The sequence below is a fragment of the Salinimicrobium aquimaris genome (genome assembly GCF_035607535.1).
Lineage (GTDB): Bacteria > Bacteroidota > Bacteroidia > Flavobacteriales > Flavobacteriaceae > Salinimicrobium.
Genome location: NZ_JAYDZX010000011.1, coordinates 172,312 through 216,384, shown reverse-complemented (window position 1 = coordinate 216,384; position 44,073 = coordinate 172,312). Strand labels below are relative to the sequence as shown.

Below are 44,073 nucleotides of genomic sequence, written 5' to 3'. Positions count from 1 at the left end.
GTAAGTTCAGCGAATAGCATAGTATCTGTGATGGTAGTTCCTTCACATACAGTAAGAGTTCCACTAGTTCCTGCTTCAGGAGCCTTCTGTATAGTCACATTGAAACTAAGGGTTTTTGTCTGTTGAGTAACACCATCGGGTGCAGTATAAGTGGCAACATATTCAAGATCATGAGAACCTACAGGATAAAATCCTTTTTCCGGGCCGGTAACTACAAAGTCCACACCCCCACTACAGCCTGAATCATATAAAATTCCCTGGATTGCAATTATTGTATCTCCAGTGTTAGCTTTAGGGGGTCTGTTGCCATAATAGGTAAAAACATACTGGAGTCTGTATACCCCGGAACTAATAATAGGGAATTCATAAATTTTTGATTCATCTACTTGCTGAGGAGCACCGCTTAAAATGGGATCACCCTCCTCAGGAACCAGAAATAAACGTACATCGTAATCTCCGTTACCGTATTCTAATTGGATTGTGGTCTTGGTATCTTCTTCAACTGCAAGATAAGGTGTCGTAATTACAGATTTGTTCCCAATTTCACCACTATTACTGGAGAATAGCTTAACGTAACCTCCGTTTATACCTACGCGCTGGACAAATGTGAAATCCCAACAATCTTTAGCCAGTAAACTTTCATTTAACTCAAATTCCATTTGGAAACTACCCTCACTATCTCTTCCAGTACAGGACTGGGAAACGGTGGGAGTAGCCCAATCAACATAAGCACCTGCCACTCCGTCTACAACATCGGTGGCGCAAAGCACTTGATCTTGAGGTAATTCGCCTCCAAATGTTATGCAGTCATCTCCAGAAATAATGCTGTTGATATTATTTCCGTTGTTGCTCTGGTTCTGCGCACTAGCGGCAAGAGGTGCGAAAAAAAGAAATACCAGCAAAAGAGTGAGCTTTGCCAGGACCTTTTCTGAATTTTCCAAAATGGAAAAAGCGTGAACTTTTTGTTTCACGGTTTCGGCAGGAAGGAAAATATTAGTTAGAGTAGTTTTCCAAATCATAGTCGTCATGTTTGAATTATTGTCACCTTCCGGATATCAGTTCATAGAACTAATTCCTTTCGGTTACATTTTTTATGTTTTATTCGTTGGTTTTGGTTAAGTTCATATTATCCCTTAGGGAAGGATAACCTGAATAAATTTTCATTCTTCTTACAAATTCACCTGATTCGATTGGGGGGAAACCAGGTCAATTTTGGGCATTTTTCAATCTTATTCTAAGGTAAAATTAGAGCGATTATTTGTTAAAAAAAGAAATTTTAAATCTTTTAGATGTAGTGTGAGATTTTACAGACAAACGACACACAAACAGTTTATTATACAAGGAATTTTGGGAGTCTTTTTAAGAAATTATCCTTGTGCTGCTTATCCTACAACAGTGAAAAGGGTGAGAAAAAGAGCATTAATTTTTTCTTATTTTTTGGCTTCTTAAGTAAAACCTTTTCAGGTAGTTATAGGATATAATTGTCTGCTTTTCCTTTTGTTCGATTCTTACAAAATTTCCCCTTTTTCGACAGGATATTTTCTCCCTTTAAATTGAAGATTTTGTAAATTGGCTGTATGAAAAGCAAACTCCACGACTACCGCAAATTATACCAGAAGCACCAGCTTCTGGAAGAGGAAATACCGCAAGATCCATTTGAACTTTTTCACTATTGGCTTCAGGAAGTAGAAGCCAGCAGGGAAGTGGAAGAAGTGAATACCATGAACCTTTCCACGATTGGCCTGGATGGTTTCCCTGCAACCCGGGTAGTGCTGCTCAAGGAATATGACAATGAAGGTTTCGTGTTCTATACCAATTATGAATCTGACAAAGGGAAGGCTATAGCTAAAGATCCAAAGGTTTGTCTCTCTTTTTTCTGGCCTGCTTCAGAACGGCAGGTGATAATAAAGGGTCTGGCACAAAAAACATCTGTTGAAGATTCAGAAGCTTATTTCCATTCCCGTCCCAAGGGAAGTCAGCTTGGAGCCTGGGCTTCACAACAGAGCTCTGTAATTCCTTCGCGGGAGTATCTTCAGGAGAAACTGAATCTTTTCGAGGAGGAATACGCCGGAAAAGAAATTCCAAAACCCGTATATTGGGGAGGATATAAGGTCATTCCTTCCCAATTTGAATTCTGGCAGGGTAGACCTAACCGCCTGCATGATAGAATATATTTCAGCAAGGAAGGAAAAGAGTGGAAGATTGACAGACTAGCACCATAATTATGAAGAAACTGATCCTGGTTAGACACGGCAAATCCTCCTGGGAGGAGGATCTGCCCGACGATGAACGGCCTTTGAAAAAGAGAGCCTATAAAGATGCTGCCCTGGTATTAAATGCATTTTCAGGATTCCATCGCAAACCACTAAAGCTGTGGAGTAGTTATGCTACCCGGGCATTAACAACTGCAAAGATCTTTAAAGAAAGGCTTGAGGTAGACGATGCCGATTTTTCAATTAAAGATGAGCTCTATACCTTCGACAGTAAAACCCTCCTGAAAATCATAAAGTCTTGTGATGATCAGGTTGATACTTTAATGGTTTTTGGTCATAATCCGGCAATTACCGGAGTGGTAAATCAGTTAGGGGATCAGCACTTTTCAAATGTCCCTACTACCGGTTTAACGATGATCGAATTTGACGCTGAAAAATGGAAGGATATTCAAAATGGTAAGACTTTGCTCCATTTGTTCCCAAAGAATTTAAGGTAAATGGAGGGGAATCAATATATAAACAGGGAGCTGAGTTGGCTTCAGTTCAACGCACGTGTATTACAGGAAGCTGCAGATAAAACCGTGCCTCTTATTGAAAGGCTCCGGTTTCTGGGGATCTTTTCGAATAATCTGGATGAGTTTTTTAAGGTGCGCTATGCTACTATTAAACGCATTGATCTTGCGGGTAAAGGTGGGAAAAGCGTTCTTGGAGGTATTAAGGCAAATAAGCTTTTGGAAGAGATCACGCAGATCGTGATAGATCAACAAAGCGAAAGCCTGAAGATCCTGGATTCTATTCAGAATAAACTTAAGGAGCATAAAATTTATATCATCAATGAAAAGCAGGTAACAAAAGCTCAACAACCTTTTCTGAAAAACTTTTTTCTTCAGAAGGTGAGTCCGGCGCTGGTGACTATAGTACTTAATGATCTTGCAGAACTTCCCAGACTTAAGGATAGTGCAGCATATCTGGCAGTGAAGATGGTGATGAAAGAACCTGCTCCAAAAAGGGCAAATTCCAATGTTGTTTCCCGACAGCTTAAGGAAAAGAAGTATGTGCTTATTGAAATCCCCAGGAGCATTGAGCGATTTGTAGTACTTCCGAAGGAAGGTGATAAACAATATATCATCCTCCTCGATGACCTTATTCGCTATCATTTGCACTCCATTTTCAACATTTTTGAGTATGAAAGTGTTACGGCTCATATGATCAAGATCACCCGGGATGCCGAGCTGGATATTGATAGTGATCTCAGTAAATCCTTCATCGAAAAAATATCAGCAAGCGTAAAAGACAGAATCGAAGGGGAGCCGGTACGATTCGTTTATGATATGAATATTGACCAGGATACTCTGCAATATCTCATGAGTAAAATGGGAATAGATGCTACCGACAGTATTATTCCCGGCGGTCGCTATCACAACAGAAGGGATTACAGGAATTTTCCGAGTCTTGGAGGAGAAGAGCTCCAGTACAAACCTTACGAACCTTTGCCTGTACCCGGACTCATTCTGCAGGGAAGCTTGTTTAAGGAGATTGCAAAAAAGGATTACCTGTTGCACACCCCTTATCAAAGCTTTTCTTATACTGTCAAGTTTCTGAGAGAGGCAGCTTTGGATCCGGCTGTAAAATCAATAAAGATCACAATCTATCGTTTGGCCAAGATCTCCCATATCGCGAGCTCCCTGATCAATGCGGTAAAAAATGGGAAAAAAGTAACGGTTCAAATTGAACTTAGGGCGCGCTTTGATGAAGTTGCCAACATAAATTACGCCGAGCAAATGCAGCAGGAAGGTGTAAATCTCATTTTTGGGGTTAAAGGTTTGAAGGTGCATTCCAAGGCTTGTGTGGTTGAAAGACTGGAAAACGGTAAAACCAGGCGCTACGGTTTCATTAGTACCGGAAATCTCAATGAATCTACTGCCCGGGTTTACTCAGATCTCACGCTTTTTACAAGTGATCAAAGTATTTTGAAAGAAGTAAACAAGGTTTTTGATTTTTTTGAAGTAAATTATAAAGTAAGCCGCTACAAACATTTACTCGTTTCTCCACACTACACTAGAAGCAGCCTTGTTAAGCTTATCCAAACCGAAATAGATAACGCCAGGGAAGGAAAACCGGCAGGCATAAGGCTTAAGCTCAATAGCCTTTCAGATTATCCCATAATTGATAAACTTTATGAAGCAAGCAGGGCCGGAGTGAAGATGAAGTTGATCGTTCGCGGTATTTGTTGTCTGGTTCCCGGAGTGGAAGGTATGAGTGATAATATTCAGGTAATAAGCATTGTCGATAAATATCTGGAACATCCAAGGATCTTCATTTTTGAGAATGGTGGTACTCCAAAAGTTTATATCTCCTCGGCAGACTGGATGACCAGGAACCTGGATTACAGGGTGGAAATTAGCTGTCCTATTTATGATAAGGATATTCAGAAAGAGCTTATAGAGACTTTTGAGATTTGCTGGAGTGATAATGTGAAGGCGAGGGTAATTTCCCTGAAACAGGACAATGCCTATCGCCGCAACAATAAGCCGCCACTCCGCTCTCAATTTGCTTTATATGACTATTATTTAAAAAAACTGGAACCAGAAAAAGAAAAGGTTTGATCAATCAAAAAAAATATGCCGCCATAGATATTGGATCCAATGCTGTAAGGTTGTTGATCATGACAATTACAGAGCAGGAGGGAAGAGAAGCTCATTTTAAAAAGACCTCCCTGGTGAGGGTTCCCATAAGGTTGGGTGCAGATGTTTTTTTAACCGGCAGGATTTCAGAAGAGAACATCAAAAGGATGGTCGACACCATGGAGGCCTTTAAGTTGCTTATGAGATCCCATAGGACCGAAAAATTCAAAGCCTGTGCAACTTCCGCAATGAGAGAATCTAAAAATGGAGAAGAGGTTACTCAATTGATCAAAGAGAAGACCGGCCTGGAAATAAGCATTATTGACGGCAATGATGAGGCAGCTATCATCGCAGCTACAGATCTTCACGCCTTGATACAAACCGATAAGACATATCTCTATGTAGACGTGGGTGGTGGAAGCACAGAATTCACTCTCTATTCCAAAGGAAAAACTGTCACTTCCCGCTCTTTTAAACTGGGAACTGTAAGGCTTCTCGAAAATATGGTATCTGCTGATGTTTGGAAAGAGGTGGAGGAGTGGATAAAGAAAGTTACAAAGGAATATACCAAAATAGACCTTATAGGTTCCGGTGGAAATATCAATAATATTTTCAAAAGTAGTGGAAAAGCCAATGGGAAACCACTGAGTTTTCTATATCTCAGTTCTTATTACCAGTTGCTGCAATCTTTTACTTATGAAGAGCGTATCACACAACTAAACTTAAATCAAGACCGGGCAGATGTGATCGTGCCTGCTGCGAAGATCTATCTTTCTGCCATGAAATGGACGAGAGCCCGAAGAATATACGTGCCAAAAATCGGACTTTCAGATGGAATTATTAAGTCTCTCTACCAGGAAACGCTCGAAACTAGCCGTGCATAGTTTCTTTCTTGCCCAGATCTTTCATGATCTGCGCTTCAAATTCGAGTAGATCCTGCCATTTTTGGTCCACCTCTTTACGATCGCCGTATTTTCTCGCAAAGTTGAGAAACATAGTGTAATGATTGGCTTCGCTTACCATTAAGCTCCTGTAAAATTCTGCCAGTTCCTTATCCTCCAAATTTTCTGAAAGCAGCCTGAAACGTTCGCAACTGCGAGCTTCGATAAGGGCAGCATAAAGCAACCTGTGGATCAAACTTGTGAGTCGGCTTCCACCTTTTGGAAAGAAGGTCATCAGTTTGATCACGTATTCATCTTTCCGGTCACGGCCAAGGCTAAGACCTCTCGCCAGAATGCGGTCATGTACCATCTTAAAATGTCCCATTTCTTCCCTTGCAAGTGCAGTCATCGCAGTGACGAGTTCAGAGTATTCGGGGTGGGTAACGATAAGCGATATTGCGGTAGAGGCCGCCTTTTGTTCGCAATATGCGTGGTCTGTAAGGATTTCCTCAATGTTCTTTTCAACGATGTTGACCCATCGCGGGTCTGTGGGTAATTTTAAACCTAACATTATACATCCAGATCAAAGGTGGAACGTAACTTCTCAATAAAGGGATTTTTCTCCCTTAATTTTTCAAACTTTTCAATCGCGGTAAAAGCAAACTTTTTTTCTGCCTTCTCATTTACAGAAACCTTGAGCTGAATATGGGTATTCTGTAATTTTTCTTTAAGAAAGCCCATGAGGTGATATTGAACCTTTTCAAGCTCCAGCTTCATAGTTTCATTCGGCAGCTCAACACAAATATTCTTACCCATTAAAGCGGGAGTATCGGTTTGCATAATCGAGGCAAGGATCTTCTCACCCTTTTCATTCTGCTCTTCGCTAAACTCCTGCCATGCCGCCTGCATTTCTTCCTCGCTGAATTTGCCATTTTTGACCACCTCTACTTCAGCCTGGGCTTCCCGTTTTTGAGCTTCCAGCTCTTTTTTCTTCTGAATGCTCTTCAGGGAAAGACCGGAAACTTTTTTACCGGCAAGCTCTGTCATTGTCTGATTTTGCTTAGCAGGTGCTTCTTCTTCAGGCAAAGTAGTTGTGGTAACTTGTGTCTCTATCCTGGTTTCCACAGCCGGATTTCCCTTTTCTTCTGAAGTTTCTATTGCTCCGGAAGGTTTTTGGTCTTCGGGTTCAGCGACCGTGTCACCTGGAGAACAATCGGATGCCGGGTTTGCTGAAGGTTTTGGCAGCTGACTTTCAGCCGGGGCGGCCGAATCTCCTTCCGCGTATTCATTATTGACAATGACTTCCTTCTCTTTGGAAGAAAGTTTAAGTGCCGGTGCCGGAATGGGAGCTCCGGTGAAATGATTTGGCGGAATTATGTAGCTGTCATCCTTTTTTTTTTCGTCGCTAAAAGTGACCGAAGCTAATTGCATCAGGCATAGCTCTACAAGTAGTCGCTGATTTCTACTGCTCTTGTATTGCAGGTCACATTCATTGGCCAGTTCAATTCCCTTCAGAAGAAATCCTGATGAAGCCTGCTGCGACTGTTTGTAATACAAGGCTTTTGTATTGTCACCTACTTCCAGCAAATTTATTGTCTTCGAGTCCTTGCAAACCAAAAGGTCCCTAAAATGGGAAGCAAGGCCTGCAATAAAGTGGTGCCCGTCAAAGCCGTGACTTAAGATCTCATTGAAAAGTAAAAGCAGCTGGGGAATGTCATTTTTGAGGATCAGGTCTGTCGCCGAAATATAGGTGTCGTAGTCGAGTACATTCAGGTTCTCCGTGACTGCTTGTCTGGTAAGGTTTTTTCCGCTGAAGCTTACCACCCTGTCATAAATTGACAGAGCATCCCTCATCGCACCATCAGCTTTTTGCGCTATGATGTGCAGGGCGTCATCTTCGGCTTCCACGCCTTCCTGTTGTGCTATATAAGAGAGATATTCCTTGGCATCCCTAACTGTGATCCTTTTAAAATCAAAGATCTGGCAGCGGGAAAGGATGGTGGGGATGATCTTGTGCTTTTCTGTAGTCGCCAGGATAAAAATCGCATGCTTTGGCGGTTCCTCAAGGGTCTTCAGAAAAGCATTGAAAGCGGCCTGCGACAACATGTGCACCTCATCAATGATATAGACCTTATATTTTCCTACCTGCGGCGGAATGCGGACCTGGTCAATAAGGTTCCTTATGTCATCAACAGAGTTATTGGAAGCAGCATCGAGTTCAAAAATATTGAAAGCAAAATCTTCATTGGGATCCTGATTGCCGTCCTGGTTGATCTTCTTCGCCAGGATTCGGGCGCAGGTTGTCTTTCCAACTCCCCGGGGACCGGTAAAAAGTAGCGCCTGTGCCAGGTGATTGTGTTCAATGGAATTGAGTAGGGTGTTGGTGATAGCCTGCTGGCCCACAACGTCTTTGAAAGTTTGAGGCCGGTATTTCCTCGCCGATACTACAAAATGTTCCATTGAAATGCTTTAGATGACAAATATAAAAATACAAATTCGAAGCAGGGGGGAATCCCTCTGTTTTTATCCACAAAAATCTGTTGACACTACCCGGAATGACTCAAAATCCATACCTCTCAAAAATGGCATTATAAATGTATCTTTGTCCCAAAGCAGACCGCCTTATCGCTTTCCGTTTTTGGCGGAAGGAGGAAAGTCCGGACACCATAGGGCAGCATAGTGGGTAACACCCATCGGTTTCGTTCCGTTTCGAAAATTATCGGGATCGGGGCGGGATCAGGACTAGTGCAACAGAAAGGATGTACAGGTAATGCTGTAGTGAAATCAGGTAAACTCTATGCGGTGCAATGCCATGTATACCGGCTGTTAAGGATTGCCCGTCCGTTGCCGGAGGGTAGGCAGCTAAAGACTTTTGGTAACAAAAGTTTCAGATAAATGATAAGGGTCTCTCCCGGTCCCGAGAACTCGGGACGGGAAGGGAAACAGAATCCGGCTTACAGGTCTGCTTTTTTATTTTTTTTCCCGGACAATTTCTTTTACCCACTCCCGGGCCGGCTCCAGGTCCAGAAAGATCTCGTACGGCAATTTACAGAATCTCTTTTCAAAATTTGCCATGTTGAGTGAGGAGACTTTCTTACTCACAACACCAATTCCCACCAGGTTTTTAACCTTGTCCAGGTCGAGATAAATGGTAGGATTGACATTGTAGTCGTTAACACGATAAGAAAGATAAACAAATGGTTTTCTCTTGTAAAAATCACTGCAAACTTCTATGAGGTCGGCAACTTGTTTTCCTTCCAGCACCTGCCCTTCCCTTGGTATGGACAACACGTAGTTACTGTGGAATTCAAGTACGGTAAATTCCAGCTCAAGCAATTTCAAGGGTAACACCATCCTCTAATTTAAACAAAAAAACTAAATACAGAATTTCCGTACTTCCGCACTTCGGTGAAGCGATCCAGCTGAGAAAGATCAACTTGTTTTCTATGCTCAATGATCAAAGAACCTCCTTCTTCAAGGAGATTTCGGGAAAAGGTGAGTTCGACAATCTGCTGAAGTTTGTCGGCTTCAAAATTGTATGGAGGGTCGGCAAAGATGATATCCGCTGTTTCTCCCGTAGCCTGAAGAAACTTAAAAACATCACTTTTCACTGTCCTTACAGGAAGGTCAAGTTCTGCGGCTTTTGTGTTGATGAATTTTACACATTCAAAATGCGTGTCAACAGCAATGATCTCCACAGCGCCTCTGGATCCAAATTCGTAGGTGATGTTACCCGTGCCGCTAAAAAGATCTATGACCTTCAAGGCTGAAAAATGGTACTGGTTATTGAGAATATTGAAAAGTGCCTCCTTCGCAAAATCTGTGGTAGGCCTTACAGGTAATTTCTTGGGGGCAATGATCCTCTTTCCTTTATGTATTCCTGATACTATTCTCATTCAAGTACTTTAAAAAGCGTGTAATGCATATAACCTTTGGGCGGCTCTTCTTTTGCATTGTAGAGGAAACCGAATGCGGTATTCATGAATTTTATCTCCTTTACATATGTATAGGCAATATCGTAATAATCTGAATTCTCTTTGATCCTGCCAAGCAGCATTAGCTCAAAGCTGGAGGGATCCAGATCAAGTTGTTCGGCGCAAAAAAGCAGGTAGTATATGAAGTCTTCCCGGGTCGAGCACTTAAAGGTATTTGCCAGCAGGAGTTGACCTCGTTGATACACCAGTAGATCATATCCACCTGGGAAGCTGTTTAGGTAAACTCTTGTGCCATCAGTTTGAAAGCGATTTTGAATCTGGAATTCCTGTGCCAGTACGCTTACACAATGCCTGTATTCGAATTCCCCATACCTTTCAAAAAAGAAGTTATTGATGTTCGTGTAAGGAATGTATACATTCACCATTTCTGCGGAAGGTATCTCGTCATGGGCCACATAGTCGGTTTCCAGGATCTTGGTGTTGTATTTAAGATATTCCGAAGCATTTTCTTCTTCAAAAAAGTTTTGGGGCACAAGGCTGTAGAGCTCATTTGAAAACAACACAATTACTTCGGGCTGCTCATCTCTCAAAAATGCCTCCTGCTCGTATTGTTTTTCTATTTGCTGAAGTACCTGAGCAGGATTCAGCTTCCGTGAAAACAGAAGATCCTTGAAGAATAAGATTCTTTTCTCGTCCTTCGAAAGGGCACAAAAAGAAAGTCCATTCAGGCTAACCTGAATGGACAACTTTATATTTGGGTTATTCACTTCTTTATTCGGCGTCACCATAGATCTTTGGCCAGTTACCGCTGGTATTAACTTCTTCCATAGAACCAACCCTAATGAATGGACCATTAACGTTATCTACAGATACTACCTGCTCTTCCTGGTTTACAAGATCCGGATCCTGATCGTAAAGAATAACTTCCTTAGCAACTTTAGCTTCAAAAACAGGAATCTTGGTTCCGCTTTTATCAACTGTACCTGCAGATAGCTGGAATTTCTCGTTCACTCCTTCAATAGGCACATTCATCATTGTCTTATAACGGTCGGATCCCTTAAAGAGAGAATCTTTTACAGATTTATATCCTAAAGTGTCGATCACCACAATTTCTATTCGGCGGTCCACACCGTAAGTCTTTCTATATTCCTCATCCATTACCGTAGTATCTCTCCTTTGGGTAAGGGTAAATTGTGCAGTATCTATAAAACGAACAAGATTATCCCAGTTTCCTTCAAATTTTCCGGTCACTGTACGGTGAGCCAGTTCTGCATCTCTTATATCCTTGAGGTTTTCAATTACTTTGGCGTATCTTGCCTCTTTGACTTCATTGAATTTTATAGGCTGATAAACGGAATTAAAAACCAGGTATCCAAGGAAAATAATCACAATCCAAAGAACTAACTGAATGACAAGTTTCATGCGGGTGCAGTTTAAGATTTAATTAAGTATTCAGGCAAATCTACAATTTTTTTTTATTCGTAAAAGATTCTTCCGAAAAAAACCTTGTTATCTTTGGGCTTTGAGGATATTACCATGGAGAAACTGAACGCCGCAAACTTCTATAAATTACTACTCAAAGATCTAAAATTTGAAGCTAAAGTTAAACAGGATATTGCTCTGCAGCAGCTGGCAACTTTTGTGGTAGATGGGAAGGAAGATTCCCTGTTTCTTTTAAAGGGGTTCGCCGGTACTGGAAAGACCACAATTATCAGCTCCCTGGTAAAGAACCTGTGGCAGGTGAGGAAAAGCGGAATTCTCCTGGCACCAACAGGCCGTGCTGCTAAAGTGATCTCCAACTACTCCGGCCGGGAGGCTTTTACCATTCATAAGAAGATCTATTTTCCGAAGAAAAAGTCGGGCGCCGGAGTCAGTTTTGTCCTTCAGCCGAATAAACACCGCAATAGTATTTTCATTGTTGATGAGGCTTCAATGATCCCCGATGTCAATACAGATGCGCAGATGTTTGAAAACAATTCCCTGCTTGATGATCTCATTGAATATGTTTATTCGGGAAATAACTGTCGTTTGATCCTTATTGGAGATACTGCACAGCTGCCACCTGTAAAGCTGGAGGTGAGTCCGGCGCTGGAGGAGCAAAGACTGCAAACGTCCTATTTCAGGGATGTAACTCATATCGAGCTGGACGAGGTGGTGCGGCAAAGTGAGGAAAGTGACATATTGCATAACGCAACGTTAATTAGAGAGGCGCTAAGGGAGGAGTTTTACGAGAGCTTCAGCTTTGAATTGAGCAGTAAAAAAGATGTGATAAGGCTGGTGGATGGCTATGAGATCATGGAGGCCATTGAGGACTCCTACCGCAATTTAGGTCATGAAGACACCACTATTATTGTACGCTCTAATAAACGTGCGAACCTCTACAATCAACAAATAAGGAACAGGATATTATTTCAGGAAGAAGAGATCTCTGCCGGGGATTACCTCATGGTGGTGAAGAATAATTATTTTTGGATCAAACCATCTAGCGAAGCAGGGTTTATTGCCAATGGTGATATTATTAAGGTGCTGGAGATCTTTGCGATCAGGGAACTTTACGGGTTCAGGTTTGCCGAGATAAGGGCACAGATGGTGGATTATCCAAATATGGAGCCAATAGAGACTGTTGTGCTTTTGGATACCCTGGAGAGTAATAATCCTTCCCTCACTTATGAAGAATCAAATAAGCTTTACCAGGAAGTGATGAAGGATTATGAAGAGGAGCGAACGAAATACAAAAAATTTCTAAAGGTGAAGAACAACAAGTACTTCAACGCTTTGCAAATAAAGTTCTCCTATGCCATGACCTGTCATAAATCCCAGGGGGGACAATGGAAAACTGTTTTCGTAGAGCAGCCTTATCTGCCCAACGGGATTGACCGGGACTATCTGCGGTGGTTGTACACAGCAGTAACCCGTGCACAGGATAAACTATATCTAATTGGATTTAAAGATGATTTTTTTGCCCACGCAGAGTAGTCAAAAATGTCATTACGGGAACCTTATAAAAATCTTTAATAAAAATTTCCTTCTTAAAGAGGAAGTATAATTCTTAAAAAATGTCTACTCAAAAGCCTCTAAAAACAATTGCTATGATCCCGGCGCGCTATGCCGCAACACGTTTTCCGGGCAAATTGATGCAGGATCTCCATGGCAAGACTATTATTTTGCGAACCTATGAAGCCGCCAGAGATACCGGACTTTTTGAAGAGGTATATGTGGTGACCGACAGTGATATTATATTTGAAGAGATCACTGCAAATGGCGGAAAGGCTATAATGAGCAAAAAAGAGCACGAATGCGGGAGTGACCGTATTGCCGAAGCCGTAGAAGACATGGATGTAGATGTTGTGGTGAATGTTCAGGGGGATGAGCCAATGATCGATACCAAAAGTCTTGGGCTGCTGCTTGAGGTCTTTAGTGGTAAAGATGCCCACCTCATTGACCTGGCTTCCCTGAAAACTCCGTTGCAGGATAAAAAAGACATCAACAATCCAAATAACGTCAAAGTGATCACAAATAATGAAGAATTTGCTCTCTATTTTTCCCGTTCTCCAATTCCTTATCCGAGAGATGAGAACAGTGGAGCAACCTGGTTCAAACATGTGGGGATTTACGCTTTTAGAAAACAGGCGTTGATGGATTTCTACAGGTATCCCATGCTCAAGCTGGAGGCTACGGAAAAGATCGAAGCTATAAGGTATCTTGAGTATGGAAAAAACATCAAGATGGTTGAAACAGAAGTGCGTGGTGTAGGAATTGATACTCCTGAAGACCTTGAGGAGGCCAGAAAACTGCTGGAGAAGGAAAAAGGAAAATAGAAAGATGTTTTCTTGAGCGCTTTTGAAAATTTCCTTGAAGGCATCATCCCTTAAAATCTCTATATTTGGAAAAACTAACTAAAAACGATCATGAAAAAAATTCTATTCATTCTATTTACGGGACTGTTGAGCGGTTTTGCTACAGCTCAGATCCAGGTCCCACAGCCAAGTCCCTCGGCTAAAATTGAACAGCAGGTAGGTCTTTCAAAAGTCACTGTAAACTATTCCCGCCCGGGAATGAAGGGCAGGACGATCTTTGGTGATCTTGTACCGTATGGGGAAAAGTGGCGCACCGGTGCCAACAACAACACTACTATTTCCTTCGATACAGATGTCGAGATTAATGGAAAGGAACTAAAAGAAGGAACTTATGCTATTTACACTGTTCCCGGGAAAGATAAATGGGAAGTGATCTTCTATAAAGACAGTAATAACTGGGGTCTTCCTCAGCAATGGGATGAAAGCAAGGTGGCGCTAAAGGCAACTGCAAATGTGCAGGAGATGCCACTGTCAATGGAGACTTTCACAATTCTTTTTGATGAACTTCAAAATGATTCCGCCGCCCTTAATTTCATCTGGGAAAATACAGTGGCTACCTTGCCAATCAATGTACCTACAGATGAACGTGCCATGGCCAGCATTCAGCGTGTAATGAACGGGCCTTCGGCTAATGATTACTTTGCTGCTGCGACCTACTACCACGATGAGAAGAAAGACAACAAGCAGGCTTTAGAGTGGGTAAATAAAGCAATTGAAATGCAGGGGGCAGATGCTCCTTTTTGGATGCTAAGAAGGAAGTCTCTTATTCAGGCAGATCTTGGTATGAAGAAGCAGGCTATTGAAACTGCAAAACTTTCTTTGGCCGCTGCCGAAAAAGCCGGTAACAAGGATTATGTGAAAATGAACAAGGACTCTCTAAAGGAATGGGGAGCGAAATAAAACAATTTTTTTAATACCTCTCAAAAAGCGGCTTTTTGGCCGCTTTTTTGTGCTTAAAAGGATTGGGCTAAAGCCCGGACTCCTGTTGCTCTGCAACCTTCGGCTGAAGCCGGGGGCATTGCATATTATTTATATTTTATCAATCAAAATGCATCGTAATTTGAGTTTCGAGAACTCGATGTGCAACTATGAAACAGCGAGATTGCAGCTTTAACTAGGATATGTAAGATACTGGAAATCATCATTAAAGCTCTGGCTTCAGCCAGGGGTTCATTATTTCGTCCCCAAGGCTTTAGCCCAAATTATGGCGTTTAATACTCCAGCCTAATTTCCTTCCTTATCTCATCCAGCACGGAAATTAGCTGCAGGCTCTTTTCAAAGCTCATTACATCACTTTCTGTTCTGCCCTTCCTCAGCATTTCCTGAACATGCCGGGCTTCGTATTCATAGCCAAAGGAAGCAACATCAAAGGTTTTAGTTGTGGTTTCCCCGGGAGTGGCAATAGTTACAGTTGCAGGTTCATGCCACCTGGAACTAATCCTGATGTTGGCTTTCTCCAATTCAAATTCGGCAACCGTCGGGGTTTTTTTAATGATGGTGCTGTGCAATTCAGCTGTCACGCCGTTTGAATAGGAAAAAACGACATCACAGATCTCATCAACTTCTGTTTTACCTAGCTGAGCTTTGGCCTGGATCTTTTCCGGGAGGCCAAGGCTGTGAAGAGCCAGAAAAACAGGATAAATTCCTATATCCAAAAGGCTGCCGCCCCCAAGACTTTTCAGAAATAGCCTTCCGGATTCATTATAAGGAGCGTTAAATCCGAAGTCGGCGGTAAGTTTTTTGATCTTCCCGTATGCTCCGGAGTTTATTTGATCTATAACAAATTGGATGTGTGGTAGGAAAGGTGTCCACATCGCCTCCATCAGGAAAACCTGCTTTTCTCTGGCTGTGGAGATCATTTCTTCTACCTGTTGCCGGTTAATGGCAAAAGGCTTTTCACATAGTATTGCTTTACCATTTTGCAGGCAGAGTAGGGTATGCTCGTAATGAAAAACATGAGGAGTAGCAATGTACACAACATCTACTGCTTCATCCTGCAGCATTTCTTCATATGAGCCAAAAGCCTTTTTACCTCCGTTCTTATTTATAAAATCCTCTGCCCGCTCAAGAGACCTGCTGGCTACAGCATAAATTTCGGCATCTTCAACGTGCCGCAGACTGGTGGCGAACTTTGCGGCAATTTTTCCGGGGCCAAGGATTGCCCATTTTATTTTTTCAGCTTTCATTCTTTAATGACTTTAGGGGAATGCTTCGGAAGAAAACTTTGTAGTAATATCGCAATGGCAATAACCAGGAGACAACCTGCGAGGTTGAGCCACAGGTAAGGCATTACATCCTGAAAGTAAAGAACAAAAATGATTGCTTGCGTTATCAAGGCAGCAATGAAGGTTGCGTTGCTTTTTACGTAGCTAATGAAGAACGCGAGGAGAAAAATCCCCAGCACATTTCCGTAGAAAAGTGAACCAATAATGTTCACCAACTGAATAAGATTGTCAAAAAGATCTGCTATGCTGGCTACGGCTATGGCAATAAGCCCCCAGATCATTGTAAACAATTTGGACATACGCACGTAGTGCTCCTGACTCTTTTCCCCGACGTTCCGTTTATAAAGATCGATCATAGTAGTAGATGCCAGCGCATTTAATTCTGATGCTGTGGAAGACATAGCAGCCGAAAGGATAACCGCTAATAAAAGTCCTATAAGTCCCCGCGGAAGATTGTTTAGAATAAAATGGATAAACACATAATCCTTGTCATTGGTCTCAACAAGAGGATTTGCCTTGCTGATAAGTTCTGTTGCCTCCTGCCGCACCTGAATTTCAGATTCATTCAATTGAATCAACTCATTTTTAAATGTATCTCTATCTCCTTCGCGAAAATTTCCGGCATTGGCATATTGAAGGGTTTTCTGCTGTTTTTGATCCTGAATAAGCTCAAGTTCCGATTGTAGCTGTTCATATTCAGAAGAAAGTTCAGAATTCGCTACCGCATTTGTTGCCGCCGGATTAAAATTAAGAGGGGAATAATTGAACTGATAGAAGACAAAAACCATCACCCCAACCAGCAGAATAAAGAACTGCATCGGGACTTTTAGAAGTCCGTTGAAGATCAAGCCCAGCTGACTCTGTCTTACAGATTTCCCTGATAGATACCGCTGCACCTGGCTCTGGTCTGTTCCAAAATAGGAGAGGGCGAGGAAGGTGCCGCCTATCATTCCGCTCCAAAAAGTATAGCGGTTCTCAAGATCAAATGAAAAGTCCAGGATGTCCAGTTTTCCGCTGGCACCTGCGATTTCAAGTGCTTTGGTGAAGGTGATCTCTTCCGGAAGGTATTGAATGATGAGGATCAATGCCACCACCATTCCGAAGAAAATTACTGCCATTTGCTGTTTTTGAGTAACATTCACAGCCTTTGTTCCGCCGGAAACAGTGTAAATGGTCACCAGAATTCCGATAATAATATTTAAGGTAGTGAGGTTCCAGCCCAGAACTGCAGAGAGAATAATAGCAGGCGCAAAAATGGTGATTCCGGCAGCGAGTCCGCGTTGGACGAGGAATAGAAATGCCGTTAAAGTCCGCGTCTTTAGATCAAACCTGGATTCGAGGTATTCATAAGCGGTGTAGACCTCCAGCCGGTAGTAGATTGGGATGAACACCATGCAAATGATGATCATGGCTATTGGCAGTCCAAAATAGAATTGAACAAATCCCATCCCGTCGTGGAAAGCCTGTCCCGGGGTGGAGAGAAAGGTGATCGCACTGGCCTGGGTCGCCATAACCGATAATCCTACCGTCCACCACCTGGCCTCGTTACCTCCGCGAATATAATCCTGAACATTTTTGCTGCCGCGGGTCTTATAAACGCCATAGGTTACGATGAAAACAAGAGTTCCGGCTAAAATGATCCAGTCAATATGCTGCATATCAGGAGAAAGTTGTCATGAGGATATAAAAAAGAAAGATGTAAACCGCATTCGCAATAAGCACAGCCGTATAAGCTTTCTTCCACTGATATTTCTTAGGTGCTTCCATTAATTCGCAGAATTATTACCGGCAGATTTTGGGGCTGTATTTTCTTCCAGCGAGATCATATTGGCAAACAACCTGAACGCCCCCGGCACACCTGCAGGAAATTCCCTGAAGAAGCTGAGGCCGGTATAAATGAAGTTGCCTTTACCGTAGGGAGCCACTAAAAGGCTTCCCTTTTTTGGTGTTTCTCCTTTGTCGTTCATCGCCAGAATTGGAGTGAATTCCTCAGCCCAATTATCCGGAAAATAAAGACCCCGTTCCTGTACCCAACCTTCAAAATCTTCGGCAGTGATCTTGTTTGGAGAATTGAGGATTGGGTGATTGGGTGCCAAAAATGTGACTTTCGCATTCTCATCTGTCACCCTGTCCCTGGAAAGTTCCAGTTCATAAGGAGCCAGTTCCTCTGTGACCAATCCGCGGCTGGTGTTGTACTGGAGGATGAGATTTCCGCCTTGCTCTACGTATTCAAATAGTGCAGGTTGCCGGTAGCGCAATTCCTCCACAGTATTATACGCCCGAATTCCCACCACCACGGCATCGAATTTCTTCAAACTACCTGCTGAAATTGTTTTAGGATCAAGAATCTCTACAGTGTAACCTATTTGTTTCAGTGCCTGTGGCACGACATCTCCTGCTCCCGGAATATAGCCGATTAATCTTCCTCTTTTTTGGATGTCCAGTTTTACCAGCTGAGTCTTGTTTGGAAGCACCAATGTCTGCAGCGGAATGTGGGGATAATGCATTTGCACTACCGATTTGGAATATTCCTTTCCATCCACAACTGCCACCGGATTAAAAGCTGATCTATTCTGAACTGAAGGAGGCTGTACATTAAAATTAAAAGTCACCTCCTGTCCTTTTTGTAGGGGTCCAAAAATGTGATTTTCGGGAGTGATCTTCCAACCCGGCAAGTTACCCGGTTTAAGGGTGCCTGAAATGCCATTTTTCATTGCCTTTACCGTAACAGGAATTGTTCCAGGCGCACCATTGGCAAACACCATTACCTCTGTGCCGGCAGTGACCGAAACCGCGGGCACCACCTCAAAAGGCCTATAGGACTCGCCCGTTACAGGATCATTAAATTTATAGGTTATATTCCTTTGGAAAGGGATTTCTACGTTGTTGATCTTAAGCACAAACTCTGCTTTGAGCTCTCGCGGAGTTTCAGGTAAGCCTATAAGTTCATCGTTCTCTACTTTGTACATGCCCAGGCTCCCTTCTTTGTTAAGCCAGTAAGGACTCGTGAAATTGACATTTTCGGGAATTATAAAGTCTACTATCTCGAGAGAAGATTTGTTATTGGCAAGAGGAAGGTGGATTGGAATTTCTCTTTCTCCGGGATGTAATTTTATTGAGACAAGTTGTGTCGGGATGTTACTCCGGTTAATAGCCTCCAGGTTTAACTTAACTTCTTCTCCGGGAGTGGCGAGGGAAGAATTCGCAACAGCCTCGAGATAAAGCCCTAGAGAAGCTGCAATAATATCTTTTATCTGGTTAGATTTTACTTTTTTCCAGTGTTGGTCTTCCAGATTTTGGATGAGTTGATATGCTCTTATGAGTTGGGGTACACTGGCAGCCGGGTTTTGAAAATCGAAGTTCTGCTCAACTTTCTCCAATATCTCTCCTATTTCTTTTCCACCCTTTACACGGCTCCAGCTGGTGTTGATTCCGTGGAATACGTCATTGTTGTTCTTTGGATGATCTCCTTTAAGAAGCTCAATATATTCTGAAGCACTGCCGCGGGTTCCGGTGCTGCCAAAACCTTGCGACTGGTGTTGACTTCGGCTTAAAGAGGCGATCTCGGTGTTTGATAATCCTTTCAGTGGAAAGTAAACTCCGGTGTCAAAAGTGAGGAAATGAGACTTATCTGCAGCATCAAATTCCTCCTGCGATCCATAGAACCAGGGAGAGGTGTTAAAAAACAGCTTTTTTGGCTGCCATGTTCCCAGTTCGTTTGCCTGTTCAGGATAAGCTGATTTTTTTCCTGCAAGATCAAAAGCGCGACTGCTCAAAATTGCTGAAGAAGTGTGATGGCCATGGGTTTCTCCGGCTGAATTAGCATCAAACCGGTTGATGATCACATCGGGTTTAAACGACCTAATAGCCCGTACCACATCCTTAAGCACTTCCTCTTCATTCCAGATGCTTAAAGTTTCTTCAGGGTTTTTGCTGTATCCAAAATCGTTTGCGCGGGTGAAAAATTGCTCTCCGCCGTCAATCTTCCTGGCGGCAAGCAACTCCTGAGTCCTTATCACTCCCAGCAACTCCCTCAGTTGAGGTCCAATAAGGTTTTGGCCGCCATCTCCCCGGGTAAGTGAGAGATAGGCCGTGCGGGCATTGAGTTCATTGCTAAAGTAGGAGATAAGCCTCGTGTTCTCGTCATCGGGATGTGCTGCCACATAAAGCACCGACCCCAGAAAATTTAGCTTCTCTATTTCAGAATAAATTTCAGAAGAGTTCCATTTTTCAGGTTTTTGGGCCTGTACAGTGCCGGTAAGGATTAAAAGAACGAGGGCAAAAAGCTTCCGCATAGGATTTTCTTTTGATAAGCTCTCAAATATAATAAGATTCCGCAGTAATCTTTTTTAAAGAGCATCTTTCCCTTCATCGGCGCAATAATCTTTCTCTACAAGCGAGACTGCTTTTTGGAGGATAAGGTTGTTTGGATAAGTGATCAATTCGCCATCCAGGGTCCTTAAATGCAGGTGAAAAGCGCGTATATCTTCAATAACTGCTTCCAGCGGCATGTCCTTATCATGAATTTTTATTCGGCTTCCAATCTTGTAAGGAAAAGAAAAAAACAAAATTATTCCCGCAGTAATGTTGCTCAACATTGACCATATTGCGAACATGGCGACCCCAATAATGGCAAAAAGCGAAGAAAATATAAGCGCGATCTCCTGTGCATTGTAGCCCCAGGTTAGCGAGAGTAGAAAAATTGCAATGATCGTGACCAGGATATTGATGTATTTGAACATGAGCCTGGTGCGGGTGATATGGATCTCGCTGCGATTGCCCACTCTATGGGCCGCTTTTTTCATGATCTGCTGAAGGATCCAAAGACCTAAAAGAATAGCAGCGGTAGAAATTAGTTCATTCCGGTTGAGCAAGAAGAAATCTAACATTCCTGAATTTATATTTTTGTAAAGATAACTATTGGGATATGGAAAGCTGAAAAAATGCCGGTTTATTCTGCAATCTCTCTAAGGGTTTGATATACCAGGTGAGTAGGTAATCCCACCACATTGAAGTAACTTCCCTCTAAATGCTCAACGCCAATTAGCCCAATCCATTCCTGAATCCCATAAGCTCCTGCTTTATCAAAAGGCCTGAAGTTGTCAATATAAAACCTTATCTCGTCCTCTTCAAGTTTGCTGAAGGTAACCCTTGTAATTGCATGGACTGTCCGGATCTTATCTGAAGTTTTAAAACAAACTGAAGTGATCACCTCATGAGTTTTTCCACCAAGCGCTTTGATCATCTCCAGGGCATGTGCAGGATTTGCCGGCTTTTCAAGAGCCTTCCCTTCATGCCAAACAATCGTGTCGCTTGTTACCAGAATGTCATTTGTCTTAAGCTGCCCGTCAAAAGCTGCAGCTTTTAATTCAGCCAAATAATTGGTGATCTCGACATCCTTTAATTCTGAAGGATATTTTTCTTCTACCGGTTGAAGTCTTATCTCAAACTCCAGTCCCAGGTCCCTGAAGAACTGTTGACGCCGGGGAGATCCCGATGCCAAAATAATATTGTAATCTTTTAATTTTTCCTGTAGCATAATCTATATTAAAACAAATCTATAGAGGCCAATGGAAAAAATTCCTGCGGCCAGAATTAACTTAAGTACCAGGCTAAGGTGGTGAAAATCCTTTTTGTGCCCGGCTACTGTTATTTTTACCTGGAAGTACAGTAATGGCCCTATCACCGTTAAAAGAACATACAGCATGGCAGCCCGGTTCTCATAAAGGTAAGTATATAAATAATAGAGTACGCCCATAAGCGGTAAAAGTCCCAGGACGAAAATGATGAAATTGGTCCTGCTTCTGCCAAGTAGCACAGGCAGGGTTTTATAACCTGCATTATAATCTCCGGTAATGTCCTCCTGATCTTTCACAATCTCCCGGAGGAAATTCACCAAAAAGGCAAAAATTGCGTAATCGATGAGTATTGAAAAAATGACTTTTTGAGTGGTGAGATTTTCGGGTGTAATTGCCGGAACAAGATCGAATATTCCCACCATCACAATGATCATCGCCACCATGATACTTACCACCAGGTTACCAACAAGTATGGTTCCCTTGATCTGGGTAGCATAGAAATACAAAAAGGCAGAAGGTATAATGAACAAAGCTACAAAGGAAGGTTTGCCTACGAGGTTGATTAAGTAAAATCCTATTCCCACCCCAATAATATTTAACGCGATAAACCAGTTCCAGGCAGCTTTTTCAGAAATTTTCGTGCCTATAAGCAGTTTCTGAGGCTTATTGATCTTGTCGGCTGCAGTATCGTGCAGGTCATTAATAATATTACCGGCTGCGGCGAGGCAGATCATGGAAAGCACAAGCAGTGAAAAGCTGAGGTCATCAAGAACGGTGTCAATTCCAAAAGGTTCGAACAGGAAATATTTTACCAGTACCTGGGTGAAAATGATCATCAGGAGATTGGGAAACCTTATTAGACTCAAAAAATACATTTTGGGCATGGCTTAAGCTGAAACGAATTTGAGTCCGATAATAGAAGCAATGAGAGTAAAGAGAAAGAACAGACGCCAAAAATGAACCGGCTCCTTGAAAACAAAGATCCCGATGAGCACCGTTCCAAAAGCGCCAATTCCCGTCCAAACAGCGTATGCAGTACCTATAGGCAGGCTTTGAGTTGCTTTGTAGAGAAGAGACATACTAATGCCAAGGCACACGAAAAAACCGGTCATCCACCAGATGGTTGCGCTGCCCGTAGTTTCCCTTGCCTTTCCCAGGCAGGTGGCAAAACCTACTTCAAAGAGTCCGGCGATAATGAGAAGGAGCCAATTCATTTATGGTCATCCCATTTACCCTGAACTTTCAAAACCTGCTCGATCACATCGCGAACACAACCTTTTCCGCCTTTTTTGTGAGAGACGTAGCGGGAAATCTCTTTGATCTCGGGCACGGCATCCTGCGGGCAACATGGTAGCCCTACTTTTTTCATTGCGTAAAGATCGGGAAGGTCGTCCCCCATATATAGCACTTCTGCCGGTTTAATGTCATAGATGTCAAAGAATTCCTCCATTTGCTCCACCTTATCTGGACAGCCCAGGTAAATATCGGTTATTCCCAGACCTTTAAGTCGGGCGCGAACACCTTCATTTTTCCCGCCAGAGATCACACAGATCGTGTAGTCTTTTTCACGGGCATATTTCATAGCATATCCGTCCTTTATGTTCATGGTGCGGAGAAGTTCGCCGTTGGTACTAATTTGTATGGAGCCGTCGGTAAGTACGCCGTCTACGTCAAAAATAAAAGTTGTTATTTGGGTAAGGAATTCTTTATAGCTTTTTTCCATGAAAGGTTTGAATTGCTGAAGTTAGTATGTTATAGATCTCCCGGTTTTCCTGTGAAGCTTCCAGGAGCTGTAAATGAGCATTGATAGTGGAGCGGTCATTTCTTATGGCCGGCCCTGTTTGTACCCCGGCAGGGGAGGCGTGTTGTACTTTACTGGCAGTTTCCAGGATCAAAGGTTTTAAGATATCAAATGGAATTTCGCTTTTTTGACAGATCTGTTCCCCCACTGCATAGAGGTGGTTGACAAAGTTGCACACGAATACTGCGGAAAGGTGTAATTTCTTTCTTTGTTCTGAAGAGATCTCATAGCTCTTTCCGGAAATCTTTTCTGCCAGCTTTTTGAGTAGCCCGAGATCTTCTGAATTATTTGCTTCCAGGCAGAAGGGAATGCTGCAGTAATTCACCTCCCTGTCCTTTGAAAATGTTTGGAGTGGATAAAAAACTCCCCTCCGCAAGCAATTGTCCAGAGCATCAATAGAAACAGAGCCAGAGGTGTGTACTACCAAAGCTTTTTGCTGTGTTAGCTTTTTTGAAATCTCAGGAATGACATCATCTTTCAGTGCAAGCAGGTAAACATCGGCCGGAGCAAGTTCATTGATATCTGTTGTAACTTCAGTTTTACTTCTGAAGAAATCCAGGGAATTTTCGGAATGATTGTAGACCTGTTTTACCCGAAGCCCTTCCGCAGCCGAAAAAGCTTTGAAAAGATGTGTGGCGACATTTCCCGAACCCAAAAGTACGATCTCGATCATGCGGCTAAATTACCAAAATTCTTTTACTCCTTTTGCTGCTCATTTTGGCCCGGATTATGGTATTAATAAAATCTTAATTCCTTATAAATTCATTACTTTTGCAGCATTTTAAAAGCAAGCCCTCAATGCAGAAAAAAATAGCTTCTATCATATTCTCCACCCGCCTCATGGCTTTTCTTTTTATCGTGTTTGCCGTGGCACTGGGATTGGGAACCTTTATTGAGAACTGGTACAGTACCGAAACCGCCAAAGTCTGGATCTACAATGCTTTATGGTTTGAAGTGATCATGGCCTTTTTTGTGATCAATTTTGCAGGGAATATCGTGCGATTCCGGCTTCACAAAAGGGAAAAATGGTCTTCTCTACTGCTCCATCTCTCTTTTATTTTTATCCTGGTTGGAGCCTTTGTGACCCGCTACATTAGCTACGAAGGAATGATGCCGATAAGAGAAGGAGCGACCGAAAACACATTCCTCTCAGAAAAGACATTTTTGACCACCTTTATTGATGGGGAGATCAATGGGGAACCGCGAAGAAGGGTAGTGGAAAACGAAGTACTTCTTGCACCCGGGGCCTCCAATGAGTTTGCCTTTAATACAGATTATAACGGGCAACCCGTAAAACTGGAGATCCTTGATTATATCCATGGCGCCGAGGAAGGCCTTGTGGAAGATCCCGAAGGTGAGAATTACCTAAAGATCGTGGAAGCCGGAGGAGGCGACAGGCATGATCACTACCTCAAGGAAGGAGAGGTCGCAAACATCCACAACGTGCTGTTTGCCTTCAATAAATATACAGATGGTGCCATAAATATTACTCTTGAAAATGGGGAGTACACTATTTCTTCACCTTTTGAAGGAACTTATATGCGCATGGCCGATCAACTGCAGGGACAGGTTAAGGCCGATTCTGTGCAAACGTTATTACTGCGCTCCCTATACAACATGGCCGGCATGCAGTTCGTCCTGCCCGATCCTGTGATAAGGGGTAAATATGATATTATTCCTACCGAAGAAAAGACGGAAGGCCAAATGGATGCTGCGGTGGTGAGAGTAACTACTGCAGGAGAGTCTGAAACAGTTAAACTTCTCGGCGGAAAAGGAAGGCTTACAGATCCTGTAAAGCTCAACCTGGGCGGACTCGAATTCTACATTCGGTATGGTTCAAAGGAATACGAATTGCCGTTCTCCATAAAACTCAACGATTTTATTGCTGAAAAATATCCCGGTACAGAGAAAAGTTACTCTTCCTTTAAAAGTGAAGTGACTGTGATCGATGAGGAGGAAACCTTTGACTACGAAATTTTTATGAATCATGTATTGGATTACGAGGGTTACCGATTCTTCCAGGCATCTTTTGATCCCGATGAGAAAGGAACGGTTCTTTCAGTTAACCATGATTTTTGGGGCACCTGGATCACGTATATCGGCTATACACTGCTTTACATTGGCTTGATGTGGATCCTTTTTGCCAAGGGTTCGCGCTTTGGAGAATTGAAACTTATGCTTGAAAAAGTAAAGAAAAAGAAGGCTAAACTTACTGCAATTCTGCTGGTACTATTTTCTACAACTGCAGGTTTCGCACAGGAGGAAAGTCATGAGCACGAGAATCCGCTGGTAATTCCTAAGGAGAGGATAGATTCGATCATCAAGGCCAACGTAGTTTCTGAAGAACACGCGGCGCAATTCGGCCGGTTGGTAGTACAGGATGCGGGGGGAAGAATGAAACCGGTGAACACCTATTCTTCCGAATTACTCCGGAAGCTTAGCAAGAGCGCAGAATACGAAGGTTTGACGTCAGATCAGGTGATCATCTCCCTTACCGAAAATCCAACCATGTGGTACAATGTGCCGGTGATCAATGTGAAGAAAGACAATGATAGTATCCGGCATATACTTGGAGTTCCCGAAGATCAAAAATATCTGGCGCTAACAAGCTTTTTTGACAGGGAAGGAAATTACAAGCTTGCGCCTTATCTGGAGCGGGCTTACATGGCAGCGGTACCAGACCAGTTTGAAAAAGATTTCATAGAAACAGATCGGAGAGTGAATCTGCTGTACAATGCGCTACAGGGAAAGATCCTTCGCATTTTTCCAATTCCCGGGCATGAGAATAACAAATGGGTTTCTTTTCCGGAAGCTGCAGAAGCCGGCTTCAAAGGAATGGATTCGGTTTATACCAGGCAGATCCTGCCAATGTATTTTGGTGCATTGCGTACTGCAAAAGAGACCGGGGATTATACTCAGGCGAACGAACTCCTGAGCAGTATTAGAGGCTTTCAGAATAAATTTGGTGCTGAGGTAATGCCTTCAGAAAAGAAAATTGAGACAGAGATCCTTTACAATAAATACGATATTTTCAGGAACCTGTTTTCAATGTACATGATCGCAGGGGTGCTCATGTTGATCTTTGTGATCTTTCAGATCTTTAAAGATTCTAAACCCATTCGAGCTTTGATCACTGTGAGTAAAGTGGCGATCATTGTTTTCTTCATTTTACATACTGCAGGCCTTATTGCCCGCTGGTATATTTCGGGACATGCGCCCTGGAGTGACGCCTATGAATCTATGATCTATGTGGCCTGGGCTACTATGCTCTTCGGGCTCCTGTTTGGAAGGAAAAGTGATATGACCATTGCTGCAACGGCTTTTGTAACTTCCATGATCCTAATGATCGCGCACTGGAACTGGATGGATCCATCTATAGCCAACCTGCAACCGGTACTGGATTCTTACTGGTTGATGATCCACGTTTCGGTGATCGTAGGTAGTTATGGACCTTTTACCCTGGGAATGATCCTGGGAGCTGTGGCTTTGATTCTTATGATCTTCACCACCAAAAAGAACAAAAAGAAGATGGATCTCACGATAAAGGAGATCACTATTATTACTGAGATGGCCCTCACCATTGGTTTAGTAATGCTAACCATAGGGAACTTCCTTGGCGGCCAGTGGGCTAACGAAAGTTGGGGACGCTACTGGGGCTGGGATCCAAAAGAAACCTGGGCGCTGGTGAGTATAATGGTCTACGCCTTTGTGATCCACATGCGCCTGGTACCGGGAATGAGAAGCCGATGGTTATTCAATTTCATGGCAATTGTTGCTTTTGCCAGCATCATGATGACCTACTTCGGAGTGAACTTCTACTTGTCGGGGCTACATTCCTATGCCAGCGGAGATAAAGTTATTACTCCGGATTTCGTGTATTACTCAGTCGTTGTAGTGGCCATCTTAGGGGCTGTTTCCTACTGGAGATTCACTAAATACTACAAGAAAGGGAATCGAAGCAGATTGACAGCGGAATATGTAAAGAAGAAGAAAGGGAACTAGTGATCAGTGATCAGTGGTCAGTGATCAGTGGTCAGTGGTCAGAATAGTTTAGAGGCAGTCAGGTTCAAATTTTGATGAATCTTTTATTCTGAACCACGATTTTATAGTAGAAAGATTCTAGCTGATTGGAGAGATCCAGGATCCTTGACGAAACAGGTGGAGGGCAGTTGGTGGAAAAAGAGTCTTGGCTCTTGATTCCTGCAGCGAAGCGATCTTGATTCTGAAAAATGCTGATCCTTAACTTTTGAATTTTACTTACTCAAATTTCCCCTGCTGGTAATCCTCATATGCCTGTTCGATCTCTTCCATGGTGTTCATGACAAAGGGCCCCTGGGCAACTACGGGTTCATCGAATGGTTTGGCATGACCAAACAGGACAGTACTTTCCGTTAGCGCTTCGAGACGCAGCTCTTCACTGTCGTTGTTAAATTCCACCAGGTGCAGGGACTGGATGATCTCTCCATTGATCTTGATCTCGCCACCAATAACATAGCACAGAATGTTGTGGCCTGTAGGTACTTTGGTGCTGAAAACACCATCGGGTTTTAGGAAAAGTGTGCTGAGGTGAATATCAGTCAGTGTTTCAAAAGCACCTCTAGTGCCATTGAGATCTCCCGAAACTACCTGAGCCAAAACTTTTTTATCGTCAAAAGAAGCTACAGGAATTTCATCTTTTTGAAGCCCTTTATAAGCAGGATCTGTCATTTTCAATCTGCTCGGCAGGTTCACCCATAATTGAAGGATCTCCAGCGGTCCCCCTTCTTTTTTAAATTTTTCAGAAGAAACTTCGGCATGAGTCAGGCCTCTCCCGGCAGTCATCCACTGGACGCCGCCACTTTCGATCACGCTGTTATTTCCGCCGGAATCTTTATGAGCGATATCCCCATCCAGGATAAAGGTCACCGTTTCCATGCCCCGGTGTGGGTGTGGACCAAAAGGTAGACCATTATTTCCCGGAGCATATTTTTGTGGCCCGTGATGGTTGAGGAACAGGAAAGGGTCGATCATCCTTAACTGCCGGGTGGGCATAGGAGAATAAGTAATTAGATCGGCGATTGGCCGGTATTCTGCTTTATAAGTGCGTTTGACGGTTCTCATGCTTTCTAGTTCAAGATTCAAGATTTAAAATTCAAAATTCCTGTTGCCATTGTTCATATGAAAGATCAGGAGGTAGTATTATTTTCTGTTAATGATTATAACACACCCGGCAATCGGGAATTTCATTGTTACCAACAGAATGAACTGGTCCTTAACTCCTGGTTGTCGGCTTTTACAGCAAACCAATCCTGTACCAGTGTTTATCCTTAATCATTATTCCCTTAAATCATTCTTTATTCCTCACATAAATTAGCTTGTACTTCCCGCGACCCTGATTTTCCCTGGATTCAATCTCAAATTTATCAATGGAACTTATCATAGGAGTTAATTTCTGAAAACCGTAGTTCCGGGAGTCAAAGTTAGGCTGCTTCTTTTGCAAAAGGCTACCAACGTCTCCCAGAAACGCCCATCCGTCATCATCGGCAACATCAGAAATGGTTGTGGCGATCAACCTTATCACCTTATTGGTGATCTTGTCGTAATTATCCTTCTTGGTCTCTTTTTCTTTGGACTCTTTAGTTTGATTTTTAAGGATCTCGATGTAAATGAACCTGTCGCAGGCAACGATGAAAGGATCTGGAGTTTTCTTTTCTCCAATTCCAATGACGTTCATGCCGGCTTCTCTAAGCCTGGTCGCAAGACGGGTAAAATCACTGTCGCTGGAAACCAGGCAAAAGCCGTCAACTTTCTCTGAGTACAGAATGTCCATGGCATCGATGATCATGGCCGAATCGGTCGCATTTTTACCCTGGGTATAGCCATACTGCTGAATGGGAGTTACCGCATTTTCAAGCAGTACCGCTTTCCATTTGGCCAGGTGAGGCTTCGTCCAGTCGCCGTAAATTCTTTTTATTGTTGGGTTGCCGTATTTGGCTATTTCTTCCATCATTTCCTTTACATAGGCTGAAGGAATATTGTCGCCGTCTATGAGGACAGCTAATCTTACATCCATTTAAACTCTGTTTTCTTGTTTATTCTATAAAGATAGGCAATTGAGAACGTCCCTTGCAGATGAGCCATGGGATTAATAAATTTTTAGGAAAGGCTAAGCTTGAAAAGACAAGGGGGGCAAAAAGGGTATTTTTCAGGAGTGATCTGTATCGTGAGGTTCGATGTGGATGAGGATATCGGCTATTTCGGGCATTTCCTTAAGTAGCCGGTCCTTTAGGTTGTGAGCAATCTCATGGCCTTCATTCACCGATAACGTGCCATCAACAATAACATGTAGGTCCACATGAAAGGTCATCCCTGTTTTCCTGATAAAGCATTTTTCAGTTTCAATGACTCCTTTTTCTTTTTGCGAGATCTCCCTTATTTCTGCTACCATGTCATCATAAAGGTGCTCATCCATGATCTCCCCCAAAGCGGGACGCAGTATCAAATAGGCATTATAAAGAATAAAACCTGAAGCGAAAAGGGCTGCCCAGTCATCGGCGGTTTCATAGCCTTTGCCCATAAATAAGGCTATTGAAATACCTATGAACGCCATGAGGGAAGTGATGGCATCACTGCGGTGGTGCCAGGCATCAGCTTTTAGGGAGCTGCTTTTGGTCTCATCACTTTTCTTGTTGATGAATCTGTAAAAGATCTCTTTTGTGGCTATAATAGCAGCGAGAACAATGAGCGTATAAGGTTTTGGTACTTTATGCGGAGTCTGAATATTTTCTATGCTTTCCATCACGATGATAGTCGCCGAGACCACTAAAAATCCAACAACAGCAAACGTGATGAGCGGCTCCACACGGCCATGACCATAAGGATGGTTATCATCGGCCGGCCGGGCAGAATATTTCAGCCCGAAGAGCACCAGCAGACTCGCGAACACATCTGTTGTGGATTCAATAGCATCTGCGATAAGTGCATAGGAATTTCCGAAGAACCCGGTCACCCCCTTTATAATGGCCAAAATAGCATTGCCGGCAATGCTATAATAAGAGGCTTTGATGGCCTGGCGGTGGGTTTCGGTTTCCATTAATGTTTAGAAGCTAAAAGGCCGGTTCTTCACCGGCCCTGTTGTATTTCTATTCTTCTTCCTCTGTGGATTCCTCCATGGTGTGATATACATGCTGTACATCATCGTCTTCTTCCAGCTTTTCCAGAAGCTTTTCAACATCGGCAGCTTCTTCGGGAGATAATTTCTTTGTTACCTGCGGAATATACTCAAAACCGGAAGAAATAATCTCAATATCACGGCTTTCCAATTCCTTCTGAATTCCTCCAAAAGCTTCAAATGGTGCGTAAATGATGATGCCATCTTCATCCTCAAATACTTCTTCGGCACCAAAATCGATAAGTTCCAGCTCAAGTTCTTCGGGATCAAGTCCTTCTTTAGCAATCCTGAAGTTACAGGAATGATCGAACATAAATTCTACCGAACCTGAAGTTCCCAAGTTTCCATCACACTTGTTGAAATACGATCTCACGTTGGCAACGGTGCGGTTATTATTATCTGTAGCGGTTTCCACCAGTACGGCGATCCCGTGTGGTGCATAGCCTTCAAAAAGTACAATTTTGTAGTCGCCCTGACTTTTATCTGAAGCACGTTTAATTGCGCGTTCGATATTGTCTTTGGGCATGTTGACACTTTTGGCATTCTGGATTACCGCCCGTAACCTGGAGTTGGTATCGGGGTCTGGTCCGCCTTCCTTGACAGCCATGACTATGTCTTTCCCAATACGAGTGAAAGCTTTGGCCATAGCAGACCATCGCTTCATTTTTCGCGCTTTCCTGAATTCAAATGCTCTTCCCATTTCCTTGAATTAATTGTGGCGTAAAAATAGGAAAAATCATCTATCTCCTAAAAAAGATTATTCGCCGGCATCTACTATATTTTCAATGCTTCGGGCAAGTTTGAAATCTTTTTCTGTGACGCCGCCGGCGTCATGTGTTGAAAGCGAAATCTGTAATTCACTGTAGACATTTGTCCAGTTTGGGTGGTGCTGCTGGGCTTCAGCTTCAAAAGCTATCCTCACCATCACCGAAAAGCATTCCTTGAAATTCTCAAACTGGAAGGAAGTGTGAATTGCGTCATCTTTGTATTCCCAGCCCTCGAGATCCTCTAACCTTCGGTTGATCTCATATTGATCCATTATTTCCATTTTTTCAGGTTTTGTTTAAAGTTAAACATGAAAAAAGAGGGATAGAGGGTAATTAGTAGAAGATTAACAATCAGGAAACCAGTGAACTCGATACAACTTCCTGGATCGAGATCTGTAAATTCTTGGGGAGTAAATTATCTTTGGGGATCACTGCCAAAAAACGATCGAAGTTGGAATCGTAGACATTCTTTAGCAGGGGTTTCTTTTCTCCCAACATTTCACAGATCTCGGCTATAAGGTCATTGTGGTGAATAAGATCATTGCTCCCAAGGTGAAATACTCCTTGCCGGTTTCGGTTAATGATATAATGGAGCTGTTGGGTGACCTTGGCCTCATAAGTAGCATTGACCACTACGTTAGAGAAGACCTCAATGGCCTCGTGCTCCTTTAATTGCCTCTTGATCTCATGCACCCGTGGGGAATTTGCTCCAAACACCATAGGCAACCTGGCGATGACATACTTGTTGTTGGGCAGTCGCAGGAGTGCATTTTCGATCTTGATCTTGAACCTTCCGTAGACACTTTTCGAAAGCGTCTTATCATATTCATATGAAGGATAATTGGTAAAAGCATCAAAGACATTGGCTGAAGAAATAAAAATTAGCTTCGTATTCTTGTTCTTCTGCAGGTAATCAATGATTTCAAAGTGGGCATGAATCTGGGCCAGAAAGTCTCCCCGGAGGGCAGAAATGATTGCGTTCGGCCGTAGATTTTCCAGAAGGATACTTATGCTTTCCCTTTCAACATCAAACTGGTGAAACTTTTGGTTTTTCCCAAAAGAAGCATTTTCCGTGTGGTAGGTGGCATGCGTATCAAAGTAGGGGTAAAGCTCTTTATACAGGGCATTCCCAATAAAGCCGCTTCCCCCTAAGATCAATATTTTTTTCAAAAACTATCCTTTATAAAATGGCATTTTTACCACTGTAGCAGGAAGAGCTTTTTTGCGTATCTGAATATTAATTTTACTTCCCGGGGTGGCATACTCTACAGGAACATAGCCCATTCCAATCCCTTTTTCTAGAGAAGGAGACATGGTTCCTGAGGTAACGTTGCCAATAACCTTGCCATTATCATCTACAATTTCATATCCCTGGCGGGGAATTCCGCGCTCATCAAGTTCAAAACCAATGAGTTTGCGTTGTGGTCCCTTTTCTTTTTGCTCTTTTAAAGCTTCAGAATTTACGAAGTCCTTAGTGAATTTGGTGATCCAGCCGAGACCTGCTTCAATTGGGGAAGTAGTGTCATCGATATCATTTCCGTAAAGGCAGAATCCCATTTCAAGACGCAGAGTGTCTCTCGCAGCAAGACCAATGGGTTTGATACCGTAGTCTGCACCAGCCTCAAAAACCTGGTCCCATACCCGCTGGGCATCTTCGTTCTTCACGTAGATCTCAAATCCGCCACTTCCGGTATATCCGGTAGCCGATATGATGACATTTTCCACGCCGGCAAATGGAGCTACTTTAAAGGTGTAGAACTTTATTTCTGAAAGGTTCACGTCGGTAAGAGACTGCATAGCTTCGGCAGCCTTAGGCCCCTGTATAGCCAGGAGCGAATATTCATCGGAAAGATCTCGCATAGTTGCATCCATGCTGTTGTGCTGAGAGATCCAGTTCCAATCCTTCTCGATATTAGAGGCATTGACCACCAGTAGGTATTTCTCTTCATTAAAGCGGTAAATGATAAGATCGTCTACAATTCCACCTTCGTTGTTTGGCATACAACTGTACTGTGCCTTTCCATCTGTTAGTTTGGAGACATCATTAGAACTTATCTTCTGAATCAAATCCAGGGCATTTTTTCCGGTAATAAGGAATTCGCCCATATGGGATACATCAAAAACACCAACCGCTTTTCTCACGGTCTCGTGTTCAATATTTACACCTTCATAGGATACAGGCATATTATAACCTGCAAAAGGTACCATTTTGGCACCAAGTTCTTTATGAGTAGAGCTAAGGGCAGTATTCTTCATTTGAATAAAATTTTGCGCAAATTTATTAATTTCAGAAAGGAATGCGGGTTTAAAGCATAATTTTTCAACAGAAATAAGTCGGGCAAACGATAGGGCCGCAGGAAATTCTATATTTGTATTAGTTTTCAAAAGCACCACCCTATGAAGATCCTTAGTGCCAAACAAGTCAAGGAGGCCGATAAGCTGACTATTGAAAAGCAGGGGATATCTTCCGACGAACTTATGGAAAGGGCAGCTACTAAGGTCTTTGAGGAGATCCATAAGCGCCTGCAGGGAGCGCCCATTCCTGTTAAGATCTTCTGCGGAATAGGAAACAATGGGGGTGACGGCCTGGTAGTGGGAAGACAATTGATCGAAGCCGGTTATGACGTCACTATTTACATTGTGAACTACAGTGACCAGCGATCGCAGGATTTTCTGATAAACTATGACCGGGTAAAGAACCGGACCAAGAAATGGCCTGTCCTGCTAAAATCTGAAGATGAGTTCCCTGAGATCAATTATGGTGATTTCGTTGTGGATGCCATATTCGGAGTGGGATTGAACCGGCCGTTACCAGATTGGGTAGCAGGACTGGTGCGGCATATAAATGCATCGGGTGCTTTTGTTCTGGCAATAGATATGCCTTCGGGTCTAATGGCCGATGCCGCTGTTGAGGATCTGGAATCGATCATCAGGGCCAGCTACACTATAACTTTTCAGGTGCCAAAAATGGCATTTTACATGCCCGATACTGCACCCTTTGTTGGAGATCTACAAATCCTGGATATTGGCCTTGATGCTGGATTTTTAAAACAGACGGGGGCTGTAGCCGAACTGATTTCCAAACCTGAAGCCCGTGCACTCTACAGGCCGCGGCAAAGATTTTCCCATAAAGGAAATTATGGTCATGCCCTTATCATTGGCGGTAGCTATGGAAAAATTGGAAGTGTATGTCTCGCAGCAACTGCGGCCTTACGTGCCGGTGCAGGACTGGTTACCATCTACTCCCCAAAGTGCGGCTACGATATACTTCAAACAGCATTACCCGAAGCCATGGTGATCACAGATCCTCACAAGGAAATTCTCACAAATATTCAATTCGATCTTGATCCAGATGTAATAGGCTTTGGAGTAGGAGTGGGGACAAAGGAAGAAACCATTGAAGCTTTTGAACGGCTGCTTAAAATGAATAAAAAACCAATGGTCATAGATGCCGATGGGCTCAATATTCTTTCCAAAAAGAATGAATTGCTCAGGCTTATTCCGGAGGGAAGTGTTCTAACGCCTCACCCAAAAGAGCTCGAACGGTTGATAGGCTCCTGGAAAGACGATTTCGAAAAACTGGAAAAAGTAAAATCCTTTACCAGAGAATATAAGGTGATCGTGCTTATAAAAGGCACCTATACCTTTGTTGTTACACCCAATGATCTGTTCATTAATACCTCCGGAAACCCCGGAATGGCAACTGCAGGAAGCGGTGATGTCCTTACGGGAGTGATCACAGCACTTATCGGTCAGGGCTACGATTCCTTGCGGGCTGCAGTGCTGGGGGCTTATCTGCACGGAAAGGCAGGAGACCTTGCCGCAGAAAAATTCAGTTATGAAGGAGTGGTAGCTGGGGATATTGCAAAAAATACAGGAGCGGCCATTTTTGACCTTTTTGAAACCAAACAAACCAACAATTCCTAATGAGAGATTGTCACTATATAAGTTCTTCTGTTCTTGATATTGAAGAGATAAGGGAGATCATAGAAAACAAAAAAAGCCTGGCCCTTAGCGAGGAAGCAATATACAATATTGAAAAGGCGAGGAAATATCTTGATGATAAGATGAAGGAGAATAAAACTCCTGTCTACGGGATCAATACAGGATTTGGGTCGCTGTGTAATGTGAAGATATCTTCTGAAAACCTAACAAAGCTCCAGGAAAACCTGGTAATGTCCCATGCCTGCGGCACAGGTGAAAAGGTTTCAAAACCAATTGTAAGATTAATGCTCCTGCTTAAGATACAATCTTTGAGCTACGGGCACTCAGGAGTTTCTCTAAAGACAGTGAACAGGTTGATCGAATTCTATAATGAAGATATTCTTCCGGTGGTTTATTCCCAGGGTTCATTAGGGGCTTCAGGGGATCTGGCACCTTTGGCTCATTTGTCACTTCCTTTAATAGGTAAGGGTGAAGTATATCATGAGGGCGAGGTGATCTCTTCCGAAGAAATGCTTGAGAAATTCGGGTGGAGACCAATAACTCTTCAATCCAAAGAGGGGCTGGCACTTCTCAACGGAACTCAGTTTATGAGCGCTCATGGGGTGCATGCTCTTATAAGGTCTGGCAGATTATCCATGTGGGCCGATATCATTGGCGCCTTATCTGTTGATGCCTACGATTGCAATACTTCCCCTTTTGATGAGCTGGTGCACCTCGTAAGGCCGCACAGGGGGCAGATCAAAACGGCCGAAAGGATCAGAAAGATCCTTGCCGGAAGTGAGATCGCAAAGCAGGTAAAGCAAAATGTTCAGGATCCTTATTCCTTCAGGTGTATACCGCAGGTTCATGGTGCCAGCAAGGATACTCTGGATTTTGTCTACAAATGTTTCAAGACCGAGATCAATTCGGTCACAGATAATCCCAATATTTTTGTGGATGCCGACAAGGTGATTTCCGGAGGGAACTTTCACGGGCAGCCACTCGCATTGTCGCTGGATTATTTAGCTATTGCTATGGCCGAACTTGGAAATATTTCAGAAAGAAGGATATACCAACTGGTCTCGGGATTGAGAGGTCCCGCGTTTTTAGTTGATGCACCAGGTTTGAACAGTGGTTTTATGATTCCGCAGTACACGGCCGCGAGTATAGTTAGTCAGAACAAACAGCTATGTACTCCGGCTAGTGTAGATTCTATCGTATCATCAAATGGACAGGAAGATCACGTGAGTATGGGAGCTAATGCTGCTACAAAAGCAATAAAGGTGGTAGAAAATGTCTCTACGATATTGGCTATAGAACTCTACAATGCTTCACAGGCCCTTTCTTACAGGGGGCCATACAAGACATCCCCTGTACTTCAGAAACTAATAACCGAATTCCGCAAAGAGGTGCCTCTGGTGAAAGAGGATGTGGTTATGGCACCCTTCATACAAAAAGCGAAAAAATTCCTGGAAACCTATTCGCTTAAGGAATTTGCTTTTGAATAGCTGTTGATCTGCTCATTCATCCAATCTTTCGCCTCTTCGAGGGAGCTAAAGATCCCGAAGGAGTTCTTGTTAGTATAGAACTGCTGTTCCAGGCGGGCAGTTTCGCGCACCTGTTTATTTTCTGAAACAACTGCAATGGCTTTGAGCTGTGGATGTTCTGCAGATTCCCGGTAAACCATTGGGTTTACTGCATACGAATTGATCCTGTGGGAAATGTACCCGAAAAATTCTTTACCGAAGTTGTTGCAACCTATTTGTAAGATCTCTCTATTGGTCTGCACGTCAAGTAGAGCGCCTTCATTCATCTCATTTACGAGAATTCTGTCGTGAACCCAGATGACTCCGCAGTCCAGTTGAACTTTCTTTATCATTATTGGTAGGGGATATGGCTGCGAAATTATGTTTTTTATTTAAAATATTAAGAAAGCATAGGGCGCTAAATGCAAAAAATAAAAGGTCTCCAAAAACATCCTTTTTGGAGACCTTTTGGTAAGGTAATTTAGGTGCTTACTTCAATCCTCCAACCATATCTTTTGGTTTTACCCATTCATCAAATTGTTCGGCTGTAACATAGCCCAGATTCACTGCCTCTTCCTTTAGAGTAGTTCCATTTTGATGAGCTGTATTGGCGATCTCTGCCGCTTTATAGTAACCAATCCTGGTGTTGAGAGCTGTTACCAGCATAAGGGAATTGTTCAATAACTCCTGTATTCTTGGCTTGTTTGGTTCAATTCCAACGGCGCAATGCTCATCGAAAGAAGCGCAGGCATCTCCCAATAATTGTGCGCTTTGAAGAATGTTTGCAGCCATTACAGGTTTAAACACATTGAGCTCAAACTGTCCCTGCATTCCTCCCACGTTGATAGTAACATCATTACCAATCACCTGGGCACAAACCATTGTAAGGGCTTCTACCTGGGTAGGGTTCACCTTTCCTGGCATAATAGAAGAACCGGGTTCATTTGCAGGAATAAAGATTTCCCCAATTCCACTTCTGGGACCCGAAGCCAACATACGTACGTCATTGGCGATCTTGTTAAGAGATACTGCCAGAGTTTTTAAAGCTCCGTGGGTTTCCACGAAAGCATCATGAGCGGCAAGAGCTTCGAATTTATTAGGTGCCGAAACGAAAGGCAGTTCGGTGAATTTTGCTATGAACTCGGCTACGCGTTTAGAATAACCCTTTGGGGTATTTAATCCTGTACCTACTGCTGTTCCTCCCAGGGCCAGTTCAGAAAGGTGTGGTAAAGTGTTTTCCAGGGCATTAAGACCATGGTCCAGCTGAGAAACATAACCGCTAAACTCCTGCCCAAGGGTGAGGGGAGTGGCATCCATGAAATGGGTACGCCCTATTTTTACTACATCCTTGAATTGATCTGATTTTTTCTTCAGAGTATTGCGAAGTTGTCTTACTCCAGGAATGGTGACTTCCACAATTTTCTTATAAACTGCGATGTGCATCCCTGTAGGGAAAGTATCATTTGAAGATTGGGATTTGTTCACATCATCATTGGGGGAAAGTACTTTTTCTCCTTCCCCTATAGTTCTTCCTGCCAATTGCTGGGCGCGGTTGGCGATCACCTCATTGAGGTTCATATTGCTCTGGGTTCCGCTTCCTGTTTGCCAAATTACCAGTGGAAATTGATCATCATGCTTCCCCTCCAGTATCTCATCACAGACTTGTGCAATAAGATCTCTTTTATCCACCGGCAGTACCCCTAGTTCGCAATTTGTAAAAGCGGCAGCTTTCTTTAGGTATGCAAAGCCGTAGATGATCTCCAGAGGCATAGATCCCGGAGCGCCAATTTTGAAGTTATTTCTGGAGCGTTCAGTCTGGGCTCCCCATAGTTTATCTGAGGGGACTTTTACTTCCCCCATGGTATCTTTTTCAATTCTGTAGTCCATGATGTAAATTGATTTACTACAAATTTACATTTTCGCTAAAATCTATACACCTTTAAAAGGAACAAAATTGGGCTTTTCCCGAATTATTTCAGGGAGTATTAATCTGGGAGTTGGAGAAAAATAAAATAAAAACTTTTGCGATAACTTCCCAGAGTTTCTATCTTTGGCAAAGATTCAATAAAATAGGAAACATGTTTGAATTTGATCAATATCTGGGCTTCTTAGCTTTCCTTATAATTCTACTTATCGGATTTTGGGTAATGTTATTCTTGACTGCAATTATCCCTTACTGGATTGGTGGTGCAGTAAAAGAGATGCTTGACGAAAGGAAAGAAAAGAAACGCCTCGAAAGAGAAAAAGCTTAAAAAAGGACATTAGTCCTTTTTTTTTGGCAAAAATTCAAATTGTAGACAAGTATAAAATAATAAGAGCCGTCGACCGACGGCTCTTATTATTTTATATAGCTTTTAGGATTTAAAATTCTCCTCCTTCGTCATCCATATCACCTGCATTGGCGTCTCTTCTTTGTTGTCTTTGCTGGTCGCGGCGTTGTTGGTTGAACCTGTAAATGAATGAAAGATTAAAGGAACGCTGTCTCCACTGGAACTCACTATACCTTTCATAAGTATTTGTGGTGGTAAAGGTTTCCCTTTTCCTCGAATTTAAAAGATCTCTTACGTTAAACGACAAGGTAGCATTCTCCTTAAACAGTTCCTTACTTAGCGCCACATCTATAGATAAAAGACCGTCTGTGGTTCCCTGCACCCCTTCAGAAGCACCTCTGTAAAATGCATTTGTTTGCCAGTCTATTTTCGCCGGAAGAGTTACCTTAGAACTAAACCTGGCAAAGTAACTGGAATTTTCTGCATTGTAATCTTCTCCATCAAATTCTCCTTCAGTTTTAAAGTTGAAATAGTTGAAACTTCCATTAAGTCTTAACCATTTTGCAGGATTGTATAAGAGACCGAGTTCGGCTCCTGTTCGTTCATTGCTGGAGAGATTCACAGGAATGGTTCTTATCACGTTACTTCCCTCCACATTTTGTTCAATTCTCTCAAAAGCATCAGTTTCTCTTTGATAGTAGACGGAAGAGGTCAAAGTAAGCTTATCCCACCTTTTAAGATACCCAAGATCAAAAGCATTTGAAAAAGCAGGCTGTAGGTTAGGATTTCCCTGGAAAATGTTATTGGTACTGCTGCGGGAAGGGAAAGGGTTAATGAACCAGCCTCTCGGCCTGTTTATTCTTCTATTGTAGCCCAGAGTAATATTTTCTGTTTCAGCGATCTCGTAAATAACGTTGACTGTTGGGAAAAAACCTAAATAATCATTGTCAAAACTTGTATCGATAGGAAAGCCAAAGACCTCTCTCAATTGCTCCTCTGTTAATTCAGATTCGATTTCTCCTTTTAAGTTGGTGTACTCCAAACGAAGTCCCAGTAGAAAAGAAAAATCTCCCAGCTTGGTACCATATTGAGAATAAAGAGCCTGCACATTTTCTGTATAATCAAAAACATTACTCAATTCCTCGTCATATTGAAGCTCGCCACCATCTTCTTCCTGTTGAAACAAATCGTAATCTGTAACTTCATTTTCAAAATTTCCGCGGTAACCTGCCTCAAACTGAGAGTCTTCCCCAAATGGCAGTACATAATCTGCCTGAATTAAATACTCGTTTTGAGTTTCTGTCTGATCAATATGTTCTGCATAAAGGAAATTCTCATAGGCGATGTCATTGAAATCCTCCTCTTCATTAATTGAGGTTGTTTGAACTTCTTCATCCCGCTCAATTTGAATATCAGCAGTTAACTGATGTCCGCTATCATTAAAACGGTTCATGTAATTAAGAGAGAACTGGTAACTGTTATCCTCTTCCATCTGGTTTTCTCTCCTGGTGGTTCCATATACTTCAGATCCATCCAGGAAATTCGTAGTAACATTCGTAGTGAGATCTTCATCTTCCCCCGTTCTGTAAAAAGCTGTAGCGGTTAGAGAGGAGCGATCTGTGATGTAATATTCAATTCCAAGATTGGTATTGAAGCCCCGGTTAATTCGTTCAATATTTCTATCCTCAATTATGCGGTCAAAAAATACGGCGCTGTTTTCGTTGAAGCGGGTATCAAAATATCCATTCCCCGGTGCGTCAAAGTACCTATAGCCTGTGGTATTGAAAATGTTAAATTTATCGGTTCTCAGGTTAACATTTGTTGAAATCCCGGCATTGTCGGGATATCCCACGTTGAGGTTGACAGAACCATTAAAGCCGAGAGTCTTTTCCTTTCGCAGGATGATGTTTAGAATACCTGCAGTTCCTTCTGCATCATACCTGGCTGATGGAGAGGTGATCACCTCCACTCTTTCAATGGCATCTGCAGGTAGCTGCGCGAGAACATCAGTGCTCCCAAAACCTGCCATGGCTGAAGGTTTTCCATTAATAAGGATTCGAACATTCTCGTTTCCTCTCAAGCTTATTCCCCCGTTGATGTCTACTGCAACAGAGGGAACGTTGTTAAGTGCATCGGCTACAGTTCCTCCTGCAGTAGTAAGGTCTTTTCCTATATTGTAGATCTTTTTGTCTAATCTTACTTCCACCTGAGTGGTCTCTGCAGTTACGACCACTTCGTCCAGCTCGCCTGCGGCCATCCCAAGCTCAATAGTTCCCATATTTACATCACTGGTGATTTGCCGGTTAGAAAAAGTTTTAGGTTCAAAAGAAATGAACTCAACAGTAATGTTATAGGTCCCTTCCCGTACCTCTATAGAAAAATTTCCCTGTGGATCTGTAATTCCCCCATTCACATTAGAAGGGTCCGCGGTGCTTTGGAAAGAGATTGTGGCATATTCCAAAGGAGTTCCCTGTTCATCGGTGACCTTGCCCGAAACTTCATATCGCGGTGCCTGTGCAAAGGCAGAAAGGGAAAAGAGAAAAATTAAAGAAAAAATTAAGGCACTTGAGTGGTGCCGCTTAATGCTCGTGATCATAACTGGTTTTTCTTCTTGGACTGAGAAAAACCGGAATGGTTTAAATTTTTTTGTTGAAAAAAAAGATAAAATTTCTTAACAAGCTGATTAGCAGTTGTAAAATACGTGGAGAATTCGCACCTGGAGCAGCTTTCAGCTTCTGCTGAAAAGACCTTATTCTTGACTAATGAGGTTCTGAGATCAATTTATGATCTCTTCAATATTTGAAGCGGGACGACCTATTACAGCTTTATTTTCGGTCTCAACTATGGGCCGCTGAATAAGTTTCGGATTATCGGCCATTATTCTTATGAGCTCCTGATCGCTAAGATCGCGGTCGCGATAATTTTCTTTCCAAAGTTTTTCTTCCCGTCGAACCAATTCAATAGGTGCCATATTCAACTTTTGAAGCAGAGCCGCAATTTCTTCTTCACTTAAGACCTCCTTCAAATATTCCCTGACTTCAAATTCCTTTCCCGAAGCTTCCAAAATCTGTAATCCTTCCCTGGATTTTCTACATCTGGTGTTGTGGTAGATCTTTATCATTTTTGTTTAGTTAGGAGTTATAAGTTATGACTTGTGTCTTTTATTTCTGTTGCCGTTGCCGGTTGCCAGTTGCCGGTTGCCAGTTCAACGTTGAGAAATGCTGAATCAGAATTCTTAATTTTAAACCTTAAACCTTAAACCTTAAACCTTAAACCTTAAACCTTAAACCTTTTACTCTTCCACCTTCTGTCCCATCATCATGAGAAAGGCTTTTAGGAACCGGTCAATTTCACCGTCCATGACCGAATCTACGTTTCCGGTTTCTTCCCCTGTACGAACATCTTTGACAAGCTTGTAGGGATGCATCACGTAATTTCTTATTTGTGATCCCCACTCGATCTTCATCTTGGAATCCTCGATCTCCCGTCGCTGTGCCTGTTGCTTCTGAAGCTCAATTTCATAAAGCTGACTCTTTAGCAACTGCATGGCTTTGGTCTTGTTGTCGAGCTGAGAACGCGTCTCGGAATTTTCTATGACAATTCCCGAAGGTGCATGTCGTAGACGCACCGCAGTCTCCACCTTATTCACATTCTGGCCTCCCGCACCCGACGACCTCATGGTTTCCCAGGAAATATCTGCAGGATTGATCTCTATTTCTATAGTCTCGTCAGCCAAAGGATAGACATAGACACTGGCAAAGGAGGTATGTCTTTTGGCATTACTGTCAAAAGGGGAAATTCTCACCAGCCTGTGAACACCGTTTTCTCCCTTTAACCATCCAAAGGCAAATTCTCCTTCTATTTCTAAAGTAACTGTCTTTACTCCGGCGACCTCCCCGGCCTGGTAGTTCAATTCCTTGACTGAGTAACCTCTGTCTTCAGCCCAACGCAAGTACATGCGCATAAGCATTTCTGCCCAATCGCAACTCTCAGTCCCGCCGGCACCGGCTGTGACCTGTAGAACAGCACTCAGGTTGTCCCCTTCTTCAGAAAGCATATTTTTGAATTCCAGGTCCTCGATAAGATTTCTGGATTTTTCATGCCGTTCTTCTACATCTTCGGCAGTGGCTTCCCCTTCCTTGTAGAATTCATAGATGACTTCAAGATCATCAACAAGAGTAACCGCTTCTTCATAATCGTCAACCCATTTTTTTTGAGAATTGAGCTCTTTTAGCAGAAGTTCAGCTTTTTTTGGATCATTCCAGAAGTCGGGAGCCAGGGTTTTTTCCTGGAGATTGGAAATTTCTATTTTCTTGGCATCAAAGTCAAAGATACCTCCTTAACGCAACCAGGCGATCTTTAAGATCTTTAATAGTATCTATAGTAAGCATACTTGAATTTTGAACAAAAATAGAATTAAAGCGGGTTCTTGAAAACTATTTTACGATTATTTTATAGTTTTAGCTTCGCCAAAAATTTCAAATCATGACCAGATCCTCTCTATGTTTTTTCAGCCTCTTTTTTCTAAGCTTTTCGCTGTCAGCACAATTTCTGAATAAAAAAGAAGGACTGAAGAAATTCGAGGGATATTTTGATTTTTACTACGATCAAAATGAAGATAGGATCTACCTGGAGGTAGACAAGGCGGGTGAAGAATTTCTCTATACCCATTTCCTCACCAGTGGAGTAGGGTCAAATGACATTGGACTGGATAGGGGACAACTGGGAGGTGAAGTTATTGTGAAATTCCAAAAGGCAGGTAATAAGCTATTACTGGTACAACCAAATCTCAAATATAGAGCAGTTACCGATAATGTCCTGGAAAAGCAGAGCGTTGAAGAAGCTTTTGCGAGATCGGTACTTGCAGGTTTTGAGATAAAAGTGGAAAAGGATGATGTTTATGTAATTGATCTTACCCCTTTTTTAATGCAGGATGCCCACGGAGTTGCAGACAGGCTGAAAGGTGGCGACCATGGAGACTTTAAAATAGATCTTTCAAAAAGTGCGTTGGCGCCGGATCGAACAAAGGCTTTTCCCGAAAATGTTGAGTTTGAAGCTTTGCTCACGTTTTCTGGTGACGCAAAGAGTCAGGCTTTAAAAAGTGTTTTGCCCGATCCAAAGAACCTTACTGTGGTGCAGCATCATTCTTTTGTAAAGCTTCCTGAAGCCGGCTACGAAAAACGCATTTTTGACCCCCGTACCGGCGCTCAATTCATTTCCTATTATGACTATGCTTCCCCGGTCTTTGAACCTATAGAAAAGAGGTGGGCCGTAAGACACAGGTTGGAGAAGAAAGATCCCGGAGCTCCAATAAGTGAGGC

40 protein-coding genes and 1 other RNA gene (1 of these 41 only partly in view) are annotated in these 44,073 nt (G+C 42.7%); 13 read left to right on the top strand and 28 right to left on the bottom strand.

The annotated features are described in order from the left end of the window. A partial coding sequence (locus VR862_RS11575; RefSeq protein WP_324721133.1) for a hypothetical protein occupies positions 1 to 1,019 on the bottom strand: 1,019 nt, incomplete at its 3' end. 558 nt (positions 1,020 to 1,577) lie between these two features. Here VR862_RS11575 and pdxH point away from each other — a divergent pair. The 4 genes from pdxH to VR862_RS11555 are packed head-to-tail and all read left to right on the top strand — an operon-like array spanning position 1,578 to position 5,721. Continuing rightward, complete coding sequence (gene pdxH, locus VR862_RS11570; RefSeq protein ID WP_324721132.1) at positions 1,578 to 2,222, top strand: pyridoxamine 5'-phosphate oxidase; 645 nt, start codon at positions 1,578 to 1,580, stop codon at positions 2,220 to 2,222. A 2-nt stretch (positions 2,223 to 2,224) separates the two neighbouring features. Then, complete coding sequence (locus VR862_RS11565) at positions 2,225 to 2,710, top strand: SixA phosphatase family protein (RefSeq protein ID WP_324721131.1); 486 nt, start codon at positions 2,225 to 2,227, stop codon at positions 2,708 to 2,710. Beyond that, positions 2,711 to 4,819 (top strand): polyphosphate kinase 1, encoded by a 2,109-nt coding sequence (gene ppk1 / locus VR862_RS11560; protein ID WP_324721130.1) that lies wholly within the window; start codon positions 2,711 to 2,713, stop codon positions 4,817 to 4,819. Next, entirely contained in the window at positions 4,816 to 5,721 is a 906-nt protein-coding gene (locus VR862_RS11555) for a Ppx/GppA phosphatase family protein (protein WP_324721129.1), read from the top strand. The genes ppk1 and VR862_RS11555 overlap by 4 nt, the downstream gene beginning before the upstream one ends. Here VR862_RS11555 and VR862_RS11550 read toward each other — a convergent pair. Together VR862_RS11550 and VR862_RS11545 are read right to left on the bottom strand one after the other, a co-directional pair. Then, positions 5,708 to 6,289, bottom strand: a complete 582-nt coding sequence (locus VR862_RS11550; protein WP_324721128.1) for a MiaE family protein — start codon at positions 6,287 to 6,289, stop codon at positions 5,708 to 5,710. The two genes, VR862_RS11555 and VR862_RS11550, sit on opposite strands and share 14 nt — an antisense overlap. Next, positions 6,289 to 8,178: a DNA polymerase III subunit gamma/tau gene (locus tag VR862_RS11545; protein WP_324721127.1), complete on the bottom strand. Its 1,890-nt coding sequence runs from the start codon at positions 8,176 to 8,178 to the stop codon at positions 6,289 to 6,291. Before VR862_RS11545 ends, VR862_RS11550 begins: the two co-directional genes overlap by 1 nt. Before the next feature lie 149 nt (positions 8,179 to 8,327). Here VR862_RS11545 and rnpB point away from each other — a divergent pair. Next, positions 8,328 to 8,691, top strand: an RNA gene (rnpB, locus tag VR862_RS11540) — RNase P RNA component class A. On the opposite strand, the gene VR862_RS11535 is transcribed toward rnpB, so the two are convergent. Genes VR862_RS11535 through VR862_RS11520 form a run of 4 tightly spaced genes read right to left on the bottom strand, consistent with a single transcriptional unit; the run spans position 8,689 to position 11,075 of the window. Continuing rightward, positions 8,689 to 9,072 (bottom strand): hypothetical protein, encoded by a 384-nt coding sequence (locus VR862_RS11535; protein WP_324721126.1) that lies wholly within the window; start codon positions 9,070 to 9,072, stop codon positions 8,689 to 8,691. The two genes, rnpB and VR862_RS11535, sit on opposite strands and share 3 nt — an antisense overlap. Positions 9,073 to 9,080: 8 nt before the next feature. Then, entirely contained in the window at positions 9,081 to 9,614 is a 534-nt protein-coding gene (locus VR862_RS11530; RefSeq protein ID WP_324721125.1) for an RsmD family RNA methyltransferase, read from the bottom strand. Continuing rightward, complete coding sequence (locus VR862_RS11525; protein ID WP_324721124.1) at positions 9,611 to 10,441, bottom strand: DUF3822 family protein; 831 nt, start codon at positions 10,439 to 10,441, stop codon at positions 9,611 to 9,613. Before VR862_RS11525 ends, VR862_RS11530 begins: the two co-directional genes overlap by 4 nt. Further along, positions 10,425 to 11,075 carry a hypothetical protein gene (locus VR862_RS11520; protein WP_324721123.1) on the bottom strand — a complete coding sequence of 217 codons (651 nt, stop codon included), beginning with the start codon at positions 11,073 to 11,075 and terminating at the stop codon, positions 10,425 to 10,427. Before VR862_RS11520 ends, VR862_RS11525 begins: the two co-directional genes overlap by 17 nt. 114 nt (positions 11,076 to 11,189) lie before the next feature. On the opposite strand from VR862_RS11520, the gene VR862_RS11515 reads away from it, so the two are divergent. The 3 genes from VR862_RS11515 (at position 11,190) to VR862_RS11505 (ending at position 14,410) form a co-directional block, all read left to right on the top strand. Next, positions 11,190 to 12,629: an ATP-dependent DNA helicase gene (locus VR862_RS11515; protein WP_324721122.1), complete on the top strand. Its 1,440-nt coding sequence runs from the start codon at positions 11,190 to 11,192 to the stop codon at positions 12,627 to 12,629. Positions 12,630 to 12,709: 80 nt separating this feature from the next. Continuing rightward, positions 12,710 to 13,471, top strand: a complete 762-nt coding sequence (gene kdsB / locus VR862_RS11510; RefSeq protein ID WP_324721121.1) for a 3-deoxy-manno-octulosonate cytidylyltransferase — start codon at positions 12,710 to 12,712, stop codon at positions 13,469 to 13,471. A gap of 90 nt (positions 13,472 to 13,561) precedes the next feature. Beyond that, positions 13,562 to 14,410 carry a DUF2911 domain-containing protein gene (locus VR862_RS11505; protein ID WP_324721120.1) on the top strand — a complete coding sequence of 283 codons (849 nt, stop codon included), beginning with the start codon at positions 13,562 to 13,564 and terminating at the stop codon, positions 14,408 to 14,410. 311 nt (positions 14,411 to 14,721) lie between these two features. Here the strand turns inward: VR862_RS11505 and VR862_RS11500 are convergent, their stop codons facing one another. The 9 genes from VR862_RS11500 to VR862_RS11460 form a co-directional block, all read right to left on the bottom strand. Continuing rightward, the gene (locus tag VR862_RS11500; RefSeq protein ID WP_324721119.1) at positions 14,722 to 15,696 is read right to left on the bottom strand and encodes a Gfo/Idh/MocA family protein; all 975 of its coding nucleotides are present in this window, start codon (positions 15,694 to 15,696) and stop codon (positions 14,722 to 14,724) included. Next, the gene (locus tag VR862_RS11495) at positions 15,693 to 17,393 is read right to left on the bottom strand and encodes a sodium:solute symporter family protein (protein ID WP_324721118.1); all 1,701 of its coding nucleotides are present in this window, start codon (positions 17,391 to 17,393) and stop codon (positions 15,693 to 15,695) included. The genes VR862_RS11500 and VR862_RS11495 overlap by 4 nt, the downstream gene beginning before the upstream one ends. A 108-nt stretch (positions 17,394 to 17,501) precedes the next feature. Beyond that, positions 17,502 to 20,030 carry a PIG-L family deacetylase gene (locus VR862_RS11490; RefSeq protein ID WP_324721117.1) on the bottom strand — a complete coding sequence of 843 codons (2,529 nt, stop codon included), beginning with the start codon at positions 20,028 to 20,030 and terminating at the stop codon, positions 17,502 to 17,504. A gap of 54 nt (positions 20,031 to 20,084) precedes the next feature. Then, positions 20,085 to 20,624: a mechanosensitive ion channel domain-containing protein gene (locus VR862_RS11485; protein ID WP_324721116.1), complete on the bottom strand. Its 540-nt coding sequence runs from the start codon at positions 20,622 to 20,624 to the stop codon at positions 20,085 to 20,087. Between the two features lie 62 nt (positions 20,625 to 20,686). Beyond that, a complete protein-coding gene (locus tag VR862_RS11480; protein WP_324721115.1) occupies positions 20,687 to 21,274 on the bottom strand; it encodes a Maf-like protein in 588 nt (195 codons plus the stop codon). Between the two features lie 3 nt (positions 21,275 to 21,277). Then, positions 21,278 to 22,189 carry a geranylgeranylglycerol-phosphate geranylgeranyltransferase gene (locus VR862_RS11475; protein WP_324721114.1) on the bottom strand — a complete coding sequence of 304 codons (912 nt, stop codon included), beginning with the start codon at positions 22,187 to 22,189 and terminating at the stop codon, positions 21,278 to 21,280. A 12-nt stretch (positions 22,190 to 22,201) separates the two neighbouring features. After that, positions 22,202 to 22,528, bottom strand: a complete 327-nt coding sequence (locus VR862_RS11470; RefSeq protein ID WP_324721113.1) for a DMT family transporter — start codon at positions 22,526 to 22,528, stop codon at positions 22,202 to 22,204. Beyond that, entirely contained in the window at positions 22,525 to 23,037 is a 513-nt protein-coding gene (locus tag VR862_RS11465; RefSeq protein WP_324721112.1) for a KdsC family phosphatase, read from the bottom strand. Before VR862_RS11465 ends, VR862_RS11470 begins: the two co-directional genes overlap by 4 nt. After that, the gene (locus tag VR862_RS11460) at positions 23,021 to 23,788 is read right to left on the bottom strand and encodes a Rossmann-like and DUF2520 domain-containing protein (protein WP_324721111.1); all 768 of its coding nucleotides are present in this window, start codon (positions 23,786 to 23,788) and stop codon (positions 23,021 to 23,023) included. Before VR862_RS11460 ends, VR862_RS11465 begins: the two co-directional genes overlap by 17 nt. Positions 23,789 to 23,913: 125 nt before the next feature. Between VR862_RS11460 and VR862_RS11455 the strand changes: the two genes are divergently transcribed. Next, positions 23,914 to 27,117, top strand: coding sequence for a cytochrome c biogenesis protein (locus VR862_RS11455; protein WP_324721110.1), 3,204 nt, complete (start codon positions 23,914 to 23,916; stop codon positions 27,115 to 27,117). A gap of 255 nt (positions 27,118 to 27,372) precedes the next feature. Here VR862_RS11455 and VR862_RS11450 read toward each other — a convergent pair whose 3' ends face one another. The 7 genes from VR862_RS11450 to gcvT all read right to left on the bottom strand — a co-directional run bounded on the left by VR862_RS11450 (position 27,373) and on the right by gcvT (position 33,288). Continuing rightward, positions 27,373 to 28,215 carry a pirin family protein gene (locus tag VR862_RS11450; protein WP_324721109.1) on the bottom strand — a complete coding sequence of 281 codons (843 nt, stop codon included), beginning with the start codon at positions 28,213 to 28,215 and terminating at the stop codon, positions 27,373 to 27,375. A 226-nt stretch (positions 28,216 to 28,441) separates the two neighbouring features. Then, a complete protein-coding gene (locus VR862_RS11445) occupies positions 28,442 to 29,167 on the bottom strand; it encodes an NYN domain-containing protein (RefSeq protein WP_324721108.1) in 726 nt (241 codons plus the stop codon). Positions 29,168 to 29,299: 132 nt separating this feature from the next. Then, positions 29,300 to 30,187: a cation diffusion facilitator family transporter gene (locus VR862_RS11440; protein WP_324721107.1), complete on the bottom strand. Its 888-nt coding sequence runs from the start codon at positions 30,185 to 30,187 to the stop codon at positions 29,300 to 29,302. Between the two features lie 49 nt (positions 30,188 to 30,236). Continuing rightward, complete coding sequence (locus tag VR862_RS11435; RefSeq protein ID WP_324721106.1) at positions 30,237 to 30,965, bottom strand: YebC/PmpR family DNA-binding transcriptional regulator; 729 nt, start codon at positions 30,963 to 30,965, stop codon at positions 30,237 to 30,239. A 57-nt stretch (positions 30,966 to 31,022) separates the two neighbouring features. Then, complete coding sequence (locus VR862_RS11430; RefSeq protein WP_324721105.1) at positions 31,023 to 31,313, bottom strand: 4a-hydroxytetrahydrobiopterin dehydratase; 291 nt, start codon at positions 31,311 to 31,313, stop codon at positions 31,023 to 31,025. A gap of 70 nt (positions 31,314 to 31,383) precedes the next feature. After that, entirely contained in the window at positions 31,384 to 32,202 is an 819-nt protein-coding gene (locus tag VR862_RS11425) for a sugar nucleotide-binding protein (protein ID WP_324721104.1), read from the bottom strand. Positions 32,203 to 32,205: 3 nt separating this feature from the next. Beyond that, positions 32,206 to 33,288, bottom strand: coding sequence for a glycine cleavage system aminomethyltransferase GcvT (gcvT, locus tag VR862_RS11420; protein ID WP_324721103.1), 1,083 nt, complete (start codon positions 33,286 to 33,288; stop codon positions 32,206 to 32,208). Between the two features lie 141 nt (positions 33,289 to 33,429). Here gcvT and VR862_RS11415 point away from each other — a divergent pair, with 141 nt between their 5' ends. Next, the gene (locus VR862_RS11415) at positions 33,430 to 34,959 is read left to right on the top strand and encodes an NAD(P)H-hydrate dehydratase (RefSeq protein WP_324721102.1); all 1,530 of its coding nucleotides are present in this window, start codon (positions 33,430 to 33,432) and stop codon (positions 34,957 to 34,959) included. Beyond that, entirely contained in the window at positions 34,959 to 36,464 is a 1,506-nt protein-coding gene (gene hutH / locus VR862_RS11410; RefSeq protein WP_324721101.1) for a histidine ammonia-lyase, read from the top strand. Before VR862_RS11415 ends, hutH begins: the two co-directional genes overlap by 1 nt. On the opposite strand, the gene VR862_RS11405 is transcribed toward hutH, so the two are convergent. Then, a complete protein-coding gene (locus VR862_RS11405; protein ID WP_324721100.1) occupies positions 36,434 to 36,835 on the bottom strand; it encodes a hypothetical protein in 402 nt (133 codons plus the stop codon). The two genes, hutH and VR862_RS11405, sit on opposite strands and share 31 nt — an antisense overlap. A gap of 136 nt (positions 36,836 to 36,971) precedes the next feature. Further along, positions 36,972 to 38,369, bottom strand: a complete 1,398-nt coding sequence (gene fumC, locus VR862_RS11400) for a class II fumarate hydratase (protein WP_324721099.1) — start codon at positions 38,367 to 38,369, stop codon at positions 36,972 to 36,974. A gap of 110 nt (positions 38,370 to 38,479) precedes the next feature. Here fumC and VR862_RS11395 point away from each other — a divergent pair, with 110 nt between their 5' ends. Next, complete coding sequence (locus VR862_RS11395; protein WP_324721137.1) at positions 38,480 to 38,734, top strand: hypothetical protein; 255 nt, start codon at positions 38,480 to 38,482, stop codon at positions 38,732 to 38,734. A gap of 109 nt (positions 38,735 to 38,843) precedes the next feature. Here the strand turns inward: VR862_RS11395 and VR862_RS11390 are convergent, their stop codons facing one another. The 3 genes from VR862_RS11390 to prfB all read right to left on the bottom strand — a co-directional run bounded on the left by VR862_RS11390 (position 38,844) and on the right by prfB (position 43,143). Then, positions 38,844 to 41,348, bottom strand: a complete 2,505-nt coding sequence (locus VR862_RS11390) for a TonB-dependent receptor (protein WP_324721098.1) — start codon at positions 41,346 to 41,348, stop codon at positions 38,844 to 38,846. Positions 41,349 to 41,528: 180 nt separating this feature from the next. After that, entirely contained in the window at positions 41,529 to 41,873 is a 345-nt protein-coding gene (gene arsC, locus VR862_RS11385; RefSeq protein ID WP_324721097.1) for an arsenate reductase (glutaredoxin), read from the bottom strand. A 171-nt stretch (positions 41,874 to 42,044) separates the two neighbouring features. Continuing rightward, positions 42,045 to 43,143 (bottom strand): peptide chain release factor 2 gene (gene prfB / locus VR862_RS11380; protein WP_324721096.1). Its coding sequence is split into 2 segments (ribosomal slippage): positions 42,045 to 43,079 and positions 43,081 to 43,143, totalling 1,098 coding nucleotides; the frame shifts between segments, so codons are not numbered across the junction. A 94-nt stretch (positions 43,144 to 43,237) separates the two neighbouring features. Here prfB and VR862_RS11375 point away from each other — a divergent pair. Continuing rightward, positions 43,238 to 44,073, top strand: the 5' end (the start) of a protein-coding gene (locus VR862_RS11375; protein WP_324721095.1) for a zinc-dependent metalloprotease. It continues 1,579 nt past the right edge of the window; the window shows 836 of its 2,415 coding nt (coding positions 1-836); the start codon lies at positions 43,238 to 43,240; its stop codon lies beyond the right edge, outside the window.

Coding starts and splice junctions, on each gene's coding strand:
- pdxH (WP_324721132.1), top strand. CDS start 1,578: ATGAAAAGCAAACTCCACGACTACCGCAAATTATACCAGAAGCACCAG.
- VR862_RS11565 (WP_324721131.1), top strand. CDS start 2,225: ATGAAGAAACTGATCCTGGTTAGACACGGCAAATCCTCCTGGGAGGAG.
- ppk1 (WP_324721130.1), top strand. CDS start 2,711: ATGGAGGGGAATCAATATATAAACAGGGAGCTGAGTTGGCTTCAGTTC.
- VR862_RS11550 (WP_324721128.1), bottom strand. CDS start 6,289: ATGTTAGGTTTAAAATTACCCACAGACCCGCGATGGGTCAACATCGTT.
- VR862_RS11545 (WP_324721127.1), bottom strand. CDS start 8,178: ATGGAACATTTTGTAGTATCGGCGAGGAAATACCGGCCTCAAACTTTC.
- VR862_RS11535 (WP_324721126.1), bottom strand. CDS start 9,072: ATGGTGTTACCCTTGAAATTGCTTGAGCTGGAATTTACCGTACTTGAA.
- VR862_RS11530 (WP_324721125.1), bottom strand. CDS start 9,614: ATGAGAATAGTATCAGGAATACATAAAGGAAAGAGGATCATTGCCCCC.
- VR862_RS11525 (WP_324721124.1), bottom strand. CDS start 10,441: ATGGTGACGCCGAATAAAGAAGTGAATAACCCAAATATAAAGTTGTCC.
- VR862_RS11520 (WP_324721123.1), bottom strand. CDS start 11,075: ATGAAACTTGTCATTCAGTTAGTTCTTTGGATTGTGATTATTTTCCTT.
- VR862_RS11515 (WP_324721122.1), top strand. CDS start 11,190: ATGGAGAAACTGAACGCCGCAAACTTCTATAAATTACTACTCAAAGAT.
- kdsB (WP_324721121.1), top strand. CDS start 12,710: ATGTCTACTCAAAAGCCTCTAAAAACAATTGCTATGATCCCGGCGCGC.
- VR862_RS11505 (WP_324721120.1), top strand. CDS start 13,562: ATGAAAAAAATTCTATTCATTCTATTTACGGGACTGTTGAGCGGTTTT.
- VR862_RS11500 (WP_324721119.1), bottom strand. CDS start 15,696: ATGAAAGCTGAAAAAATAAAATGGGCAATCCTTGGCCCCGGAAAAATT.
- VR862_RS11495 (WP_324721118.1), bottom strand. CDS start 17,393: ATGCAGCATATTGACTGGATCATTTTAGCCGGAACTCTTGTTTTCATC.
- VR862_RS11490 (WP_324721117.1), bottom strand. CDS start 20,030: ATGCGGAAGCTTTTTGCCCTCGTTCTTTTAATCCTTACCGGCACTGTA.
- VR862_RS11485 (WP_324721116.1), bottom strand. CDS start 20,624: ATGTTAGATTTCTTCTTGCTCAACCGGAATGAACTAATTTCTACCGCT.
- VR862_RS11480 (WP_324721115.1), bottom strand. CDS start 21,274: ATGCTACAGGAAAAATTAAAAGATTACAATATTATTTTGGCATCGGGA.
- VR862_RS11475 (WP_324721114.1), bottom strand. CDS start 22,189: ATGTATTTTTTGAGTCTAATAAGGTTTCCCAATCTCCTGATGATCATT.
- VR862_RS11470 (WP_324721113.1), bottom strand. CDS start 22,528: ATGAATTGGCTCCTTCTCATTATCGCCGGACTCTTTGAAGTAGGTTTT.
- VR862_RS11465 (WP_324721112.1), bottom strand. CDS start 23,037: ATGGAAAAAAGCTATAAAGAATTCCTTACCCAAATAACAACTTTTATT.
- VR862_RS11460 (WP_324721111.1), bottom strand. CDS start 23,788: ATGATCGAGATCGTACTTTTGGGTTCGGGAAATGTCGCCACACATCTT.
- VR862_RS11455 (WP_324721110.1), top strand. CDS start 23,914: ATGCAGAAAAAAATAGCTTCTATCATATTCTCCACCCGCCTCATGGCT.
- VR862_RS11450 (WP_324721109.1), bottom strand. CDS start 28,215: ATGAGAACCGTCAAACGCACTTATAAAGCAGAATACCGGCCAATCGCC.
- VR862_RS11445 (WP_324721108.1), bottom strand. CDS start 29,167: ATGGATGTAAGATTAGCTGTCCTCATAGACGGCGACAATATTCCTTCA.
- VR862_RS11440 (WP_324721107.1), bottom strand. CDS start 30,187: ATGGAAACCGAAACCCACCGCCAGGCCATCAAAGCCTCTTATTATAGC.
- VR862_RS11435 (WP_324721106.1), bottom strand. CDS start 30,965: ATGGGAAGAGCATTTGAATTCAGGAAAGCGCGAAAAATGAAGCGATGG.
- VR862_RS11430 (WP_324721105.1), bottom strand. CDS start 31,313: ATGGAAATAATGGATCAATATGAGATCAACCGAAGGTTAGAGGATCTC.
- gcvT (WP_324721103.1), bottom strand. CDS start 33,288: ATGAAGAATACTGCCCTTAGCTCTACTCATAAAGAACTTGGTGCCAAA.
- VR862_RS11415 (WP_324721102.1), top strand. CDS start 33,430: ATGAAGATCCTTAGTGCCAAACAAGTCAAGGAGGCCGATAAGCTGACT.
- hutH (WP_324721101.1), top strand. CDS start 34,959: ATGAGAGATTGTCACTATATAAGTTCTTCTGTTCTTGATATTGAAGAG.
- VR862_RS11405 (WP_324721100.1), bottom strand. CDS start 36,835: ATGATAAAGAAAGTTCAACTGGACTGCGGAGTCATCTGGGTTCACGAC.
- fumC (WP_324721099.1), bottom strand. CDS start 38,369: ATGGACTACAGAATTGAAAAAGATACCATGGGGGAAGTAAAAGTCCCC.
- VR862_RS11390 (WP_324721098.1), bottom strand. CDS start 41,348: ATGATCACGAGCATTAAGCGGCACCACTCAAGTGCCTTAATTTTTTCT.
- arsC (WP_324721097.1), bottom strand. CDS start 41,873: ATGATAAAGATCTACCACAACACCAGATGTAGAAAATCCAGGGAAGGA.